The organism is Nocardia sp. bgisy134, from assembly GCF_965341865.1.
In the GTDB taxonomy this organism is placed as follows: domain Bacteria; phylum Actinomycetota; class Actinomycetes; order Mycobacteriales; family Mycobacteriaceae; genus Nocardia.
The window spans coordinates 1-56998 of sequence record NZ_CBDQZP010000029.1; the positions used below are offsets into that span (position 1 = coordinate 1).

At 69.4% G+C, this 56998-nt stretch carries 51 protein-coding genes and 2 tRNA genes (1 of these 53 cut by a window edge); 30 read left to right on the forward strand and 23 right to left on the reverse strand.

The window, feature by feature from the left end; all coding sequences use genetic code 11:
• Positions 1–37: 37 nt before the first annotated feature.
• Positions 38–322 (reverse strand): GNAT family N-acetyltransferase, encoded by a 285-nt coding sequence (locus ACRWNM_RS33820; RefSeq protein WP_431972236.1) that lies wholly within the window; start codon positions 320–322, stop codon positions 38–40.
• A gap of 88 nt (positions 323–410) precedes the next feature.
• Positions 411–1769 carry an FAD-binding oxidoreductase gene (locus ACRWNM_RS33825; protein WP_431972237.1) on the reverse strand — a complete coding sequence of 453 codons (1359 nt, stop codon included), beginning with the start codon at positions 1767–1769 and terminating at the stop codon, positions 411–413.
• A gap of 190 nt (positions 1770–1959) precedes the next feature.
• On the opposite strand from ACRWNM_RS33825, the gene ACRWNM_RS33830 reads away from it, so the two are divergent.
• Both ACRWNM_RS33830 and ACRWNM_RS33835 read left to right on the forward strand, forming a co-directional pair.
• The gene (locus tag ACRWNM_RS33830) at positions 1960–2271 is read left to right on the forward strand and encodes a hypothetical protein (RefSeq protein WP_431972238.1); all 312 of its coding nucleotides are present in this window, start codon (positions 1960–1962) and stop codon (positions 2269–2271) included.
• 98 nt (positions 2272–2369) lie between these two features.
• A complete protein-coding gene (locus ACRWNM_RS33835) occupies positions 2370–2855 on the forward strand; it encodes a GtrA family protein (RefSeq protein WP_431972239.1) in 486 nt (161 codons plus the stop codon).
• Positions 2856–2924: 69 nt separating this feature from the next.
• Here ACRWNM_RS33835 and ACRWNM_RS33840 read toward each other — a convergent pair whose 3' ends face one another.
• From ACRWNM_RS33840 to ACRWNM_RS33850, 3 genes are read right to left on the reverse strand one after another with little or no spacing between them, the layout of a single operon-like run.
• A complete protein-coding gene (locus ACRWNM_RS33840; RefSeq protein ID WP_431972240.1) occupies positions 2925–3563 on the reverse strand; it encodes a Type 1 glutamine amidotransferase-like domain-containing protein in 639 nt (212 codons plus the stop codon).
• A 3-nt stretch (positions 3564–3566) separates the two neighbouring features.
• A complete protein-coding gene (locus tag ACRWNM_RS33845; protein ID WP_431972241.1) occupies positions 3567–4406 on the reverse strand; it encodes a maleylpyruvate isomerase family mycothiol-dependent enzyme in 840 nt (279 codons plus the stop codon).
• A complete protein-coding gene (locus ACRWNM_RS33850; RefSeq protein WP_431972242.1) occupies positions 4403–4873 on the reverse strand; it encodes an HIT family protein in 471 nt (156 codons plus the stop codon). The genes ACRWNM_RS33845 and ACRWNM_RS33850 overlap by 4 nt, the downstream gene beginning before the upstream one ends.
• A 405-nt stretch (positions 4874–5278) precedes the next feature.
• Here ACRWNM_RS33850 and ACRWNM_RS33855 point away from each other — a divergent pair, with 405 nt between their 5' ends.
• From ACRWNM_RS33855 to ACRWNM_RS33875, 5 genes are all read left to right on the forward strand, one after another.
• Complete coding sequence (locus ACRWNM_RS33855; RefSeq protein ID WP_431972243.1) at positions 5279–6394, forward strand: Re/Si-specific NAD(P)(+) transhydrogenase subunit alpha; 1116 nt, start codon at positions 5279–5281, stop codon at positions 6392–6394.
• Positions 6394–6714, forward strand: a complete 321-nt coding sequence (locus ACRWNM_RS33860; RefSeq protein WP_431971818.1) for an NAD(P) transhydrogenase subunit alpha — start codon at positions 6394–6396, stop codon at positions 6712–6714. The genes ACRWNM_RS33855 and ACRWNM_RS33860 overlap by 1 nt, the downstream gene beginning before the upstream one ends.
• 5 nt (positions 6715–6719) lie before the next feature.
• Positions 6720–8138 (forward strand): NAD(P)(+) transhydrogenase (Re/Si-specific) subunit beta, encoded by a 1419-nt coding sequence (locus ACRWNM_RS33865; protein WP_431972244.1) that lies wholly within the window; start codon positions 6720–6722, stop codon positions 8136–8138.
• Positions 8139–8262: 124 nt separating this feature from the next.
• Positions 8263–9393 carry a DUF5925 domain-containing protein gene (locus ACRWNM_RS33870; RefSeq protein ID WP_431972245.1) on the forward strand — a complete coding sequence of 377 codons (1131 nt, stop codon included), beginning with the start codon at positions 8263–8265 and terminating at the stop codon, positions 9391–9393.
• Between the two features lie 221 nt (positions 9394–9614).
• Entirely contained in the window at positions 9615–10865 is a 1251-nt protein-coding gene (locus ACRWNM_RS33875) for an MFS transporter (protein WP_431972297.1), read from the forward strand.
• Between the two features lie 678 nt (positions 10866–11543).
• Here the strand turns inward: ACRWNM_RS33875 and ACRWNM_RS33880 are convergent.
• Positions 11544–12401 (reverse strand): NAD(P)H-binding protein, encoded by an 858-nt coding sequence (locus tag ACRWNM_RS33880; protein WP_431972246.1) that lies wholly within the window; start codon positions 12399–12401, stop codon positions 11544–11546.
• An 80-nt stretch (positions 12402–12481) separates the two neighbouring features.
• Between ACRWNM_RS33880 and ACRWNM_RS33885 the strand changes: the two genes are divergently transcribed.
• Complete coding sequence (locus tag ACRWNM_RS33885; RefSeq protein WP_431972247.1) at positions 12482–13489, forward strand: AraC family transcriptional regulator; 1008 nt, start codon at positions 12482–12484, stop codon at positions 13487–13489.
• Positions 13486–13908, forward strand: a complete 423-nt coding sequence (locus ACRWNM_RS33890) for an acyl-CoA thioesterase (protein ID WP_245673654.1) — start codon at positions 13486–13488, stop codon at positions 13906–13908. The genes ACRWNM_RS33885 and ACRWNM_RS33890 overlap by 4 nt, the downstream gene beginning before the upstream one ends.
• Here ACRWNM_RS33890 and ACRWNM_RS33895 read toward each other — a convergent pair.
• Together ACRWNM_RS33895 and ACRWNM_RS33900 are read right to left on the reverse strand one after the other, a co-directional pair.
• Complete coding sequence (locus tag ACRWNM_RS33895) at positions 13827–14675, reverse strand: SDR family oxidoreductase (protein ID WP_431972248.1); 849 nt, start codon at positions 14673–14675, stop codon at positions 13827–13829. The two genes, ACRWNM_RS33890 and ACRWNM_RS33895, sit on opposite strands and share 82 nt — an antisense overlap.
• Before the next feature lie 52 nt (positions 14676–14727).
• Positions 14728–15222, reverse strand: a complete 495-nt coding sequence (locus tag ACRWNM_RS33900) for an Lrp/AsnC family transcriptional regulator (protein WP_431972249.1) — start codon at positions 15220–15222, stop codon at positions 14728–14730.
• A gap of 143 nt (positions 15223–15365) precedes the next feature.
• Between ACRWNM_RS33900 and pdhA the strand changes: the two genes are divergently transcribed.
• Genes pdhA through ACRWNM_RS33915 form a run of 3 tightly spaced genes read left to right on the forward strand, consistent with a single transcriptional unit; the run spans position 15366 to position 18817 of the window.
• On the forward strand, positions 15366–16478 hold the full coding sequence (pdhA, locus tag ACRWNM_RS33905) for a pyruvate dehydrogenase (acetyl-transferring) E1 component subunit alpha (protein WP_431972250.1): 1113 nt from the start codon (positions 15366–15368) through the stop codon (positions 16476–16478).
• The gene (locus ACRWNM_RS33910; protein WP_431972251.1) at positions 16475–17449 is read left to right on the forward strand and encodes an alpha-ketoacid dehydrogenase subunit beta; all 975 of its coding nucleotides are present in this window, start codon (positions 16475–16477) and stop codon (positions 17447–17449) included. The genes pdhA and ACRWNM_RS33910 overlap by 4 nt, the downstream gene beginning before the upstream one ends.
• Before the next feature lie 27 nt (positions 17450–17476).
• Positions 17477–18817 carry a dihydrolipoamide acetyltransferase family protein gene (locus tag ACRWNM_RS33915; RefSeq protein WP_431972252.1) on the forward strand — a complete coding sequence of 447 codons (1341 nt, stop codon included), beginning with the start codon at positions 17477–17479 and terminating at the stop codon, positions 18815–18817.
• Here ACRWNM_RS33915 and ACRWNM_RS33920 read toward each other — a convergent pair.
• Positions 18807–20033, reverse strand: coding sequence for a benzoate/H(+) symporter BenE family transporter (locus ACRWNM_RS33920; protein WP_431972253.1), 1227 nt, complete (start codon positions 20031–20033; stop codon positions 18807–18809). The genes ACRWNM_RS33915 and ACRWNM_RS33920 overlap by 11 nt on opposite strands.
• A 252-nt stretch (positions 20034–20285) precedes the next feature.
• Here ACRWNM_RS33920 and ACRWNM_RS33925 point away from each other — a divergent pair, with 252 nt between their 5' ends.
• Complete coding sequence (locus ACRWNM_RS33925) at positions 20286–21095, forward strand: sulfurtransferase (RefSeq protein WP_431972298.1); 810 nt, start codon at positions 20286–20288, stop codon at positions 21093–21095.
• A 41-nt stretch (positions 21096–21136) separates the two neighbouring features.
• Here ACRWNM_RS33925 and ACRWNM_RS33930 read toward each other — a convergent pair whose 3' ends face one another.
• Positions 21137–21874: an HNH endonuclease family protein gene (locus ACRWNM_RS33930; RefSeq protein WP_431972254.1), complete on the reverse strand. Its 738-nt coding sequence runs from the start codon at positions 21872–21874 to the stop codon at positions 21137–21139.
• 50 nt (positions 21875–21924) lie between these two features.
• Complete coding sequence (locus tag ACRWNM_RS33935) at positions 21925–22287, reverse strand: hypothetical protein (RefSeq protein WP_431972255.1); 363 nt, start codon at positions 22285–22287, stop codon at positions 21925–21927.
• Positions 22288–22426: 139 nt separating this feature from the next.
• Between ACRWNM_RS33935 and ACRWNM_RS33940 the strand changes: the two genes are divergently transcribed.
• A complete protein-coding gene (locus ACRWNM_RS33940; protein ID WP_431972256.1) occupies positions 22427–25225 on the forward strand; it encodes a DEAD/DEAH box helicase in 2799 nt (932 codons plus the stop codon).
• Positions 25222–25989 (forward strand): SWIM zinc finger family protein, encoded by a 768-nt coding sequence (locus ACRWNM_RS33945; RefSeq protein ID WP_431972257.1) that lies wholly within the window; start codon positions 25222–25224, stop codon positions 25987–25989. Before ACRWNM_RS33940 ends, ACRWNM_RS33945 begins: the two co-directional genes overlap by 4 nt.
• 490 nt (positions 25990–26479) lie before the next feature.
• Here the strand turns inward: ACRWNM_RS33945 and ACRWNM_RS33950 are convergent, their stop codons facing one another.
• A complete protein-coding gene (locus tag ACRWNM_RS33950) occupies positions 26480–26962 on the reverse strand; it encodes an LIC_13387 family protein (RefSeq protein WP_431972258.1) in 483 nt (160 codons plus the stop codon).
• 62 nt (positions 26963–27024) lie between these two features.
• Between ACRWNM_RS33950 and ACRWNM_RS33955 the strand changes: the two genes are divergently transcribed.
• Both ACRWNM_RS33955 and ACRWNM_RS33960 read left to right on the forward strand, forming a co-directional pair.
• Positions 27025–27552, forward strand: coding sequence for a TetR/AcrR family transcriptional regulator (locus tag ACRWNM_RS33955; protein WP_431972259.1), 528 nt, complete (start codon positions 27025–27027; stop codon positions 27550–27552).
• Positions 27549–28340: a helical backbone metal receptor gene (locus ACRWNM_RS33960; RefSeq protein ID WP_431972260.1), complete on the forward strand. Its 792-nt coding sequence runs from the start codon at positions 27549–27551 to the stop codon at positions 28338–28340. The genes ACRWNM_RS33955 and ACRWNM_RS33960 overlap by 4 nt, the downstream gene beginning before the upstream one ends.
• Positions 28341–28356: 16 nt before the next feature.
• Here the strand turns inward: ACRWNM_RS33960 and ACRWNM_RS33965 are convergent, their stop codons facing one another.
• From ACRWNM_RS33965 to icmF, 3 genes are all read right to left on the reverse strand, one after another.
• Positions 28357–29847 (reverse strand): flavin-containing monooxygenase, encoded by a 1491-nt coding sequence (locus tag ACRWNM_RS33965; RefSeq protein WP_431972261.1) that lies wholly within the window; start codon positions 29845–29847, stop codon positions 28357–28359.
• A 127-nt stretch (positions 29848–29974) separates the two neighbouring features.
• Positions 29975–31054 (reverse strand): amidohydrolase family protein, encoded by a 1080-nt coding sequence (locus ACRWNM_RS33970; protein ID WP_431972262.1) that lies wholly within the window; start codon positions 31052–31054, stop codon positions 29975–29977.
• A 91-nt stretch (positions 31055–31145) separates the two neighbouring features.
• The gene (gene icmF, locus ACRWNM_RS33975; protein ID WP_431972263.1) at positions 31146–34364 is read right to left on the reverse strand and encodes a fused isobutyryl-CoA mutase/GTPase IcmF; all 3219 of its coding nucleotides are present in this window, start codon (positions 34362–34364) and stop codon (positions 31146–31148) included.
• A 138-nt stretch (positions 34365–34502) separates the two neighbouring features.
• On the opposite strand from icmF, the gene ACRWNM_RS33980 reads away from it, so the two are divergent.
• The 6 genes from ACRWNM_RS33980 to ACRWNM_RS34005 all read left to right on the forward strand — a co-directional run bounded on the left by ACRWNM_RS33980 (position 34503) and on the right by ACRWNM_RS34005 (position 41182).
• Positions 34503–35459: a DUF2157 domain-containing protein gene (locus ACRWNM_RS33980; protein WP_431972264.1), complete on the forward strand. Its 957-nt coding sequence runs from the start codon at positions 34503–34505 to the stop codon at positions 35457–35459.
• 119 nt (positions 35460–35578) lie between these two features.
• Positions 35579–37078: a CoA-acylating methylmalonate-semialdehyde dehydrogenase gene (locus tag ACRWNM_RS33985; protein WP_431972265.1), complete on the forward strand. Its 1500-nt coding sequence runs from the start codon at positions 35579–35581 to the stop codon at positions 37076–37078.
• 5 nt (positions 37079–37083) lie between these two features.
• Positions 37084–38223 (forward strand): acyl-CoA dehydrogenase family protein, encoded by a 1140-nt coding sequence (locus ACRWNM_RS33990; protein WP_431972266.1) that lies wholly within the window; start codon positions 37084–37086, stop codon positions 38221–38223.
• A 144-nt stretch (positions 38224–38367) separates the two neighbouring features.
• Positions 38368–39459 (forward strand): enoyl-CoA hydratase/isomerase family protein, encoded by a 1092-nt coding sequence (locus tag ACRWNM_RS33995; protein ID WP_431972267.1) that lies wholly within the window; start codon positions 38368–38370, stop codon positions 39457–39459.
• On the forward strand, positions 39456–40352 hold the full coding sequence (gene mmsB, locus ACRWNM_RS34000) for a 3-hydroxyisobutyrate dehydrogenase (protein WP_431972268.1): 897 nt from the start codon (positions 39456–39458) through the stop codon (positions 40350–40352). Before ACRWNM_RS33995 ends, mmsB begins: the two co-directional genes overlap by 4 nt.
• A gap of 44 nt (positions 40353–40396) precedes the next feature.
• On the forward strand, positions 40397–41182 hold the full coding sequence (locus ACRWNM_RS34005) for an enoyl-CoA hydratase (RefSeq protein ID WP_431972269.1): 786 nt from the start codon (positions 40397–40399) through the stop codon (positions 41180–41182).
• Positions 41183–41240: 58 nt separating this feature from the next.
• Here ACRWNM_RS34005 and ACRWNM_RS34010 read toward each other — a convergent pair whose 3' ends face one another.
• From ACRWNM_RS34010 to ACRWNM_RS34020, 3 genes are all read right to left on the reverse strand, one after another.
• Positions 41241–42062 (reverse strand): DUF6159 family protein, encoded by an 822-nt coding sequence (locus ACRWNM_RS34010; protein WP_431972270.1) that lies wholly within the window; start codon positions 42060–42062, stop codon positions 41241–41243.
• Between the two features lie 73 nt (positions 42063–42135).
• The gene (locus ACRWNM_RS34015) at positions 42136–43194 is read right to left on the reverse strand and encodes a hypothetical protein (protein ID WP_431972271.1); all 1059 of its coding nucleotides are present in this window, start codon (positions 43192–43194) and stop codon (positions 42136–42138) included.
• Between the two features lie 128 nt (positions 43195–43322).
• Positions 43323–43871: a MarR family winged helix-turn-helix transcriptional regulator gene (locus ACRWNM_RS34020; protein ID WP_431972272.1), complete on the reverse strand. Its 549-nt coding sequence runs from the start codon at positions 43869–43871 to the stop codon at positions 43323–43325.
• A 197-nt stretch (positions 43872–44068) separates the two neighbouring features.
• Between ACRWNM_RS34020 and ACRWNM_RS34025 the strand changes: the two genes are divergently transcribed.
• Positions 44069–44143, forward strand: a tRNA-Cys gene (locus ACRWNM_RS34025).
• 99 nt (positions 44144–44242) lie between these two features.
• Here ACRWNM_RS34025 and ACRWNM_RS34030 read toward each other — a convergent pair.
• The 5 genes from ACRWNM_RS34030 to ACRWNM_RS34050 all read right to left on the reverse strand — a co-directional run bounded on the left by ACRWNM_RS34030 (position 44243) and on the right by ACRWNM_RS34050 (position 49480).
• Positions 44243–45634, reverse strand: a complete 1392-nt coding sequence (locus tag ACRWNM_RS34030) for a phosphohydrolase (protein WP_431972273.1) — start codon at positions 45632–45634, stop codon at positions 44243–44245.
• 39 nt (positions 45635–45673) lie between these two features.
• Positions 45674–46840, reverse strand: coding sequence for a DUF7373 family lipoprotein (locus ACRWNM_RS34035; protein WP_431972274.1), 1167 nt, complete (start codon positions 46838–46840; stop codon positions 45674–45676).
• 802 nt (positions 46841–47642) lie between these two features.
• A tRNA-Arg gene (locus tag ACRWNM_RS34040) sits at positions 47643–47715 on the reverse strand.
• A gap of 121 nt (positions 47716–47836) precedes the next feature.
• Positions 47837–48556, reverse strand: a complete 720-nt coding sequence (locus ACRWNM_RS34045; RefSeq protein WP_431972275.1) for a DUF305 domain-containing protein — start codon at positions 48554–48556, stop codon at positions 47837–47839.
• Positions 48557–49480: a DUF3105 domain-containing protein gene (locus ACRWNM_RS34050; RefSeq protein ID WP_431972276.1), complete on the reverse strand. Its 924-nt coding sequence runs from the start codon at positions 49478–49480 to the stop codon at positions 48557–48559.
• Between the two features lie 110 nt (positions 49481–49590).
• Between ACRWNM_RS34050 and argS the strand changes: the two genes are divergently transcribed.
• From argS to rho, 6 genes are all read left to right on the forward strand, one after another.
• The gene (argS, locus tag ACRWNM_RS34055; RefSeq protein ID WP_431972277.1) at positions 49591–51249 is read left to right on the forward strand and encodes an arginine--tRNA ligase; all 1659 of its coding nucleotides are present in this window, start codon (positions 49591–49593) and stop codon (positions 51247–51249) included.
• A 73-nt stretch (positions 51250–51322) separates the two neighbouring features.
• Entirely contained in the window at positions 51323–52744 is a 1422-nt protein-coding gene (lysA, locus tag ACRWNM_RS34060) for a diaminopimelate decarboxylase (protein ID WP_431972278.1), read from the forward strand.
• Complete coding sequence (locus tag ACRWNM_RS34065; RefSeq protein WP_431972279.1) at positions 52741–54096, forward strand: homoserine dehydrogenase; 1356 nt, start codon at positions 52741–52743, stop codon at positions 54094–54096. The genes lysA and ACRWNM_RS34065 overlap by 4 nt, the downstream gene beginning before the upstream one ends.
• Entirely contained in the window at positions 54093–55187 is a 1095-nt protein-coding gene (gene thrC, locus ACRWNM_RS34070; RefSeq protein ID WP_431972280.1) for a threonine synthase, read from the forward strand. The genes ACRWNM_RS34065 and thrC overlap by 4 nt, the downstream gene beginning before the upstream one ends.
• Before the next feature lie 25 nt (positions 55188–55212).
• The gene (gene thrB, locus ACRWNM_RS34075; RefSeq protein ID WP_431972281.1) at positions 55213–56169 is read left to right on the forward strand and encodes a homoserine kinase; all 957 of its coding nucleotides are present in this window, start codon (positions 55213–55215) and stop codon (positions 56167–56169) included.
• Positions 56170–56477: 308 nt separating this feature from the next.
• On the forward strand, positions 56478–56998 hold the start of the coding sequence (gene rho, locus ACRWNM_RS34080; RefSeq protein WP_431972282.1) for a transcription termination factor Rho. 1516 nt of this gene lie beyond the right edge of the window; only the first 521 of its 2037 coding nucleotides appear in the window; it begins with the start codon at positions 56478–56480; its stop codon lies off the right edge, out of view.

Below are 56998 nucleotides of genomic sequence, written 5' to 3' on the forward strand. Positions count from 1 at the left end.
TCCCCCCCCCCCCCCCCCCCACAACCGGGGTCACACCTCAGGCGACCAGGTTCGCGTACTCGCCGTGGTCGGCGATGTACTTCTCGACGTACCAGCACGTCGGCACCACCGTGAAGCCGGCTTCCCTGGAGTCCTGGAGCGCGTACTCGACCACCTTGGCCGCGATGCCCTGCCCGCGGAACTCGGGGAAGGTCATGGTGTGGTGGAAGTCGCGGACCTTGGCGTCCTCGCGCTCGGCGTAGTCGGCGTACCCGGCCAGGGTGTCGTCGACGTAGATCTCGAATCGGGTGTCGGCGGCGTTGTGCTCGAGCCTGGTGGTCATGGTGATGCCAACTCCTTCATGCGCGGGAATGTTCCGGCCTGGTCGGGGGTGTGCCGAGTGTATAAGCCGCCCGCGGCGGTACCGGCCCTCAGAGGATCGCGCCCGGGTTAAGGATGCCGTGCGGGTCGAGCGCGTCCTTGATCCGCCGGGTCAACGCCATCACGTCCGGGCCGACCTGATCGGGCAGCCAGGCCTTCTTGAGCCTGCCGACGCCGTGTTCGCCGGTGATGGTGCCGCCGAGGGCGATGGCCAGGTCCATGATCTCGCCGAAGGCGTGGTGGGCGCGGGCCGTGTTGTCGGCGTCGGCGGGGTCGTGCACGATCAGCGGGTGGGTGTTGCCGTCGCCCGCGTGCGCGATCACCGAGACGGTCACGTCGTTGCGCTCGGCGATGGCGGCGATGCCGGTGACCAGATCGCCCAGGCGCGGCAGCGGCACCCCGACGTCCTCGAGCAACAGCGAGCCGAGCCGTTCGACCGCAGGAATCGCGAAGCGCCGCGCCGCGGTGAACGCCTCGCCCTCCTCGGCGTCCTCGGTGTGGAAAACCTCGGTGGCTCCGGCCTTTTCGCAGGCCGCGACGATGATCTCGGCCTCGCGCGCGGCGAATTCTCCCGGCGCGTCGGACCGGGCGACCAGCAACGCGGCGGCCTCTCGATCGAGCCCCATCCGCATCTCGTCCTCGACGGCGTTGATGGCGATGGCGTCCATGAACTCGAGCATGGACGGCCGCAGCGTGCCGGTGATGCCGAGGATGGCTTCGGTGGCGGCGGTGAGCGAGGCGAAACTCGCGACCACGGTGCTCTGCATCGGCTGCGCGGGCAGCAGGCGCAGGGTGAGTTCGGTGATCACGCCGAGCGTGCCCTCGCTGCCGACGAACAGCTTGGTGAGCGAGAGGCCCGCGGAATCCTTCAGCCGAGGACCGCCAAGCCGCACCGGAGTCCCGTCGGCGAGCACCACTTCCATGCCGAGCACGTAGTCGGTGGTGACGCCGTACTTCACGCAGCACAGCCCGCCCGCGTTGGTGGCCGCGTTGCCGCCGATCGAGCACATCTCGAACGACGAGGGATCCGGCGGGTACCAGAGCCCGTGCTCGGCGGCCGCCCGCTTGACCTCCGCGTTCAGCAGACCCGGCTGCACGACTGCGGTCCGCGTGACCGGGTCGACGGTGATCGCGCGCATCCGCTCGGTGCTCAGCACGATGCCGCCGTCCACCGCGGTGGCGCCGCCCGACAGTCCGGACCCGGCGCCGCGCGGGACCACCGGCACCCGGTGCTCGTGCGCCCAGCGCAGGGTTGCCGCGACGTCCTCGGTCGTGGTGGCGCGGACGACCGCCGCGGGCGTGCCCGCGTCCGGATCGCGGGCCCAATCCTGCTTGTAGCCGGTCAGCAGATCGGGGTCGGTGAGCACCGCGTGCTCGGGTAGCGCGGCGACGAGTTCATGCAGGTCCACGCCTGTCCACACTATGCCGTTCCGGGCGACTGGTACGGCCGGACTGGTAATTCGCGGCGCGTCGGGCAAGAATCGCGGGTGCAGGGGCTCGCCGTGCGCGGACCGGCCGTCGTCGTGACGGTGGACGCCCGCGGCCGACGGATCGTTCGACCATTCCGGAGACCTGCCACACATTCGGAGGGTTGACGGCATGCGGGTCGAATCACCGGACTACCGAGAGCTCGTCGGCGCGCTGTTCGCCGACGAGTTCGCCGACGGCGCCGTCGATCTGGAGGCGTTGCGCAGCATCCACGCGGGCGAGTTCGGTACCTGGCTCACCGCGCTGGACCGGTCCGGGTTGTTCGGCAAGGAGGCGCTGGCGACGGTTGCCGAGCAATGGCGCCGCGATCCAAGGATCCTGCTGGACGCGCTGCTCGCCGACGCCGACGACGTCACCCGCCGCCGCTGGCTGATGGCGTGGTCGAGCCTGGACCGCCCGGAACCGCTGGGCCAGATCGGCTGATCTACGACGCCGGATCGGCAGTACTCGAGATCCGCCGAGTCCCCGCCGGTTTGCCGGCAGCTCACCTGACGGTCACCTGCCGCTGCCATGCTGGCCGCGTGCCCGATCTGGCCGTCGCCACCGACTCCCTTGCCGACCGGTTCACCCGCTGGTGCGAGATCGTCGTCGCGCGGCTGCCGTTGGGGCTGGACCGGGTCGTCCCGCCGACGTTCCTCGGTTTCGCGCTGATCAACAGCTTCACCTTCGGGGTCGACCTGGTGCTGCTGACGTTGTTCCACGGCTGGTGGAACTGGCCGGTGCCGGTCTCGATCACGCTCGCCTACGTCTGCGCGTTCGGACTGGCCTTCGTGCTCAACCGCACCTTCAACTTCCACTCGCACGCCCCCGTCGGCAGGCAAGCCGCGGTGTACATCGTGGTCGTCGTGATCAACTACGTGGCCTTCATCCTCGGCGTCGGCAGCGGACTGACCGCCCTCGGCCTCGAATACCACCTCGCGCGCCTGCTCGCGGGAGCCTGCGAGGCCCTCTATATGTACAGCGCTATGCGCTGGATCGTCTTCCGCAACACCACCACCGCAGCCTGACCGCTCCTTTTCGCACTCCTCACACAGTCGGTGCCTATGCGAGGAATACATATGGAGGGAGCGCGGAGGTCAGCGAAGGATCTCCGCGCGGTCGCCGTCGACGAGGACCACCTCGTCGTCGGTGAGGGCCCAGTGCGGAATGCCCTCGGCGCGGTAGTCCGCCGCGAGCCGGTTGCCGAGGCCGTCCGGGTCGGTGGGGGAGTCGATGTGCGGGACGATCCGGCGCTCCACCAAATTCAGTCCGTCCCAGCGTGGTTCGACGCCGCAGGTCGGCGGTACCTCGCGGGGATCGTCCATCGTCTCCAGGCCGTGCAGGTCCGGGGCGAGCAGGCAGGCGCCCGCGCTGTACCCGGCGTAGACGAGCGCGTCGGCGGCGAGCAGCCGGGTGAGCGCGAGATCGGCTCCGCTGCGGGCGAATTGGGCGCGCAGCACGAAGGTGTTGCCGCCGCGTACCCAGATCAGCGGGAATTCGGCCAGCCGCCGCTCCAGATCCGCCGCGCGCCCGACGTAGTCGCGCAGATCGAGCACCTCGGGGGCGTATCCGAGCTTGCGCAGCGGCACCAGGTCGCTGGTCACCGCCGACGACCACGCGGCGGGCCAGGCGTCACAGGCGTTGGGGATCACGGCGACTCGGCCCGGCGCGCCGACGAGCGCGGCGAGCCGATCCGGATGTTTGCCGAACCGATAGGCGGCCAGGAACAGTCGCACGGCTCAGAGGGTGAAGGCCAGATGCCTGACCAGGCGGCCGCCGAGTTCCTCGTCGCCCGTGACCGCGATGTCGCCGAGGTGGTCGGCCGCCTGACGGCGGCCGCCGCCCAGCCGCACGAAAAGCCCGGAGTCCATGGTGATCTCGACATCGGCGGAGCCGTCGAAGGCGTCCACGAAGGAGGCGCGCTCGTCGACCGCGATGCGCAGGGTCTGCTCGAGCGCACCGGTCAGCACGAAGGCGATGCGAGACCCGGTGGGCGCCTTGCCGAGCTTGACGACCACCCGGGGCAGCGACCCGGAGAACTCGGCGAACGCCAGCTCCGCGCGCCTGCCGCCCTCGTCCACCCGGACGCCGAGCGCGTCGGCGATGTCGAGTTCGTGCATCCAGCAGTCGAACAGCCGCACCCGCATGAACCGGCCGTAGGGGACCTGCCCGATCGGCGAGACGGTCGGCGTCGTCCATGCGGCGTCGTCCGTCTCGCGCAGCGCCGCCAGCCGCCGGTCCGTGACGTCGCGGAACAGCTCCAGCAGGCGCGCACCGGGCAGCGGGCGCAGCCGGTCGACCCAGATCTCGTTGAGCACCGCGAGCTCGTTGCGGACGTGCGGCAGCGACCGGACGTCGGTCTTCTCGCGCATCGGATCGTGCGGCGGCGGCTTCTCCCCGAGCAGCCAGGATTCGGTGCCCACCACGTGCGCGACCACGTCGAACACGGTCCAGCCGGGCAGCCGCGACGGTGTGCGCCACCGGTTCTCATCCAGATCGGCGACCAAGGCCGCGATGGCGTCCCACTGTTCGGCCAGCAGCGCGGTCAGTTCGGCGCGGTCTGTCGTCTGGTCGGTCATGCCGTTCCTTCCTCGGTGCCCACATCCTGGGTGTCGTCCTGACGCGCGAGCGTCGCCAGGCCCATCTGGATGGCGGCGGCGGTGCTCTGCGGGTCGTGCGGCCTGCGCAGCAGGAAGCCCTTGGCGAAGCTGAGCTTGTCGCCGTGCCTGCGCGGGATGACGTGCAAGTGGATGTGCGGAACGGTTTGGAACGCGGCTCTGCCGTCGTTGAGCACAAGGTTCGCGCCGTCGGCAGCCAGACTGCTGCGTCGCATCGCCAGCGCGATCCGGTGTCCGGCCCGGAAGATCAGTGCGCCGACATCGGCGTCGAGATCCTCCAGTTCGGTCGCGTGCCGTTTCGGCACGATGAGCGTGTGTCCACGCGCGACGGGACGGATATCGAGGAACGCGCACAGCAGTGCGTCCTCGTAGACCTTGGTTGCCGGAGCTTCACCCGCCACGATGCGGCAGAAGACGCAGTCGTTCACACCCGCGACCATACGGCGTACGAGTGGCGCGGAACACCCCGAACCCTCCTTCGAACATGACGCCCATCACTCCGCGGCTCGGTCTCGAGCGCCTGACCAGTTCGCTGACGTACGGGTAAGTAAGAGACCTGGAGGTTCGATCTTGTGGCGCTCACCTGCGCGGACGACCATCACAACAGAGGCGATCGCCGCGGCGTGATGGGAACGGAGGTGTCGACGGGCCGCGTCGACGCGGTGCAAATCCGACATTTGGGCGGAAACCGACCCCGCCCTGTGATGGGCATCTCAGCTACGCTCACGGCGAGCCGGGTACAGTTGCGAGGATTTTTGGCGAACTTACTCGTAAGTAACTTCGTCCGGACATCGGTCGGTGGCCAACAGCCAGCACGAGAGGGAAGTCTGACAGTGGAGACAACGCAAAACGTTGGCGACTCGTCGCCGCGCGGAGCGCGTGTCGGAGTCGTTCGCGAGTCCAACGCGGGCGAGCGGCGTGTCGCTCTGGTGCCCAAGATCATTCCGGCGCTGCTGAAGCAGGGCGTCGATGTGGTCGTGGAAGCCGGCGCCGGACTGGGTGCGCTCATTCCCGACGAGGCCTACGAGGCCGCCGGTGCGACCATCGGCGATCCCTGGTCGGCCGAGGTGGTCGTGAAGGTGGCCCCACCGAGCGATGCCGAGGTGGCCAAGCTGTCGGACGGACAGACGCTGATCGGATTCCTGGCTCCGCGCAATGCCGACAACCAGATCGCCGCGCTGAAAACGGCCGGTGTGCAGGCTTTCGCGGTGGAGGCGATTCCGCGGATCTCGCGTGCGCAGGTGATGGACGCGTTGTCCTCCCAGGCGAATGTCTCCGGATACAAGGCCGTCCTCTTGGCGGCGTCGGAGTCCACGCGGTTCTTCCCGATGCTGACCACCGCGGCGGGCACCGTGAAGCCCGCGACCGTGCTGGTGCTCGGTGTCGGTGTCGCCGGATTGCAGGCTCTCGCGACGGCCAAGCGGCTCGGTGGCCGCACCACCGGCTACGACGTGCGCCCCGAGGTCGCCGATCAGGTGCGGTCGGTGGGTGCGCAGTGGCTGGACCTGGGCATCGACGCCGCCGGTGAGGGCGGGTACGCGCGTGAGCTGACCGACGAGGAGAAGGCCCGCCAGCAGCAGGCTTTGGAGGATGCGATCAAGGGCTTCGACGTGGTGATCACCACCGCGCTCGTGCCGGGTCGCCCCGCGCCGCGGCTGGTGACCGCCGCCGCGGTGGAGGGCATGAAGCCGGGCAGCGTCATCGTGGACCTGGCCGGTGAGACCGGCGGTAACTGCGAGCTGACCGAACCCGGTGAGACCGTGGTCAAGCACGGTGTCACCATCGCCTCGCCGCTGAACTTGCCCGCGACCATGCCCGAGCACGCCTCGGAGTTGTACTCCAAGAACATCGCGGCCCTGCTGGAGCTGATGCTGGTCGACGGCAAGGTGGCCCCCGACTTCGACGATCAGGTGCTGGCCGATTCCTGCGTCACTCGTGAGGTGAACTGATGTATACCGAATTGTTGGCGAACATCGCGATCCTGGTGCTGTCCGGGTTCGTCGGTTTCGCTGTCATTTCCAAGGTCCCCAACACTCTGCACACGCCATTGATGTCGGGTACCAACGCGATTCACGGCATCGTGGTGTTGGGTGCGTTGGTGACGTTGGGCCGGGTGGAGGATCCCTCGATCGGCATCCAGCTCATTCTGTTCGTCGCCGTGGTCTTCGGAACCCTGAACGTCATCGGTGGTTTCGTGGTGACCGACCGGATGTTGGGCATGTTCAAGGGCAAGAAGCCGGTCGCCGCGGTCGAGAAGGCGGGCGAGTAAACGTCATGGACAACTTGGTCAACATCCTCTACATCGTCGCGTTCTCGCTGTTCATCTACGGTCTGATGGGCCTGACCGGCCCGAAGACCGCGGTGCGCGGCAACTGGATCGCCGCGGTCGGTATGGGCATCGCGGTCATCGCGACCCTGATCGCGGTGCGCGACACCAGCAACTGGATCATCATCGTCGCGGGCCTGGTCGTCGGTGTCGGGCTCGGTGTGCCACCGGCCCGGTTCACCAAGATGACCGCGATGCCGCAGCTGGTGGCCGCGTTCAACGGCGTCGGCGGTGGCACGGTCGCGCTGATCGCGTGGGCGGAGTTCCTCGACACCACCGGGTTCTCGGACTTCCAGCACGGGGAAGAACCGACCGTGCACATCATCGTCGGCTCGCTGTTCGCCGCGATCATCGGTTCGGTCTCGTTCTGGGGCTCGCTGATCGCCTTCGGCAAGCTGCAGGAGATCCTGCCCGGCAAGCCGATCGGCATCGGCCGCTTGCAGCAGCCGCTGAACCTGCTGCTGCTGGTGGTCGCGATCGCCGCGGCCGTGGTCATCGGCCTGGGCGCCGCCGACGGTGGCGCACCGTGGTGGTGGATGGTGCTGCTGCTCCTGGCCGCCGGTGTGCTCGGCCTGATGGTGGTGCTGCCCATCGGTGGCGCGGACATGCCCGTGGTCATCTCGCTGTTGAACGCGCTCACCGGTCTGTCCGCCGCGGCGGCGGGTCTGGCGTTGAACAACACCGCGATGATCGTGGCGGGCATGATCGTCGGCGCGTCCGGCACCATCCTGACCAACCTGATGGCCAAGGCCATGAACCGCTCCATCCCGGCCATCGTCGCCGGTGGGTTCGGTGGCGGCGGCACCGCGCCGGGCGCCGGTGGTGGCGAGCAGAAGCAGGCCAAGGCCACCTCCGCCGCGGATGCCGCGATCCAGATGGCCTACGCCAACCAGGTGATCGTGGTCCCCGGCTACGGCATGGCCGTGGCCCAAGCTCAGCACGCGGTCAAGGAGATGGCCGAACTGCTCGAGAAGAAGGGTGTGGAGGTCAAATACGCCATCCACCCGGTCGCCGGTCGCATGCCCGGGCACATGAACGTCCTCCTCGCCGAGGCCGAGGTGTCCTACGACGCGATGAAGGAAATGGACGACATCAACGGCGAGTTCGGCCGCACCGATGTCGCCCTGGTCATCGGCGCCAACGACGTCACCAACCCCGCCGCCCGCGAGGACGCCTCCAGCCCGATCTACGGCATGCCGGTCCTCAACGTCGACCAGGCCAAGTCCGTGATCGTGCTCAAGCGGTCGATGAACTCCGGCTTCGCCGGCATCGACAACCCGCTGTTCTACGCCGACACCACCTCCATGCTCTTCGGCGACGCCAAGAAATCCGTTGGCGCCGTCACCGAAGAACTCAAGGCGCTGTAGAGCTCGAGGCACTGTAAACGCGCAGTACGGCGGCCCCCTGTTCCACTGGAGCGGGGGGCCGCTTCGTGTCGTCATGGGTTAATTCGGTGGACGCCGCCGGTCCGACACGCCGATCATGGTCGGAATGTTGGAACGCAAGGAACCACTTCGATTGATCGGGCCCGAGACGGGTCCGGCCGATCCGGCCGAGAGCCTGCGGTGGTCCGTCGCACTGGATTCGTACTACTCACCGCGCGATGTGCTCGATGTGCTCGCGCTGACGCCGTTCGCTCGAGGAGATCAGGCCCGCTACCGCAAGAAGCAGCTGGAACGGGTGCGGGCCGACGCGCCGCTGCGCCCGGCGGGTTCGCGGGTCGCCCGCGCCATCGAGGAGGACAACAGCCGGTCGATCCTCGTGGTCGGCGAGGGCTGGACGCTGCGCGCCGACCGGTGGGCCGACCGGTCCGCGGTGGTCGAGGTGACGGCCGTCACCGACGAATTGGCGAACGACATTCTGGCCGAATCGATCCGAGACGCCGAGGAACCGTCCGAGGTGGACGACGGCATCCAGATGGGGTTCTGGTACCTGCACGGGCAGCACGGTCCCCGGCGGCGTCAACACGACATCGAGACACCGGTCTGGTCGGATATCCGCCGCAATTACCCGGATCTTGCCGCGAGCGCGCTGGACCGGTTGATGGCATTGACGCCGAACGACATTCGCGGGCGGCTGCTGTTGCTGCACGGCCCGCCCGGCACCGGGAAGACCACGGCGTTGCGCGCTCTGGCGAGGGCGTGGGAGCCGTGGTGCCAGGTCGACTGTGTGCTGGATCCGGAGATGCTGTTCAGTCAGCCCGGCTACCTCATGTCGGCCGCGACCGAGGTCGACGACGAACGCCGCCGCTGGCGGCTGCTGGTGCTGGAGGACTGCGACGAGCTCATCAGGGCCGAAGCGAAAGCCTCGGCGGGCCAGGGGCTTTCGCGACTGCTGAACCTCACCGACGGCATGCTCGGCCAAGGCCGCGACGTGCTCGTCGCCATCACCACCAACGAGGACCTGTCCCGCCTGCACCCCGCCGTCACCCGCCCCGGCCGCTGCCTGGCGCAACTCGAGATCGGCCGCCTCTCGGCCGCCGAAGCGCGCCGCAGGCTCGGCCCTTCCGCCGCCACCATCCCCGACGAGGGCCTCTCCCTCGCCGAACTCCTCGCCCTGCAACACGGCGCGGGCCGCATCGACACCACCGCGGCCCGCCCGGAATCGGGGATGTACCTGTAGGCGCGCCAGGGTTGGGGCGGATTGGGGAAGCTCACCTGCGGGGACGGGACGCTCGTCGAGGCGTTCGCCGACCGCGTTGTCGGTCGGATCGTCGAGGGTCGACCACGGCATCCGGCTGACGGTCAACCACGAAAGCCGATCCGATCCGTGCCGCTGCCTCCGAGCTCAGGAACGCAGCATCGGTCGCGTCACTGCCGGGTACCGTCGAAGTGGTGCCAGCCATGACGGTCGACGGGCGGACTCGCCTCGCGCGGGGAGCGGTCTTCACGGTGTTCGGTCTGAACGGGTTCCTGCTGGCGATGTGGGTCGTGCACATCCCGGTGATCACCGATCGGACGGGTGTTTCCCATTCGACGTTGGGCATGTTCATTCTGCTGATGGCGGGTGCCGGCATCGTCGGCATGCGGATCGCGGGGCCGCTCGCCGACCGGTTCGGCAGCAGCAGGCTGGTGGGTGCGGCGGCGTTCATAGCGTCGGTGGCCGTGCTCGGTCCGGGGTTCGCGACGGGCCCGGTGTCGTTGGGTGCGGCGCTGGCTTGCTTCGGCTTCGGCAACGGCGCGCTGGACGTCTCGATGAACGCCCAAGCGGTGCAGGTCGAGCGGGCCTATCGACGCCCGATCATGTCGGCGTTCCACGCCCTGTTCTCCGGCGGCGGGCTGCTGGGTTCGCTGCTCGGCGCCGCCGCTCTGCGCGCGGGCTGGGACGTGCGCGTCACGCTGGTTCTGGCCTCGGTGGCTTGCCTGGCGCTGCTGGCAGGAAGCGTTCCGCGCCTGTTGCCCGGCGCCGCCACGCCACACCGGCCGGAGCCGCCCGGTTCGGAAGTGATCGGCCCGGCGCACACCGAGGACGCCGCCGCCGTCCCGGAACCCGGGCACGGGCGCAAGGTGCTGGCGTTGGCCGCGCTCGCCTTCGCGGTGTTGCTCGCGGAAGGCGTCGCCGCCGACTGGAGCACCCTGCACATGCGCGAACACCTCGGCGTCGACCAAGCCACCGCCGCGCTGGCGTTCGGCGCGTTCTCGGTGACCATGACCGCGGGCCGCTTCGCCGCCGACCGCGTCAGCGGCGCATTCGGCCGGGTCGCCGTGGTTCGCTACGGAACCCTCCTCGCCGCCCTCGGCCTCGGCCTCATCATGCTGTCGCCCTGGACGCCGCTGACGCTGATCGGCTGGGCGCTCTGCGGCCTCGGCCTCGCCGGCGGCGTCCCACAGATCTTCACGGCCGCAGGCAATCTCGGTACCCGCACCGCCGCCACCGACATGTCCCGCGTCTTCGGCCTCGGCTATCTCGGCCTGCTCGCGGGCCCCGCCATCATCGGCTGGCTCACCGAGCTGATCCCCCTCAGCACCGCCATGGTGGTCCCGCTCCTCGCCGTCCTCCTCTGCGCCTGGCAGGCGGGTGTCGTCGCCCCGGCCGAGTCGAAGCCCGCCGTCGAATCCCCCAGCGACACAAGGACCTCGGACGACGCCCACTGATCGCCACCATAGAGCCCGCTGCGTTGGCACCCACGGGATGGGCGTGCCGACGACTGAATCCGGGAGGCGCACCGACGAATCAGCCATGCGATCCCGTCCTGGCGCATGGGCGAGGATTCGGGTGCGAACTCCCGCCTTCGGCGGCGCTACCTTGCCTACGGTCGCTGATCTGCCCGTCGACGAGCCATCGAAGTCGAGGCTGCGGGCGATGTGTCCCATCGTCTACGCCGAGACCACCGTCGCGGCCCCGATCCGCCCGGCATCCATCGGGCTTCGGCCCCTGCGCCTCCGACCGGCAGTACTCGCAGGTGGCGGCACCGCCAGCATGCGCGGTGGAGCGGCGACCGCGCTAACCGGCCGACATGCCCGGACAAACCCCTCACGACCCCTCAGCACCCACCCACGGGGCCGGTTCGGGACATCGTCGGCCCGAGGTGGTCCGGTTGCGTGGCGCTCGCCGTTGAACTCCACGTCCGCGGGTGGGTACATTTCACTTCTGACAATTTCAACCGGTCTGCGGCGTCCGGTATTCCGGAGAATCGCGTTGTCCGGCGTGGTCGATTCGTCGATCTGTGCGCCACGCCTCCGCGCGAATTCCATGACAAATGCTAAGTATTCGGCGGGAACCGCGGCGCGGTCGTCGTCGGCTCGCACCTCCTTCCGGCACGGCTGGCACTCTCAGTGCACGGGCACCTCCGTTACCGCCCACACCCCGGCCGCCGCGGTCTCGGCGACGTACTCGCTGAAGTCCCTGGCCTCGCGCCCGAGCGCGCGCCGCACACCATCCGTGGTGGCGGAGTTCCGGCCGTCGAGCAGGGTGCCGAAGAGGTAGTCCAGCAGGCTGATCTCGTCCGCCGGAACCTGGTATTCGGTCAGGCCCGCAACGAAGTCGGTGCGGGTGATCGGGACGAATTGGATGTCGCGGCCGGTGGCCTTCGCGATCTCGGCGGTCGCCTCGGCGAAGGACAGCGCACGCGGTCCCGTGAGCTCGTAGACCGCGCCGTCGTGCCCGGATTCCGTCAGCGCGGCGACCACCACGTCGGCGATGTCGTCGGCGTGCACGAACGGTTCCGGCACGTCGCCGTTGGGCAGCGCCACCGCGCCGGACAGGATGTAGTCCGCGAACGCGCCCTCGCTGAAGTTCTGGGCGAAGAAGGCGCAGCGCACCACGGTCCACGCCAGGCCGGATTCCCGCACGATCCACTCGCACTCCAGCGCTTCGGGTTCGCCGCGTCCGGACAACAGCACCAGCTTGCGCACGCCTGCGGCCTTGGCCGCGGCGCCGAACGCCCGGATGACGTCCGGAGCGCCCGGAGCGGCGAGATCGGGCTGGTAGGCGAGGTAGACGGCGTCCATATCGGTCAGTGCGGGCCCCCAGGTGCTGCGGTCTGTCCAGTCGAACGGAATCTCCGCGGAACGAGACCCGATGCGGACCTCGTGGCCGCTCGCCGCGAGCCGGTCCGCCACCCGGGAACCGGTCTTACCGGTGCCTCCGGTGACGAGGATGCGGGGCTGGGCGCTGTCGTTGCTGTTCATGTATTGAGTACATCGCCCGGAGCCGAGACGGAACATGGTTCAGCCGCTCGCAACCATGCGTGTGCGTCTACTGTGGACCTGTGGATGCGCTCGCCAGTCTGCTCGAAGGTCCACGTGCCAGAGGCGCGTTCCTGATGTGTTCGCTGCTCGATCCGCCGTGGTCGTTGCGCATCCAGGACGAAGCGCCGCTCACCGTGCTGTCGATGATCCGCGGCACCGCCTGGATCGTCCCGGACCGCCCAGCGCCCGGCGCGAAGCCGAAATCGCAAGAGGCAAACAGGGTTTCGGGGACCAGCGAACCGCGCCAATTGCACGCGGGCGACGTCGCGATCTTCCGCGGCCCGCATCCCTACACCGTCGCCGACGATCCGGCGACGCCGCCGCAGATCATCATCCACCCCGGCCAGGTCACCAAGACCCCCGGAGGTGAAATCCTCTGCGAGACCTTGAGTCTCGGCGTCCGGCAATGGGGAACCGACCCGGAAGGCGCCACCATGATGGTGACCGGGACCTACGAGTCCGCGGGTGCGGCGAGCCAACGCCTGCTGCGCGCCCTGCCGCCCATCGCGGTGCTCCCGCACGGCGATTTCGACAGCCGCCTGCTCGACATCCTCGCCGACGAGGCCACCAAGGATCAGCCCGCCCAGGGCGCGGTGCTGGACCGCCTCCTCGACCTGGTGCTGATCGCCGCGCTGCGCGCCTGGTTCGCCCGCAACGACGCACCCGCCTGGTACCACGCCTACAGCGATCCGCTCGTCGGCAAGGCGCTGCGCCTGCTCCAGCACAACCCGGCGCACGGCTGGACCGTCGCGAGCCTCGCCGAGGCGGTCGGCGTGTCCCGCGCCGCGCTGGCCCGGCGGTTCACCGATCTGGTCGGCGAACCGCCGATGGCCTTCCTCACCGAATGGCGCCTCGCGCTCGCGGCCGACCTGCTCCAGGAATCGGACGCCACCATCGAGGCCATCGCGCGCCAGGTCGGCTACGGCTCGGCGTTCGCGCTCAGCGCCGCCTTCAAACGCCACTTCGGGGTCAGTCCCCGCGACCACCGGCAGGGCGCGGCCCCCGCTGAGCTATCGTCGGCCGGGTGACACAGCAGTATCCCGTGCTCTGGCCGGTACCGACTCGGTGGGCGGACAACGACCACTACGGCCACGTGAACAACGTGACGTACTACTCGTACTTCGACACCGCGGTGAACGCCTGGTTGATGCACGCGACCGGCACCGACATCAGGGATCTGCCCGCCCTCGGCGTGGTCGCCCAGACCTCGTGCCAGTACCTCGGTTCGATCAGCTTCCCGGACCAGCTCCAGGTCGGCCTGCGCATCTCCCGGCTCGGCCGCTCCAGCATCACCTACGACCTGGCGATCTTCCGTGACGCCGACGGCTCGCTCGAGCTCGCGGCCACGGGCGTCTTCGTGCACGTCTACGTGGACTCCGAGACGCGCAAGCCGGTCGAGATCCCCGAGGTGATCCGCACCGCGGCCGCCGAGCTCGTCACCGACTGACGGCGCCCCCGGCGATCCCGAGCTCGAGCTGTTCGGTCAGCCAGGCGCGGAACCGCGGGTAATCGGCGTGGTCGGCCAGGTCGACCTGGCACTCGCCCGGCACCATCCGCCCGATGTCGTGGCGAGAGTACCGCGCCCGCCGAGGTGACCGCCTTGATCGCCAGCGCGGCGGCCGCCTCGTCGCCGGGGATCGGATCGCCGTGCAGCAACTCGGTGTCGACGCCCATCGGGCAGACGCAGCTGACCCGAATCCCGCTGTCCCCGTAAGTGACCGAGAGCCATTCGGCGAAGCCGACGGCGGCGTGTTTGGTGACCGAGTACGGTGCGGAGCCGATCTGGGTGAGCAACCCCGCGGCCGAGGCGGTCACGACGAAGTACCCCTCGCCGCGCGCCGACCAGCCGGGGACGAGCAGGCGAGCGGCGCGAACGTGGGCGAGCACGTTCACCTCCAGCGCGGCCGACCACTGCGCGTCGGTGCTGTCCAGGCCGGGGCCGCCGCCGATGCCCGCATTGGCGAAATACAGGTCCACCGGGCCGAATTCGGCTTCGGCGCGGTCGATCAGCGCCTGTATCACGCGCTCGTCGGAGACGTCTCCGCCGACTGACACAGCCTGTGCGCCAAGTGATTCCGCTACCGTGGCAGCCGAATCCGCGTCCAGGTCGGCGACCACGACTCGCGCCCCGCGCTCGGCGAGCCGCCGCGCCAGCGCCGCCCCGATTCCCGCGCCCGCCCCCGTGACGATCGCGACCTTGCCCGAAATCTCCATGCCCGCACCATATGCACGGCCGGAGATGGGCGGGAGGAGCGCGGGCGGGAACTCAGCTGGTTCCGGCCAGCCTGTCCAGCAGCGGAGCGGTACGCGGACCCACGAGTTCCCGCATCACCAGCGCCATATTGGTGCGCTCCACGCCCGGAATCTTGAGGATCTGCCCGGCAATTCGATAGAGGTCGTCGGCATCCTGGGCGACGATCCGGACGGTGAGGTCGGTGAGCCCGGTCATGCCGCACACCTCGGTGACCTCGGGGACCTCGGCGAGTTCGTCCACCACCGAATCCAATTGGTGCTGATCGACGACCACCGCGACGAACGCGGCGAGCGGATACCCCAGCGCCCTTGGCTGCACCCGTCGTTCGAAGCTCCCGAGTACACCGCTCGCCTCCCACCGCGACAGCCGCGCCTGCACGGTGTTGCGGGACAGGCCGAGGCGGTTGGCCAGTTCCACGCCGGTCGCCCTCGGGTTGGCCACCAGCTCCAGCAGCAGGCGCGCGTCGGTGGCGTCCAACGTGGCGTCGACGGGTTCCTTACTGGACATACAACGCAGTATGACACCAATTGGACCGACCGATTTGAGCATTCTGCTCATTCGTATGTCGGCCACTTGCGCAGACCGCCTTCTCGTGGATGCTGTGAAGTAGGACACATTCGTGCTCGGCGCAGATGAGGAGGCGAGCGGTCATGGCGGAGAAGCCCACATACCCGGTGCAGTTGATCCAGCCCGACGGCCGCCGCGTTCTCGATCGCAAGCACGCCGCCCTCGTCGCCGACGTCGGGCCGGACCAGCTGCGCGCGCTCTACGAGGACATGGTGGTCACCCGCCGCATCGACGTCGAGGCGACCGCGTTGCAGCGCCAAGGCCAGCTCGGACTGTGGCCGCCGCTGCTCGGGCAGGAGGCCGCCCAGGTCGGCTCGGCGCGCGCCCTGCACGCCGACGACTACGTGTTCTGCAGCTACCGCGAAGCCGCCGTCGCCTACTGCCGCGGCGTCCCGCCCGCCGACCTCACCCGCCTGTGGCGCGGTGCGGCGCACTACTGCTGGGATCCGGGCGCGGTGAACATGACCAACCCGAACATCGTGGTCGGATCGCAGGGCCTGCACGCCACTGGATACGCCTACGCCGCGCACCTGGACGGCGCCGAGATCGCCACCATCGCCTACTTCGGCGACGGCGCGACCAGCCAGGGCGACATCGCCGAGGCGCTCGGCTTCGCCGCGAGCTGGAGCGCGCCGGTGGTCTTCTTCTGCCAGAACAACCAGTGGGCGATCAGCGCGCCGGTGCGGGTGCAGAGCGCGACGCCGATCGCGCGTCGGGCGTACGGGTACGGCATGCCCGGCGTGCAGGTCGACGGCAACGACGTGCTGGCGGTGCTCGCGGTGACCAGGCAGGCCGTTGCGCGGGCGCGCTCGGGCGGCGGGCCGTCCTTCATCGAGGCGCTCACCTATCGGATGGGCCCGCACACCACCGCCGACGACCCGACCAGGTACCGCTCCGCGGCCGAGACCGAGGAGTGGAAGCGTCGCGATCCGATCGACCGGGTGCGCAGACTGCTGGCGCGGGAGGGTCTGCTCGACGAGGACTGGGAACGGCGGGTCGCCGCCCATGCCGACGACGTCGCGCGGCAGGTGCGCACCGCGACCATCGAGATGCCCGACCCGGCGCCGATGGAGCTGTTCGACCACGTCTACGCGACAGCGCATTCGCTGCTCGACCAAGAGCGGCGGGAATACGCGGAGTACTTGACCGGCGACCCCGGTCCGTCCTCCGCGGGACAGGAAGGAGCACGCCCATGATCACCACCTTCGCCAACGCGCTGAACACCGGGCTGCGCCGGGCGCTGGAGGACGATCCGAAGGTCGTGCTCATGGGCGAGGACATCGGCAAGCTCGGCGGCGTCTTCCGGGTGACCGACACGCTGCAGAAGGACTTCGGCGACAACCGCGTCGTGGACACCCCGCTGGCCGAATCCGGCATCGTCGGAACGGCTTTCGGCATGGCGCTGCGCGGGTATCGCCCGGTCTGCGAGATCCAGTTCGACGGGTTCGTCTATCCGGCGTTCGACCAGATCGTCTCCCAGGTCGCCAAGATCCACTACCGCACCAAGGGAAAGGTGATCGCGCCCATCACGATTCGCATTCCGTTCGGCGGCGGCATCGGTTCGGTGGAGCATCATTCGGAATCGCCGGAGGCTTACTTCGCGCACACCGCCGGGCTTCGGGTGGTCTCGCCGAGCAACCCGGCCGATGCGTACCACCTTCTGCGCCAAGCGATCGCGCTGGACGACCCGGTCGTCTTCTTCGAGCCGAAGCGGCGCTACTGGGACAAGGCCGACGTCGATTTCGGCGCCCCGCCCGAGCTTCCGATGGATCGGGCCCGGGTGTGCGTCACCGGTGCGGACGCCACCGTCGTCGCGTACGGCGGCACCGTTTCTACGGCGTTGACTGCCGCGAAAATCGCCGCGGAGGAAGGACATTCGCTCGAGGTGATCGACCTGCGCAGCCTCGCGCCGATCGATTTCGACACCGTCGAGGAATCGGTCGACAAGACCGGCAGGCTGGTCGTCGTGCACGAGGCGCCCGTCTTCGGCGGGCTCGGCGCCGAGATCGCGGCGCGGATCACCGAACGCTGCTTCTATCACCTGGAATCGCCGGTGCTGCGGGTCGGCGGGTTCGACATCCCTTACCCCCCGGCTAAGCTCGAGAAGCACCACCTGCCCGACGCCGATCGCATCCTCGCCGCGGTCGATCGTTCGCTCGCCGCCTGACCATCGATCCGATCCGAGAGGCACTTCGTGGAAGACGACGGCCACGTTCTCGAATTCCGGCTCCCGGATCTCGGGGAGGGGCTCACCGAGGCCGAGGTGGTGTCCTGGTCGGTGGCCGTCGGCGACGACGTCGAGCTGAATCAGACCATCGCGGAGGTGGAGACCGCCAAGGCCGTGGTCGCGCTTCCCTCGCCGTTCGCGGGACGGGTCGAGGAGCTGCTCGCCGAGCCGGGGGAGACGGTCGAGGTGGGCGCGCCGCTGATCCGGGTGCGGACCGCGTCGCCGCCAACGGCGGTGGCCGCCGCCCAGATCGAGCCCGAGGCGGCCGGTGAGCCGTCGCCAGGACCCGACACCGCGGACGGCAACGGCCGGAAATCGGTGCTCGTGGGTTACGGGCCCGAAGGCGAGGCCGAGTCGCGCAGGCGCAGGCCCGCGCCGGAAGCGCGCGCCGCGGCGACGCCCGCCGCTCGCAAACTGGCCAAGGAACTCGGCATCGACCTGTGGTTCGTCGCCGGTTCCGGTCCGAACGGCGCGGTCACGGTCGAAGACGTGCGCGGCGCGGTGCCCGTCTCGCCCCCGCGGCCCTCCACGCACCGCACCGACCTCGCGCCCGCGCCGAGCCCGGCGCCCCCGGCATCGGACCAGGACGCCGGCGTGATTCGCCCCTCGGTGCGCGAGGAACGCGCACCGATCACCGGCATCCGCAAGCGCACCGCGGCGGCCATGTCGGCGAGCGCGCGGACGATCCCGCAGGCCAGCGTCTTCGTCACGCTCGACTGCACCGCGTCGATGGAGCTGCTCGACCACCTGCGCACCACCAAATCCTTTGCCGGACTGACGCTCACGCCGCTGGCCTTGGTCGCCAAGGCGACGCTCGCCGCGATCGCGGAGTTCCCCGGCGTGAATGCCTGCTGGGACGAGGCGAATCAGCAGATCGTCACGAAGCACTACGTGAATCTCGGCATCGCGGTGGCCACCGGCCGCGGCCTGCTGGTGCCCAATCTCAAAGAGGCGCAATCGCTCGGCCTGCGCGACCTGTGCCGCGAGATCGGCTGGCTGGCCGAGACCGCGCGCTCCGGCTCGGCGACCCCGGCCGACCTGCGCGGCGGCACCTTCACACTCACCAACGTCGGTGTCTTCGGCGTCGACGCCGGGGTGCCGCTGGTCAATCCCGGTGAGGCCGCGATCCTGTGCCTCGGCTCGATTCGGCGTCGGCCCTGGGTGTTTCGCGACGAGCTGGCCGTCCGCTGGGTGACCACGCTCGGCATCAGCTTCGACCACCGCATGATCGACGGTGAACTGGCCGCGCGCTTCCTCGCCACCACCGCAGGTCTCCTGGAAGACCCGCTCACCCTGCTCAGCCGGTAGCGGTGGCGCGCGTGCGCAGTGCCCAGCGCACGATCAGGCCCCCGATCAAGGCCCAGAACGCGGCCCCGATGCCGAGGAATCCGACGCCGGACGCGGCGACGAGAAAGGTGATCACGCCCGCCTCGCGGTGTTCTTCTGCGCGCAGTGCGCCCGCCAGCGCCGTGGCCAGTGTCGCGAGCAGCGCCAGCCCGGCCACCGTCTCCAGCGTGCCCTCCGGTGCGGCGGCCACCAGGGTGACCAGGGCTGCGGAGCCGAGGGCGAGCAGCACGTAGGCGACGCCCGCGGTGCAGGCCGCGATCCAGCGGCGCTTCGGATCCGGGTGTGCGGCAGGCGCGGCGGACAGGGCGGCGCTGATCGCGGCCAGGTTGATCGCGTGGCCGCCCGCGGGCGCGCCGAGGATGGTGCCGACACCGGTGACGGTCATGGCCGCCCGCCACGGCACCCGGTAGCCGAACGACCGCATCACCGCGGTGCCCGGGATGTTCTGCGAGGCCATGGTGACGATGTAGAGCGGGATCGCGATGCCGATCATCGCCTGCCAATTCCACTGCGGCAGGGCCAGTTCCACCGTCGGCGCCATGGCGGCGAGGTCGAGGTCGCGATGCTCGGCCACGATGCTCACGCCCGCACCGACGGCGGCGACGCCGAACGCGGCGATCACCGCCCAGCGCTTGGCGAACCGCTGGAGAACCAGCCACACCACGATCACCGGGACCACCACCGCGGGACTGGTCGCCACCGCCCGCACCGGCGCGAGGCACAGCGGCAACAACACGCCCGCCAACATGGCCTGCGCGATCTCGACCGGAATCGCGGCGATCAGGTTCCCGAGCCGCTGCCAGAGCCCGGTGATCAGGATCAGCACGCCGGTCAGCGCGAAAGCGCCGAGCGCGGCCCGCCAGCCGCCCGCGATCGCGCCCGTGCTCGCGAGCAGCGCGGCGCCGGGCGTCGACCAGGCCAGCGTGATCGGCATCCGGTAGTGGTAGCTGAGCAGGATGATCCCGATACCCTGGGTGACGCACACCGCGAGCAGTCCGGACGCGGCCTGAGCCGCGGTGGCGCCCACCGCCGTCAACCCGCTCAGCACCACCGCGAACGAACTGGTGAACCCGACCAGGGCGGTCACCACGCCCGCCCCAAGCGGCTGCGCGAGCCCGGCGGTGATTGCTTCCCGCGGCTCGGTATCGGGGTCGGTGGGCGCGGAAACCTTGGTCATTGTCCGGATACTGCCGCTGGTCACACGGCGTGTCACCGGCCAGTGCCCGGAAACTGGACCGACTTCGCGCGGTCCCTACCGGCGGGTATGTCGCGCGAGTGCGCACATCGGCGGCGCGCGATGCCTAGGCGTACCTCCGCCTTCGCTGCGGCCATGCGCGGGCAATCGACGGACCTCGTCCGACAGCGTCCATTATGGTGGGAGGGTCGGCGCGCGAGGGAAACTGGACGAGGAGCTGGGTTGAGCGCGGTACTGATCTCTGCGGGGGAACTTCGGGAAGCACTGGCGGACAGGCGGTTTCGCCTACTCGACGTGCGGTGGGCGCTGGGCGACCCGGACGGGCCGCAGCACTACCTCGACGGGCACATTCCCGGTGCGGTCTTCGTCGATCTGGAGACCGAACTGGCCGCACCGCCCTCGCCCGCGCGTGGACGGCATCCGCTGCCCGATATCGCGCAGCTGGAGAAGTGCGCGCGCAGCTGGGGTATCCGCACCGGCGACCCGGTGGTCGTCTACGACGCGACCGGCGGCATGGCTGCCGCGCGGGCGTGGTGGCTGCTGCGCTGGGCTGGTCTCGCCGATGTCCGCATCCTCGACGGCGGCCTGCCCGCCTGGACCAGTGCGGGCGGTGAACTGATCTCCGGCGCCGAACCCGATCCGGAACTCGGCGACGTCGAGCTGCGACCGGGCAAGCTGCCGGTGGTAGACGCCGACGCCGTCGCCAAGTGGAAGGGTGTGCTGCTCGACGCCCGCGCGGGCGAGCGGTATCGCGGCGAGGTCGAGCCGGTCGATCCGAAGGCCGGACACATCCCCGGTGCGGTGAGCGCGCCGACCGCCGAGAACCTCGACGCGGACGGGCATTTCCGCGCCGCGGCCGAATTGCGCGAGCGTTTCGCCGGATTCGGCTCCGGCCCGGTCGCGGTCTACTGCGGCTCCGGCGTCACCGCCGCCCACCAGGTCGCCGCGCTCGCCGTCGCGGGCGTCGAGGCCGCGCTGTATCCCGGGTCCTGGTCGCAGTGGTCCAACGATCCCAAACGACCGGTCGCGACGGGCGCGCAGTAAGTACTCGGCGCACGAGTCGCCGCCGGAGGGCGGGCGCGCCGTCACGGGCAAGTGCGGGCGATGTCGTGCAACGTCGCGTTGTCCGCCTCGGTGACAGGTAGGTCGTAGCGCACCGCGACGGTGAGGTAGCGGCCCGCGTAGAAGCAGTGGTCGGCGCGCGAAGGCGGCAACCACTCCGAGGGCGTACCGTCGCCCTTGGCCTGGTTGACGCGCGCCGAGGTGGCCAGGAGGTTGGTCTCGACGTCGTTGGCGAACAGCACGCGGCGCTGCGGCGGCCAGGTGGACGCGCCCATGTCCCAGGCGGCGGCCAGCGGATAGACGTGATCGATCTGCGCGTCGCCCGCGTCGGCCTTGCGGAAGGCGCGTCGATCGCCGGTGTACGGGTCGTCGAGGGTGCCCGACACGACGACGCAGTCGCGCGTGCCCTCCCGGAAGCGCACGTCGGTGAGCTGGGCGGCGAGCACGTTGTTGCGGGTGTCGCAGCCGTCGTGCCCGCCGGGGCCCTCGTAGTCGTCGGTCCAGGACGGGCCGAAGACACAGCCCTGTCCGTTGCCGCAGCCGCGCTCGTAGCCGCCGGGTCGCGTGCGCTCGGCGATCACCCTGACCTCGGCGAGCAACTGTTCGAGCTGAGCCCTGCTCGGGCTGCCCGGTGCCGGGGCGACTTGGCCCGCGGACCACCCTCCACAGCCCGCGAGCAGCAGCGCCGCGACGAGCGGCGCGAGCAACCGACCCTGGACGTGAGTACGCACGATGCCACTTGTACTCGTGTGCACCGACATTCGTGGGTCTTGCGACAAGCGAGCTGATCAGTTGTGGAGCGTGCGCGGCCTCACAACCAGGCGCGCGCCAGCAGGTCGTCGCCGGCGACCTCGGTCGCTCGCGGCGGGAATCTGGTGGCCGCGATGGACTCGGTGTGCATCCCGTCGTGCCCGATCAGCCAGGAGCCGCCGCGTTCCTCGCACTCGGCGATCTTGGCGAAGGTGGTGAGCAGGAAGGTGATCGCCACGTGCGGGTCCGGGACCTGAGCCAGGTGCTGTGATTCCCCTGGGCGTGACAGGTCGATCCACACGCCGCCCACACCGTCGAGACGCATCCCGACGATCTTTGCGGCGTTGACGAAGGTGAACTTGCGCCGCTCCCACGGCGTTGTAGGCGAGAAGCTCTGCTCGGTTACCTGGAGCAGAATTGTCATGCTGCTGCCCTCCGCTTCCTTGACACTCAGCTGTGATTCTCAGTCGTGACCAGCGGATATCCCAGTATGTTCCGCTCAGCGCCAGAAATCCAGGACGGCGCGGCGGCGAGATGTCGGACCCGCCTGATTGGATGGGCGGATGCTGCACGGACTGTGGTCGCCAGGGGCCGGTCTGCTGCTGTGGACCGACGACGGGGTGCCGGACGCACTGCCCGACCCGCTGGGCGGCGTCCTGCGCGCGTCGCGGTTCCGGCATCGGGCCGAGGTTCTCGTGCCCGCGTCGGGCGCGGCCGAGCGGGTCACGGTGCCCGCGCACGCGCTCGCGCCGGAGGCCGCCGCCGCGGCGCTGCGCCAGCCGTTGCCCGCCTCGGCCGTATCCGGTGATCTGCGCTTCCTCGCCCACGTCGCGCACGGTGTCGAGCGGTGGGTGCGGGCCGGGCGGATCGTGCCCGAATTGCGCAGGGACGACGGCCAATGGTGGGTGCGGTGGCGGTTGGTGGGCGGCGCACGTCAGCGTGCCTGGCTGGCCGAGCTCGCGGTGGCCGCCCCGGCCGCCCTGCACGTGGCCGGGCGGCCCGCCGCCGTGCTGGAGGATCTCGTCGGCGAGCTGACCGACCCGATCGCCAGGCGGTCGATGGACGCGCCGCCGCTGTCGCATCCGCTGCTGGCCGCGCTGGTCGGCGACAGCCCCCTCGGCAGCGGCAGCCATCAGCTGGCCGAGGTGCTGGAACGCTGGCGCGCAGGACTGACCGTGGACGAGCCGGAATTGGTACTGCGCCTGCTGGAGCCGGACGGCGAGCTCGGCTTCGCCGACGACTCGGTGGCGCTGTGGCGCCTGGAGGTCTGCCTGCGCACCGAGGGTGAGGCGCCCGCGCCGATCCCGCTGCACGGTGACCCGAGCCTGGTCCGCACCGTCATCGACAAGCTGGGGGAGGCGCAGCGCGCCTATCCCAGGCTGCGCGACCTGCCGACCGATCCGCGCACCATGGATCTGCTCTTGCCGACCGAGGTGGTGGCCGATCTCGTGGCGCACGGCGCGCACGCGTTGCAGGCGGCGGGCATCCGGTTGCTGCTGCCGCGCGCGTGGAGCATCTCCGCCCCGTCCATGCGGCTGCGGGTGGAGAGCGCGGTTCCCGCGGCGGAGAGCACCGTCGGCATGCGGGGATTGGTTCGTTACCGTTGGGAATTGGCGCTCGGCGACACCGTGTTGACCGAGGCCGAGATGGCGCGTCTCATTCGCGCCAAATCCGATCTCGTGCAGTTGCGCGGCGAATGGGTGCAGGCCGATCACAAGGCGCTCGCCGCCGCGGCCCGCTATGTCGCCGCGCACAGCGACGATTCGCCGATCACCTTCGCCGACATGATCGGCGAACTGGCGAGCAGCCGGGTCGAGCAGGTGCCGATCACCGAGGTCACCGCCACCGGATGGGCGGCCGAACTGCTCGATCGCGGGCACGACGCGGAGCCGGTCCCCGCCCCGAGCGGCCTGAAGGCGCAGCTGCGCCCCTATCAGCTGCGCGGCCTGTCCTGGCTGGTCACCATGAGCCGAATGGGTTGCGGCGCCATCCTCGCCGACGACATGGGCCTCGGCAAGACGGTGCAGGTGCTGGCACTGCTCGTGCACGAGCGGGAACAGTCCGCGGATCCCGGCCCGACGCTGCTGGTATGCCCGATGTCGGTGGTCGGCAACTGGCAGCGCGAGGCCGAGCGGTTCGCGCCGGACCTGCGGGTGCTGGTGCACCACGGCGCGGGTCGGCGCGGCGGCGCGGAACTGAATGCGGCGGTGGCCGAGGCCGACCTGGTGCTCACCACCTATTCGCTGCTCGCCAGGGACATCGAAGCGTTGAGCAAGCAGGACTGGGAACGCGTCGTGCTCGACGAGGCCCAGCACATCAAGAACGCGGGGACGCGACAGGCCCGCGCCGCCCGCGCGCTGCGGGCGCGACACCGCTTGGCGCTCACCGGAACTCCCGTCGAGAACCGGTTGGAGGAGCTGCGCTCGATCCTCGATTTCGCGATGCCGAAACTGCTGGGCAGCCCACAGACCTTCCGCGCGCGGTTCGCGGTGCCGATCGAACGGGAGGGTGATCAGAACGCGATCTCGCGGCTGCGGTTCGTCACCCAGCCGTTCGTGCTGCGCCGGGTGAAGACCGATCCCTCCGTCATCAGCGACCTGCCGGAAAAGCTGGAGATGACGGTGCGCGCCAACCTGACCGTCGAGCAGGCCGCGCTGTACCAGGCGGTGGTCGACGACATGATGGAGAAGATCAGGAACGCGAAAGGCATGGCGCGCAAGGGCGCCGTGCTCGGCGCGCTGACCCGCCTCAAACAGGTGTGCAACCACCCCGCGCACTTCCTCGGCGACGGCTCCGGCGTCCTGACCCGCGGCAAGCACCGATCCGGCAAGCTGGCCCTGGTCGAGGACGTGGTGGACGCGGTGCTCGCCGACAGCGAGAAGGCGTTGCTGTTCACCCAGTTCCGCGAGTTCGGCGAGCTGATCGCGCCGTTCCTCGCCGAGCGCTTCGGCGCCCCGATCCCGTTCCTGCACGGCGGCGTGCCCAAGCGCCGTCGCGACGCCATGGTCACCGGATTCCAGTCCGAGGACGGGCCGCCGTTGATGTTGTTGTCGCTCAAGGCCGGTGGTACCGGACTGAACCTGACGGCCGCCAATCACGTGGTGCACCTGGACCGTTGGTGGAATCCGGCGGTGGAGAACCAGGCGACCGACCGCGCGTTCCGAATCGGGCAGCAGCGCGCGGTGCAGGTGCGCAAGCTCGTCTGCGTCGACACGATCGAGGAGCGGATCGACGAGATGATCAACGGCAAGCGCAGGCTCGCGGACCTGGCCGTCGGGGCGGGGGAGAACTGGATCACCGAGCTGAGCACCGACGAACTGCGCGACCTGTTCGCCCTCGGCGCCGAGGCGGTGGGTGAATGACGTTCGAGGACTACAGCAAGTACGGCAAGCGACTGCCGGTCGAGGGCGGCGTCGCGGCGCGCAGCCGCCGCGGCGGATTCGGGCGCACCTGGTGGGGCAGGGCGCTGATCGACGCGGTCGAGGCGATGGCCGAGCCGGGCCGGTTGGCCCGCGGGCGCAGCTATGCGCGGTCCGGGCAGGTGGTGAGTTATCGGATCGAGCCGGGTGCGGTGGTCGCGGAGGTGCAGGGCAGCCAGCCGCGCCCGTTCACCTCGGCGTTCCGCGTGCGCGCGGTGCGCGAGGAGGAACTGGACCTGCTGATCGAGACGATCCGCAGCTCGCCGGGCATGCTGGCCGAGATCGCCTCGGGCGCGCTGCCCACCGGGCTCGGCTCGCTGCTGTTGCCCAGTACGGCGGCCGAGCTGGACTTCGACTGCACCTGTCCGGACCCGGGCTGGCCATGCAAACACGTCGCGGCGGTCTGCTACCTGCTCGCCGAGCGACTCGACGAGCGGCCCCGCGAGATTCTCACGCTGCGCGGACTGGACCTGGACACGCTCATCCGCGGCATCGAGCGGGACCCGCGACCGGTCCAGAGCGACGATCCGTACGGCGACGAGACGCCCCTTCCGGGCCTCCCGAAGGTCGAATTCCGTTCCGCGATGGACGATCTCGATCCCGTGCTGCTACGCAAGGCGCTTCGCATGAGCACCGAGGACGAGGCGAGCGCGGCGACCGGAATACGGGAGCTCGCCGCGCTGTATACCTCGCTGCGAGACACCTAGGCCCTGTGTCACACCTAGGCACTGTGTCACACCTAAGCCCTGTGTCGAACAGGCCCTGCGTCGAAGTCCCATCCGGCACCTCCGCGGATCGGATCGCCGCCTGGCCGCGTTGTCGTCGCCGATACAACCCCGATATCGGCTCCTCCTCCGCCTTGCCAGGTGACGATCCGAGCCACGGAGGCATCCGGCCGGACTTCGACACAGGGCCTGGCCGCGGGGCCGAGCCCGCCGCGGCATATTCGTGCCGACGAAAGCCAGCACCCGGCATCGAGGCTGGGCCCGCGTCTCCGGACTTCGTCGGGCGGATCCCGTCCGGTGCGCTGGGGCCGGTGTGTCTCGGCGCCGGGTGCCACTTCCCAGTCTGCTCCGTCGGAGTTGGCGAGGTAACGCCCGATTGCTGTCCGCTCACTGCCCTTGTGCCGAACCTGCGCTGCCCTGCCGTTCCGCCGACGGTCCGTCCCGTGAAGGGTCGCTGACCTGCGCTTTTCGTCTATTCCGTCGATGGGCGCGGCCCGGCCACCAGCACGGCCGCGTAGCAGAGTGTCGAGAGCCCGCCGAACGCGACGACGAGTTCGGGGAAGTACAGGCAGGAGATCCAGAACGTGCCGCCCGCCGCCGCCACGCAGATCCAGTTGAACAGCGACCAGCGCGCGATCAGCCCCGGCGCCGCCCGGACGGCCACCACCGCGAGCAGCGGAAAGAGAAAGCCGAACAGCCCCATGCCCACGCTGTAACCGGTGTTGAGCCCGAACACCGTCACTTCCCTGCCGCCCTCGAACAACGCCGTCGTGGTGTTCCTGGACAGCTCGTTGATCACTTCCTCACCGGCGACATCGGCCCCGTTGAAGATGTGCAGGGCGAGCTCGTGGCCGAAGCCGATCAGGCCGAGGAACACGGCGCCCGCGTAGTGGACGCGGATCGGCCATCGGGCGGTGGAGCTGCGGGGCTGGGCGGTGGCTGTCATAGCGGTCATCGCGACCTCCGGAGGTGAGCATCCCAGGAACAGAACAAAAATTATGTTATAGGGTGGTCTTCGTGGCGGGCAAGACCTCATGGCTGGCATCCGGGCTGTCGATTCTCGGCACGGCGGGGCCGACGGCGCTGACCATCGACAAACTGGTCGCGTCGACCGGGCTGAGCACCGGGTCCTTCTACCACCACTTCTCGGGCATGCCGGGCTACAAGAAGGCGCTGCTCGCGCACTTCGAGGAGGTGCAGACGCTGCGCTACATCCGCGAAGTGCAGGCGGCCGAGCGCCTGGACCCGCGCGGCAGGCTCGACCTGCTGATCGACCTGGTTCTCGCCGATGGGGAACCGGCCCGCCTGGAAGTGGCGGTCCGGGCGTGGGCGCTGGACGACCCGGTCGCCGCCGCGGCCAAGCAGCGCGTCGATGCCGCCCGGCTGGCGTTCCTGCGCCAACTGCTCGACGAGATCGGCTATCCGGAGCCCGCTGCCGAGCAGACGGCGCAGATTCTCTACCTGCTGGTACTCGGCGCGGGCAACACGCTGCCCGAGGTGCCGCCCGAGCGGCTGCGCGTCCTGTGTGACCGGATTCTGTCGTGAACGTCGTTCCGCCCCGGCATATCTCGCTGCGCGACGACCTGGGCGCCGAGGTGTCGATCGTCCGCCCGGTGCGGCGCGTGGTGTCGCTGGTGCCTTCGCTCACCGAATCGGTCGCGGCCACCTGTCCCGATTTGCTCGTCGCGGCGACGCAGTGGTGCACCCACCCGGCCGACCTGTCCGTCGAACGGGTGCGCGGCACCAAGAACCCGAACCTGCGCCGGATCGTCGAACTGGCTCCCGATCTGGTGCTGTGCAATCGTGAGGAGAACCGCCGCGCGGACGTGGAACGCCTGCGCGCGGCGGGTATCCCGGTGTGGGTCTCCAGAATCGAGACGCTGGACGCCGCGTTCCCCTCGCTCGCCAGGCTGTTCGTCGAGGCCATCGGCGTACCCGCGCCGCCCTGGTTGCATGCCGCCGAAAACGTTTGGGCCGCAGCGCCTCCGGAGCCCGAGCGGGCGACGGTCATCCCGATCTGGCGCAAGCCGTGGATGGTAGTCGGCCGCGATACCTTCACCGGCGACCTCGCGCGCAGGCTCGGGCTGCGCCTCGTGCACGCGGACCGCCCGGAGCGCTACCCCCGCGTGGACGAGGCCGAACTGACCCGCGGCGTCGAGCTGGCGATTCTGCCCGACGAGCCGTACGTCTTCACCGAAACCGATGGGCCTGAGGCATTTCCGGGCATTCCCTGCGCGCTGGTGGAGGGCCGCAGCCTCACCTGGTACGGCCCTTCCCTCGTCACCGCCCGCGAGACCCTGACCCGGCAGATTGCCGCCGCGACCACCCGCTGAGGAGCGCCCGCCGCGCTCAGGACGCCGCGGCGAACCGGTAGTCGGCCAGATCGAAATGACCGCTGCGCCACGTTGCCTCCACGGTGGTGGAAGGCCGCAGCGGCACATCGCCGTGCTTGTCGAAGTAGTAGCTGTTGGACACGGCGCAGGATTCCTGCCAGAACACCTGGCCGCCCCGCCGGGCCAGCATCTCCCGGAAGTAGCGATCGTTGGCTTCCTCGGTGACCTCGACCAGGGTCGAATCGGTCGCGCGGGCGTGCCGCAGGCAGCGCAGGATGTGGCGGACCTGGTTCTCGATCAGCGCGAAATACGACGAGCCGTTGTAGCCGTACGGGCCGATCACCGAGAAGAAGTTCGGGAAGCCGGGCACGCTGACGCCCTCGTAGGCCTGCAATCGGTGCTCGTCCCACCACTTCTCGAGATCCCGGCCGCCGACGCCGCGCAGATCGTAGGTCGGCATGTTGCCCGATTCCATCACCTTGAAGCCGGTAGCCAGGATCAGCACGTCCGCGGTGTGCTCCGTGGCGTCGGTCCGCACGCCGGTGGCGGTGATCTCGCGAATCGGGTCGGTCTCCAGCACCACGTTGTCGCGATTGAAGGCGGTCAGATAATCGTTGGAGAAACTGGGGCGCTTGCAGCCCAGCGCGTAACGGGGCGTGAGCTTTTCGCGTATCACCGGGTCGTGCACCTGGCGGCGCAGGTGGGCGAGCCCGGCGCGCTCGCCCACCGCGGCGGTCGGCAGCGACCGGTAGTAGTGGGCCGCGATGGGGAAGGTCAGCTCCACGTAGGCCTGGCTGATCAATCTGGTCAGTGATCGCCCGCCGGGCAGCCGCAGGGCCAGGCGCACCGGGGCGGGCAGCGGGAGATCGGGCCGCGGCAGGCACCAGATCGGGGTGCGCTGGAAGACGACGAGATGGGCTACCTCGGGGGCGATCTCCGGGATCACCTGCACCGCGGAGGCGCCGGTTCCGATGATCGCGACTCGCTTGGCGCGCAGGCTTTCCCGGTGATCCCAGCGCGAGGTGTGCATGGTCGCGCCGCCGAAATCGCCGACGCCGGGGATGTCCGGCAGCTTCGGCCGGGTCAGCACGCCGGTCGCGCTGATCACGAAGCGGGCGCGCAACTCGTCGCCGGAGCCGGTGCGCAGCCGCCACAGGTGGCGCTGTTCGTCGAATTCCGCGTCGGTGATCGTGGTGCGAAAACGGATGCGTGGGCGTAGTCCGTACTTGTCCACGCACGATTCGGCGTAGGCCTTGAGTTCGTGGCCGGGTGCGTAGACCCGCGACCAGTCCGCCCGCTGATCGAAGGAGAACTGATAACTGAACGACGGAATATCCACGGCCACACCGGGATAGGTGTTCCAGTGCCAGGTGCCGCCCGCGCCGTCCGCGTCGTCGACGATGAGGAAGTCCTCGAAACCGGCCGCGCGCAGCTTGATCGCCGCGCCGATGCCGGAGAACCCGGCCCCGACGATGATCACTTCGTGGTCGATGGTCGTCTCGTTCATCGCACCGCTCGCTCCATGAGTCCGGCTGCGCGGACGCATGTGATGTCGGGCGACATCACTGTCCGCACCTGCCACCTCATTAGGCGCGCGCCCCGCGCCTTTGTCAACGGGCCGCGACTCGGCGGAGCTACTCCGGCGCCTCGACGCGGTAGACCCGCTCGGCGGTGCCGCGGAAGATCTGGGCCAGGTCGACGGGTCCGCCACCGTGGGCGGTCACGGCGTCGGCGACCACCTGCGCGCTGTCGGCGATGCTCGTGATCGGTTTGTCCACCGGGAAGTTCGACCCCCACAGCAGCCGCTCGGGCCCGAAGACGTCCATCGCGTGCGTGACCAGCGGACCGATCCGCTCCACCAGCTCGGGCACCGGCGTCGAACTCCCGCGCGCGGGCACCGGATGCCCGAGTATGGGCATCATCAGTCCGCTGACCTTGGCGACCACATTGGGCAGGGCGCCCAGCGCGCTCAGGTCGTCGCGCCAGCTCAGGAACAGTTTCCTGCGCTCGCCCGGATTCGCGCCGGTGTACTTGCCGACCTTGCCGTACAGACCCGCGGGCGTGGCGAGGTGGTTCAGCACGATGGTGACCTCGGGATAGCGCTCGGCCAGCGCGGTCACCTCCGGCAGCTGGTGCGAGTACACCCAGGCCTCGAAGGAGAGCCCGCGCTCGGCGAGTTCGGCGAACCCGTCCAGGAAACGGCTCGCGGTGAGCGCGCCCGCGCTGCCCGCGAAGGACCTGATGCCGGTGTCGGGGTGGTGCGCGACCATCGTGCGGATGCCGCGGAACAGCGGCGACGCCGTCCGGTGCGCGTCGAGCAGGGCCGCGAAGCCGTCGGCGGCCGGATCGGCCGAGCCGATGACGGCGCCGAGCCGCGGTGTGTCGACGCCGAACGGCAGGCTGGCAACCCAGCGGGTCTCGTCGGCCTTGGCGGTCGGGCCGGACCCGGTCCACTCGACCTCGATGTGCACGATCGACTCGACAGGGACGCCCGTCGCGTCGGACCGGTAGTCCGCGGGCAGATAGGGATGCACGTATGCCGTTGGGTCGCCGACGAATTCACGGTCGCGGCGCGGGGCGAGCCGGGTGGCGAGATCGATCGGCACCGGCAGGTATTTGAACAGCCGGGCGAGGTTGCTGAAATCGCGCGGCGTGGTCAGCGGATCCCACTGGTGGATGTGCGCGTCGATCACGTGTAGGCCCGCGAGGTCCATCGTGTCCCTCCTGTCGTGGCGGATTACCCGGCGATTGTCACACGGCGGTGGCCGTGCGCGGGCCAACGACGAGCTTCGCCGGCCCCGAGCCTCACACGTTGCGCCGGTACTGTCCGCCGACCGTGAAGAAGGCGTCGGTGATCTGCTCCAGCGTGCAGACCCGCGCGGCGTCCATCAGCACCGCGAAGATGTTCTCGTCGGTGCGTGCCACCGCGTCCAGCCGGGCCAGCACCGCGTGCGCCGCGTCGCGATGGCGTTGCTGGAACTCGCGCACGCGGTCGAGCTGGGACTTCTTCTCCGCCTCGGTGGCGCGTGCCAGCTCGAGCACCCGGTGTTGCTCGGCGTTCGGATTGCGGAATGTGTTGACCCCGACGATCGGCAGCGAGCCGTCGTGCTTGCGCCGCTCGTAGAGCATGGATTCGTCCTGGATCTTGCCGCGCTGGTAGCCGGTTTCCATGGCGCCGAGCACGCCGCCGCGTTCGCTGATCCGCTCGAACTCGACGAGCACCGCCTCCTCGACCAGATCGGTGAGTTCGTCGACGAGGAAGCTGCCCTGGAGGGGGTTCTCGTTCATCGCCATGCCCCACTCGCGGTTGATGATCAGCTGGATGGCCAGCGCGCGGCGCACCGATTCTTCCGTCGGCGTGGTCACCGCCTCGTCGTAGGCGTTGGTGTGCAGGCTGTTGCAGTTGTCGTAGACGGCGATCAGCGCTTGCAGCGTGGTGCGGATGTCGTTGAAGTTCATCTCCTGGGCGTGCAGCGAACGGCCCGAGGTCTGGATGTGGTACTTCAGCTTCTGCGAGCGTTCGTTGGCGCCGTACCGGTCGCGCAGGGCGATCGCCCAGATGCGCCGCGCGACCCGGCCGATCACCGAGTACTCCGGGTCCATGCCATTGGAGAAGAAGAACGACAGATTGGGTGCGAAGTCGTCGATGTCCATGCCGCGCGCCAGATAGGCCTCCACGTAGGTGAATCCGTTGGCGAGGGTGAAGGCGAGCTGGCTGATCGGGTTCGCGCCCGCCTCGGCGATGTGATACCCCGAGATCGACACCGAGTAGAAGTTGCGAACCTTGTTGCGCACGAACCATTCCTGGATGTCGGCCATCATGCGCAGGCTGAACTCGGTGGAGAAGATGCAGGTGTTCTGGCCTTGGTCCTCCTTGAGGATGTCGGCCTGCACGGTCCCACGCACGGTGGCCAGCGTCCTCGCCCGGATGTCGGCGGCTTCGTCCTCGGACGGTTCGCGTCCCTCGGCGTCCGAGAAGCGTTGCATCGCTTGGTCGATGGCGGCGTTGAGGAAGTAGGCCAGGATGGTCGGGGCTGGGCCGTTGATCGTCATGGAGACCGACGTGGTCGGCGAGGTCAGGTCGAAACCGTCGTAGAGCGCCTTCATGTCGTCGAGCGAGGCGATCGAGACGCCCGAGGTGCCGACCTTGCCGTAGATGTCCGGCCGTTCGTCGGGATCGCGCCCGTAGAGCGTCACCGAATCGAAGGCGGTCGACAGCCTTGTCGCGTCGGCGTGCGCGGAGAGCACCTTGAAGCGCCGGTTGGTGCGGAACGGATCGCCCTCGCCCGCGAACATCCGCGCGGGATCCTCGTTGTCCCGCTTGAACGGGAACACCCCCGCCGTGAACGGAAAGCGGCCCGGCAGGTTCTCCGCGCGCAGAAAGCGCAGCAGCTCACCGTGATCGGTGTAGCGGGGGAGCGCGACGCGCGCGATGCTGCTGCCCGACAACGACTCCCGGCGCAGCGGCGTGTGTATCTCGCGGTCGCGCACCCGCACCACCTGTTCGTCGCCGCGGTAACTCTCCGCGATCGAGGGCCATTCGGCCAGCAGCGCGGCATTGTCGCCGGTGAGTTCGGTGCGTGCGGCGGTCAGCAGCTCGGCGACCGCCGCGTCCTCGGGCAGCTCGGCGAGCACCTGCTCGCACCGCTGGACGCGCTGCGCCGCGGCGACCTGCCGGGCGGTCTCGGCGTGGTAGCCGCGCACCGCTTCGGCGATCTCGGCCAGGTAGCGCACCCGGGCGGGTGGGATGATCTGTGCGAAACGAGTGGAGACCTTGGTGTCGACCCGCGGCAGCGTCCCGGGCTCCAGCCGCAGGCCGTGCTCGCCGAGCAGGCCGGTCAGGTGCTGGTAGAGCGCGGTCACGCCGTCGTCGTTGAAAGTCGCCGCGCTGGTGCCGAAGACGGGCATGTCCTCCGGGCGGGCGCCGAAGGCCTCGCGGTTGCGCAGCAGCTGACGCGACACGTCGCGCACCGCGTCGGCGGCGCCGCGGCGCTCGAACTTGTTGACGGCCACCACATCCGCGTAGTCGAGCATGTCGATCTTCTCGAGTTGGGAGGCCGCGCCGAACTCCGGCGTCATGACGTACATCGACACGTCGACGTGGTCGACGATGGCGGTGTCGCCCTGGCCGATACCCGGCGTCTCCAGGACGACCAGGTCGTACCCGGCGGCCTTGCACGCCGCGATGATGGTGTCGATGTTGCGCGGCAGTTCGTGATTGCCCCGGGTGGCCAGCGAACGGAAGAACACGTGCGCGCCGTCGAGCGCGTTCATTCTGATCCGGTCGCCGAGCAGCGCGCCGCCGCCGCGGCGGCGGGTCGGGTCGACCGCGAGGATCGCGACGCGGAGCTTGTCTTGTTGATCGGAGCGCAGTCGTCGCACCAATTCGTCTGTCAGCGAGGACTTTCCGGAGCCTCCGGTGCCGGTGATGCCCAGCACCGGCACGGCGCGCGCGTTCGCCGCGGCGAGCAGCGCCTCGCGGTCGGCGGCGGGCAGGGTGTCCTGTTGCAGGCAGGTGATGGCGCGGGCCAGCGCGGGCCGTTCGCCCGCGAGCACGGCCTCGGTCGCGGGGAACTCCTCGGCGAGGTCGTCATCGCAGGCGCGCACCAATTCGTTGATCATGCCGGGCAATCCGAGCCGCTGGCCGTCCTCGGGGGAGAAGATCCGCACGCCGACGTCTGCCAGTCGCTCGATCTCCTCGGCCACGATCACCCCGCCGCCACCGCCGAAGATCCGGATGTGGCCCGCTCCCGCCTCTTTCAGCGCGGCCGCGAGGTATTCGAAGTATTCGATGTGGCCGCCCTGGTACGAGCTGACCGCGACGCCGTGCACGTCCTCCTCGATCGCGGCCGCGACCACCTCGTGCACGGCGCGGTTGTGCCCGAGGTGGATCACCTCCGCGCCCTGGGACTGCAAGATCCGGCGCATGATGTTGATCGCGGCGTCGTGCCCGTCGAACAGGGCCGCCGACGTCACGAAACGGACGGGATGGGCGGGAGTGTGGAGCGCGCTGCTGTCGGCCACGGGAGTCCTCCGGCGAGTCCTTATGGCGCCCGATACTAGGACGTCAAAGTAATTCTACGGTGACGGCGATCACATCGCCAGATAATCGCGAGCCGCCACGCCGTGGCCTCCGCCGGATGTCGCGGTGATACTGGACCGATGGCTCATGGGCATCGGGTGGGGACGGCACTGCGCCGGCTGGTCGACGAGGGTGTGCTGACCGAGGCGCAACGGGATGCGGTGGCGGCCGAGGTGGCCGCCGAGGAGGCCGCGGCGCGGCCGTCGCCGGGCAAGCTGGTCGCCGAGGTCGCGGCGTACGCCGGTGCGGGACTGCTGCTCGGCGGGCTGGTGCTGTTCCTCGAGGCGTCGTGGGGCGATCTCGCGCAGGCGAGCCGGGTGGCGATCCTGGCGGCCGTCGCGATCGGGCTCGCGCTGGGCGGCATCGCGCTGGCCGGACGCGCGTCGCTGTTCCGTTCGCCGATGCCGACCGCGCGGACGCGCCTGGCCGCGGTGTTGTTCGCGCTCGCGGCGGCCGCGCTCGCCGGTGCGGTCGGGGCGGGCATCGACGATTCGGGATCCGACGAGGCATGGGTGCTCGCGGTATGCGCGGGTCTGGTCGCGGCGGTGCTCGGCTATGTGGCGCTGCCCTCGGTGGTCGGCATGCTCGCGTGCGCGGGTTTCGCGGTGCCCGTCGTCGGCGGCGTGCTCGGCACACTGTTGGAATTGGACGAACTCTGGGTCGGCCTAGGCTTTTTCGCGCTCGGGATGGTCTGGTTCGGGCTGACGCGCGCGGGTGCGTTCGTCGAGTTCTGGGCGGGATACGCGATCGCGATCGCCCTCGCGCTGCTCGGCGCGCAGTGGGTCGACTTCGAGGGGCGCGGCGTGTCGGCCGGGCTCACCGTGCTCGTCGCGATCGCCTGCTTCGCGTTGTACGCGACGCACCGTTCGCCGGTGCTGGTGATCGGCGGTGCGGGGGCGGTCGCGATCGCCATCGCCGAGGCGGTGTCGGAGTGGACCGAGGGGTTGGGCGCGGCCGGTCTCGTTCTGATCGTGGGCGCCGTGCTGCTGACGACGGGTGCGATCGTCATGGCGCGGTCGCCGCGCGGGTCCGATTGACCCTCGAACCGGTGGGATGAATCACATTCGTGTCCTGTCATGTAAATACTTGGACATCCAACTATAGGATGACCGCAGATCGCGCCACCGCGCGTCGACGACGACAGACAAGGACTGGCATGGTTCGCGAACTCACTCACTTCATCGGCGGGCAACACGTCGCAGGCGCCTCGGGCAACTTCGGCGATGTCTTCGACCCGAACATCGGCCAGGTGCAGGCGCGCGTGCCGTTGGCGAGCAAGTCCGAGGTAGCGGCGGCCATCGCGAACGCCGCGGCGGCCCAGCCGGTGTGGGCGGCGTTCAACCCGCAGAAGCGGGCCAGGGTGCTGATGAAGTTCCTGACCCTGGTGCAGGACGAGATGGACAGCCTGGCCGCGCTGCTCTCCGCCGAGCACGGCAAGACCATCGCCGACGCCAAGGGCGACATTCAGCGCGGGCTCGAGGTCGTCGAGTTCGCCACCGGCATCCCGCACCTGCTCAAGGGCGAATACACCGAGAGCGCGGGCACCGGCATCGACGTCTACTCGATGCGTCAGCCGCTCGGCGTCGTCGCGGGCATCACCCCGTTCAACTTCCCGGCCATGATCCCGCTGTGGAAGGCCGGTCCCGCGCTGGCCTGCGGTAACGCCTTCGTGCTCAAGCCGTCCGAGCGCGACCCCTCGGTCCCGCTGCGGCTGGCCGAGCTGTTCTTGGAGGCGGGACTGCCCGCCGGCGTGTTCAACGTGGTCAACGGCGACAAGGAGGCCGTGGACACGATCCTGCACGATCCCCGGATCAAGGCCGTCGGCTTCGTCGGCTCCACCCCGATCGCCCAGTACATCTACGAGACGGCGACCGCGAACGGCAAGCGCGCCCAGTGCTTCGGCGGCGCGAAGAACCACGCCATCGTGATGCCGGACGCCGATCTCGACGATGTCGCCGACCAGCTGATCGGCGCGGGCTACGGTTCCGCGGGCGAGCGCTGCATGGCCATCTCGGTGGCCGTGCCGGTCGGCGAGGAGACCGCCGATCGTCTGGTGGCCAAGCTGACCGAGCGGGTGCACAAGCTCAACATCGGCCGCTCCGACGACCCGGGCGCCGATTTCGGCCCGCTGGTCGGCAAGGACGGTGTGGACCGGGTGAACAACTACGTCCAGATCGGCATCGATGAGGGGGCCGAGCTGGTCGTGGACGGTCGCGGCCTGACCGTCGAAGGCAGCGAGGACGGCTACTTCGTCGGCGCGACGCTGTTCGACAAGGTCACCGCCGACATGCGCATCTACAAAGAGGAGATCTTCGGCCCGGTGGTCAGCGTCGTGCGCGCCAAGGACTACGAGGAGGGTCTGCGCCTGGCCAACGAGCACGAATACGGTAACGGCGTGGCCATTTTCACCCGCGACGGCGACACCGCCCGCGATTTCGCGTCCCGGGTGGAGGTCGGCATGGTCGGCATCAACGTGCCGATCCCGGTGCCGATCGCGTACTACACCTTCGGCGGCTGGAAGCGGTCCGGCTTCGGCGATCTGAACCAGCACGGCCCGGATTCGATCCGCTTCTACACGAAGACAAAGACGGTGACCCAGCGCTGGCCTTCCGGTCTGAAGGAGTCCAACGCGTTCGTCATCCCGACGATGGACTGAACCGGATGTTCATTCTGAACGAGGACGAGCGCGCGATCGGCGAGACCGCGCGCCAGTTCGCCGACGAGTTCCTCGCGCCCAACGCGCTGGAATGGGATGAGCAGAAACACTTTCCGGTGGACGTGCTGCGCAAGGCCGGCCCGCTCGGCCTCGGCGGCATCTACGTCCGCGAGGACGTGGGCGGCTCGGGGCTGCGCAGGCTCGATGCCGTGCGCATCTTCGAGCAGCTGGCCACCGGGTGTCCCGCGGTGGCGGCCTACATCTCCATCCACAACATGGCTGCCTGGATGATCGATGCCTACGGCGACGACGACCAGCGCAACCGCTGGCTGCCCGGCCTGACTTCGATGGAGTTGCTCGGCAGCTACGCGCTCACCGAGCCCGCCGTCGGCTCCGACGCGGCGGCGTTGAGCACCAAGGCCGTTCGCGACGGCGAGGACTACATCCTCAACGGCGCCAAACAGTTCATCTCCGGCGCGGGCGCCAACGACGTGTACGTCATGATGGTGCGCACGAGCGACGAAGGGGCGCGCGGCATTTCGACGCTGATCGTGCCCGCCGACACTCCGGGCCTCTCGGTAGGGCCGAACGAGCGGAAGATGGGCTGGAACGCGCAGCCGACCAGGCAGGTCGTGCTGGAGGACGTCCGCGTCCCGGTCGCCAACCGCCTCGGCGCGGAGGGCGACGGGTTCCGCATCGCCATGAACGGCCTCAACGGCGGGCGGCTGAACATCGCCGCGTGCTCGGTGGGCGGCGCGCAGGCGGCGCTGGACAAGTCGGTTCCGTACCTCGCCGACCGCAACGCTTTCGGCAAGCCGCTGCTGAAGAACCAGGCGCTGCAATTCGAACTCGCCGATATGCGCACCGAACTGGAGGCCGCGCGGACGCTGCTGTGGCGTGCGGCCGCCGCGCTCGACGCCGACGCGCCCGACAAGGTCGAATTGTGCGCCATGGCCAAGCGATTCGCGACCGACGTCGGCTTCGGGGTGGCCAACAAGGCGCTCCAGCTGCACGGCGGCTACGGGTATCTGCACGAATACGGCCTGGAGAAGATCGTCCGGGATCTGCGCGTCCACCAGATCCTCGAGGGCACCAACGAGATCATGCGGGTGGTCGTAGCCCGCTCGGTCATAGGAGCAGCATGACGGGGCGCGCGCGACGACACCTCGCTGACGCTCGGCTTTCGTCGCCCGCGCCAGGCGTTGGTCCGCGATCGGGGTCGCTTCGCTCGCCCGATCGACGTGAACCTACCCATCCGGGGAGGGCGCACCGTTCAACTGAGGAGCACCATGACGGAATCTGAAGTACTGATCGACAAGCGCGACGGCCTCGGGCTGATCACGCTGAACCGGCCCAAGGCCATCAACGCGCTGAATCACCCCATGGCGCTGGCCATCACCGACGCACTGCGCGCCTGGGCCGACGACGACGAGGTGCGCACCGTCGTGGTCACCGGCGCGGGGGAGCGGGGCCTCTGCGCGGGCGGCGACATCGTCGCGATTCACGCCGACGCGCGTGTGCTGAACGATCGCCCCGCGACGTCCGGTACCGCGAGCGCGGATTCGGCGACCGGCGTGTTCTGGCGGGACGAGTACATCCTCAACGCGCTGATCGGCCGCTACTCGAAACCGTACGTGGTGATCATGGACGGCATCGTGATGGGCGGCGGTGTCGGCCTTTCCGGCCACGGCAGCCACCGCATCGTCACCGAGCGGTCCAAGGTCGGCATGCCGGAGGTCGGCATCGGCTTCATCCCCGATGTCGGCGGTACCTACCTGCTCTCGCGCGCGCCCGGTGAGATCGGCACGCACGTCGCGCTGACCACCGCGCGGATGAGCGCGGGCGATGCCATCGCGGCAGGTTTCGCCGACTACTACGTGCCCTCGGAGCACATCCCGGCCCTGCTGGAGACACTGCGTTCCGAGACCGCGGAGGTGGCGATCGCGAAGTTCGCCACGGACGCACCGGAATCCGAGTTGCTCGCGCAGCGGGACTGGATCGACGCCTGCTACGGCGCCGACACCGTCGAGGAGATCGTGGCGCGGTTGCAGGCGGCCGAGGCGCCGGAGGCGACCAAGGCGGCCTCCGATCTGCTCGCCAAATCGCCTGTCGCGCTGAAGGTCACGCTGCGTTCGCTGCGCGCGGCCCGCGACCTGCCGAGCCTGGAGGCGGTGCTGAACGAGGAGTATCGCGTCTCCATCGCCTCGCTGGTCTCGCACGATCTGGTCGAGGGCATCCGCGCGCAGGTGATCGACAAGGACCGCAACCCGCAGTGGCGACCGGCGACCCTCGCCGAGGTCACCGACGCGCAGGTGGCGGCGTACTTCGCCGAATTGGGCGACAAGGAACTGGGTTTGGCGACACCGGAGGTGCGGCAGTGACGAAAAAGATCGGTTTCCTCGGCCTCGGCCACATGGGCGCGCCGATGGCGGCCAACCTGGTCGAGGCGGGTTACGACGTGCTCGCCTTCGACCCGGTGCCCGCGGCGCAGGAGCAGGCGCGCAAGGACGGCGCGACCGTCGTGGACACGGCCGTCGCGGCGGTCGCCGAGCGTGACGTCGTGATCACCATGCTCCCCAACGGCAAGCTGGTGCTCGACGTCTACGCCGACCTGCTGCCCGCCGCGAAGCCGGGCACCCTGTTCATCGACTGCTCCACCATCGACGTCGCCGACGCCAAGGAAGCGGCCGCGCGGACCGTCGCGGCCGGGCACCGCGCCTTGGACGCACCGGTCTCGGGTGGTGTCGCGGGCGCGGCCGCGGGCACCCTGACCTTCATGGTCGGCGGTGTGGCGGCCGATTTCGCCGACGCGCTTCCGGTGCTCGAGGTAATGGGCGGCAAGGTCGTGCACTGCGGCGGCGCGGGCGTCGGCCAGGCCGCCAAGATCTGCAACAACATGCTGCTCGGCATCTCGATGGTCGGTCTGTCGGAGGCTCTGGTGCTCGGCGAGAAGCTGGGCCTGAGCCATCAGTCGTTCTTCGACGTGGTCTCCACCGCGTCGGGCCAGAGCTGGGCGCTGACCAACTACTGTCCGGTTCCCGGCCCGGTGCCGACCAGCCCGGCGAACAACGACTACCAGCCGGGATTCGCCACCGCGCTGATGACCAAGGACCTCGGTCTCGCCGCGAACGCCTTGCGCGCCAACGGCATCGACGGGCAACTCGGCGCGCTCGCCGCGGAGATCTACACCCGGTTCAACCAGACGGAGGCGGGCAAGGACTTCTCGGCTATCGTCACCGATATCCGTAACCGTTCCGATCAAGAGGGTGCCTGAAGATGGATGCATCGCGAAGCGATTCAGTGAGGGGTGGCGGCCGGGTGGCGGGAGGGCCAGACTTCGAGACGATTCTGCTGGAGCGCAAGGGCCGGGTCGGCTGGATCACACTGAACCGTCCGAAGGCGCTCAACGCGCTGAACGCGCAGGTCCTCGATGACGTGATCGCCGCGCTGGACGAGCTCGAGCGCGACGACGCGATCGGCGCGGTCGTCATCACCGGCTCGGATCGGGCCTTCGCGGCGGGCGCCGATATCAAGGAGATGCAGCCCAAGTCGTACATGGACATGTTCATGGACGATTTCTTCGCGCGCTGGGACCGGCTGGCGAACTTCCGCAAGCCCACCATCGCGGCGGTCGCGGGCTACGCGCTCGGCGGCGGCTGTGAGCTGGCGATGATCTGCGACATCCTGATCGCCGCCGACACGGCCAAGTTCGGGCAGCCGGAGATCAAGCTGGGCGTCATCCCCGGCATCGGCGGCTCGCAGCGCCTGACCAGGGCGATCGGCAAGGCCAAGGCCATGGACCTGGTGCTGACCGGCCGCAACATGGACGTCGAGGAAGCCGAGCGCGCCGGACTGGTTTCGCGCATCGTGCCCGCCGCCGAGCTGCTCGACACCGCGCTCGAGGTGGCCGAGACCATCGCCGCGATGTCGCTGCCGGTCGCCATGATCGCCAAGGAGTCGGTGAACCGCTCCTTCGAGACCACCCTCGCCGAGGGGCTGCGCTTCGAGCGCCGTGTCTTCCACTCGCTGTTCGCCATCGAGGATCAGAAGGAAGGCATGGCCGCCTTCGTCGAGAAGCGGCCCGCGAAGTTCGGCAACCGCTGAGTCCCGCACACGGCTCGCGCGTGCGCCTTTCGGGGCGTTCGCGCGAGCCGTTGCCGACTCAGGGCTGGAACGACCGCGTGAGGTCCGCGGCGAACGCGGGCGGCGTGCGTCCGTCGACCGAGTAGCGATACAGCGCGGCCTGATACACGGCGGTCGCGGCCGAGACGAAGATCAGCGCGGCGATGAAGACGGCCAGGCCGAGCCACAGACCGATCGCCGTGCCGTACGGAACGCCGAGCCGCGCCTGCGCCTGCGCGCCCAGCGCGGCGCCGACCAGCGGGCACACCGAACCGCCCACCAGCACCAGCGTGTAGCCCAGCATGCCGAGGCGCGTGCTGCTCACCACGTCGGATCCCCATCCGCGTTCCAGCGCCGCCCGTGAATCACGCAGTGCGGCAATCGGATTGCGGTGCTCCAGCACGATCTTCGGCAGCGTCAGATCGGCCGCGTCCGCCCACGCGGTGCCGGGACGGCGGCCGCGCATCGTCCGCAGGTCGCGGAAGTCGTGTTCGACCAGCCGCAGCGCGGGCAGCACCGTCGCCGCCGTGAGCGCCCACATCAGAATCGCGGGCCACCGTGCGAGCGCCGCCCGCCTGCCCGCGCTCGGATATCCACCGCGCAGCACGATGTCGGCCTGCGCGATGAGGGCGGCATTGCCGAACGTGGTGACGATCATCGTCAGCAGATAGCAGGCGCCGACCAGCAGCAAGGGCGTGGCCGATGACCCGTCGATCACGTCGGCGCCGATGGACAGGAACGGGACGCCCATCACTACCGCGCCGGTGACGGCCGACCGTCTCGGATACGCGACCAGCGCGCGGTGCGCGGTCAGCACGCCCCATCCGGTCGTCAGCATGGTTCTCGCGGCGGCGAATGCCACGTGTACACCCCCGTTGTCGTGCGCTTGTGGTTCTCGCGCCATGCTAGCCAACGGGATGCGGTGAGCTCCGGCCTCAGTTGCCCGACGGCTGCGGGGTGGTGCGCAGTTCGATGTGCGTCGGCGTGGTCCCGCCGGTCGGGGGCCCCGCCGAATTCCGTTCCACGGCGAGCAGACCGGCGATGGTCGCGCCGAGCGCCGCGGTGACCGCAACGGCGGCGATGATCTTTCGGCGGCCGACGCCCGCGGGGGCGAGCGTCGGCAGGGCCGCGCCCGTCCGCAGACGCGCCATGCGCACGTCGCCGGACGGGCGTTCGGCGGCGAACAGCAGCGCGCCGCGCGCCGAGACGCATTCCGGCTCGGGGTCGTAGATCAGCGGCAGGTCGACCAGTTCGGCCAACTCGCCGCGCACGCTCGGGCTTCGGGTGCAGCCGCCGAGCAGTACGAGCGCCTCGGGCCGAACCCCGGTCTCCTCGATGAGCTGGCGGACGAACGACGCGGAGTGGTGGATGCCCGCGGCGCACAGTTCGGCCAGATCGCTGCGGGTCACCACGGCGCGCCCGCCGGAGCCGAGATCGGTCGCGGTGACCACCCGCGCGCTGCTGAGCGCCTCGCGGTGCCGCCTGCTGGTGAGCCGGTCGGTGAGCACGCCTTCGCGGGCCAGTTGCCAGCGCAGCAGCGCGTCGTAGCCGTCGCCGCCGAGTACGGTGCTGCGTTTGCTGGACAGGATGGCGTCGGTGCGGCAGTCGGCGTGCGTGACGGTCAGCCCGGAGCTGCCGAGGTCGTAGAGGATCACGGTGCCGGTGTCCGGAAGGCTGCCGGTGAAGCGCAGGTAGCGCAGCTGGGCCAGCGGCTCGTCGACGATGGTGAGCCTGCTGCGGCCCGCCGCGGACCGGATGGCGTCGGCGTGCAAGGGGCAGCGACAGGTGACCGCGGTTCCGGTGATCAGCTCGTCGCGCTGCTGGGCCGAGTGGCACATCTCACGGATCGCCTCGAACACCGCCTCCTCGACACCGGCGCCCGCGCGGCGCGGGACATGGCAGCGATCGATCGGGGGAAGGTGCGGTTGATCGGAATGCGTCAACATCGCGCGCGCGCCACCAGCGCCCGCCGATACCCCCAAGACCAGCACCATGGATCCATGGTGGACCTTTTCTTCTCCGCTGCCAAGGCAACGCCGCCGCGAATTCGCTACTTGGATGCCGGACTGTTACTCGGAGGTCGATTCCGTGGTGTATGAGACCGCCAGGTACGGAGTGGAGTTCAGCGTTCCCTGGTGTTCCAGCGGGCGGGCGCGTCGCCGGTGTCGAAGTCTCCCGCGGCGTGCCGGAATTCCGCGAGCAACTGCAAAAGCAGGTGCAGCCGATCCGGCCGCAGACCCGGATGGGCGAACACCTTCGCGTTCAGCTCCTCCGTGGCCTTGGTGACCAATTCCCTTCCGGCGTCGGTGATCTCGATGAGGGTGGCGCGGCGGTCGCTGGGATGCGGCACCCGCTCGACGAGGCGCGCCGCCTCCAGTCGGTCGACGGTGTTGGTGACGCTGGTCGGGTGCACCTGGAGCCGGGCGCTGGCCTTCGCCATCGGCAGCGCGCCGGTCTTGCTGAAACTCAGCAGCATGAGCAGTTCGTACCGGGAGAAGGTCAGGCCGGTCGGTTTCAGCGCGTCGTCCACCCGGGCCATCACGATTTGCTGGGCGCGGACCAGCGAGGTCACCGCCGCCATCCCGTCGGCGACATCGCCCCAGCCGTGGCCGACCCACTGGCGGTGGGCCTCCTCGATCGGGTCGACTGGGAGCGGGCGTGGCCGAGACATTCCCCGATCATTGCATGCCCGGTGGCCCTTTCCCCGTCGCGCGCTCGACGTTCCGACGATGTCGGCATGTGAGTCATCCGGACCCGAGTCGTGGCCGCATCGAGTCGTCTCCATCGTCCGAGCCGCCGCGAGGTTTTGAATCAGCTCGAGCCCAAGCCTGGTCGCGGGGAGCCCGGACCGGCATTCTCGAATGCGAGGCGGGCGTGGCTGAGTGGTTGAGGCAACGGTCTGCAAAGCCGTTTACGCGGGTTCAATTCCCGCCGCTCGCTCCAGGCAAGAATGGGTGCGCCGGTCGTCGGGGCCTCGGTTCGGTGTTGCGCCACCGCCGGACCGGGGCCCCGTCGATGTTTGCGCCCTGGGCTTTTGTCAGTTCAGGACAGGCCGGAAAAATCCCGCGCGACAACGTGGTTACGGTCGGCGAAAGTTCCGAGGGTGTAATCGGGCAGCAAGCCGAAGTATTCGCCGCGGGTGGTGCTGCTCCACCGCCGCGCGTCCTCGGCGCGTGTCTTGTAGAAGTTCACCATGTAGCCGCCCTCGTACACGCTGAGCAGGCTGTAGCCGCCCGGATACTCCTTCACCGCGGCCACCTCCAGGAATTCCACCGCGATGTTCGCGTCCGGCCGGGTACGGCGATTGCGGTGGGTGTGGCCGCTGTGGTGCAGGAAGACTCCGGGCGCCCGCTCGTAAAGGTGCTGGAGTTCGGCGCTGTCGGTGCCATCGAGGACGAAGGCCGGGCCCGCGGTGTTGGTGAGTCCCGATTCGATGGTCACCGGGTGGTGGCCGAAGACCAGGGTCGGACGGTCCGGGTCGGCGCGCAGCGCCTCGGCCAAGCGAGCGAACTGGGGTCGTTCGATACGGCCGCCCGCACCGTCGAGGTCGCTGGTGTCCACACCGAGCAGCCGCAAGCCGCCGACCTCGTGCTCGGCCAACTCCTGCCTGGCGAGGAAATTGTCGCCCCAGCAGTCGCGGTGCTCGCCGAGGTGCGTGCAGCCCCGGTAGTCGACGTGCGGGCGATCGTGATTGCCGCGCGACACCAGGTAGTCGCTGCCGAGCGCGCCCCACGAGTCGAGCCGGGCGCGGACGGCGCGTGACTCCTCCGGCGTCGCCTCGCTCGTCAGATCTCCCGCGACGACAAGATGATTCACGCTCCTGGCCCGCAGGTCGCCGAGCAGTGCGGAAAGCATGACCTCGGGATAGGGCGGCAGACCCGCCGGCTGGCGGAAGCCAGGCGGAAACGCGCCGACCACCAAGCCGCTCACCGTCTCGCCGTAGTGCACGTCGTTGGCCAGCGCGATGGTGCGCACCAGTCGGCCGGGCGGCGGCACCAAGGTGGTGAATTCGCCGGTGGTTTCCGGTGTCCCGGGCGACAGCGTGGTGAGCGAGAGCGCGGGCGTCGCCCGCACGCCCTGCGACCACGCCTCGAATCGGTAGCGGCGGCCCGGTTCCAGTCCGCCGATCTCGGCGTAGTGGAACGGCGTTCGATCGGGAGCGGCGAAGACAGGGACCGGCGGGCGCGGCGAATCGGCTGGGCCGAGCCGAACTTCGGCGTCGGAGGGGACCGGGGTCGGGCGTCCCGACCCGTCGGGCGCGACGGTGGTCCAGGTGAGCACCACCGAGCGGTCGGTGACGGTGACGACTTCCAGATCCGTCGCGACCAGTGAAACGCGCTGTGCCCGAGCGCGACTCGCGGGCAGCGCGGAAAGCAGTGCCGCGGAGGCGATCGCGCCGAGCAAAGTCCGGCGCGAGGGTCCGCAGCAGCTCATGATCGCGAGGTTACGGCAAAATTGTTACCGCGATCCGGCCTACTTCGCGCTGCGCAGCGCCTGGTGCTGCTGCTCGACCAGCCGGTGCGCGTCGTCCTGGGTCTTCGCCCAGATCTCGCCGACGAACCGGCCCGCGGTGACCAGGCAGAACCACGAATTGGCGCCGCCTTCCGGCCTGGAAAGGCAAGACGCGGACGGGATACCGGTCGGCGCCGACGCGGGCTGGTACGCGGGCTGCATCTCGCCGAGGGCCGCGCTCAGGCGCTGGGCTCCGGCGGCGTCGTCGGTGCGATAGACCGTGGTTCCCTTGTTGGCCATGGCATTCAGCCCGACCTCGCGGAACACGGTCGCCGCCCGCGGTTGGTCTTGCGCGAAAAGCAGCGCGCCGCGTAGGCGATACGCGCCCTGCTGCGCGTCGCCGTCGCCGACGGTGAGGGCGAAGACGCCCTCGGGGTCGTACGGCAGCTCGGGATAGTCGGCGGGCGGTGTCGGACGGAAGTCATCGAGCAGCGGACGCTGTAATTCCAGTGCGCGCAGCATGATTCGCTCCAGCTCGTCACGGGTTCCGGTCCGCACCGACGTGTAGATCACATACTCTCGAACAGCGGTGAAGGCCATGCCCTCGACGCGCCCCCGTTCTTCCTTGTGACTGAATTGCGCCTCCGGCGCGCCGGGCAGCGGTGCGGGCGTGCGGGATTGCGACTCCAGCAGACCGCGATAGTTCACCGAGCCGTCCGCGAGATCCTCGGCCGCCTTGCTCGCCGCCGCGGCATCCGGGAAACGCATCACGCCGTGCGTCAAGTCCTTTCGCCGCTCCCGATCCCCGTTGGTGCGATGCGTGATGAACCCGGTCAACAGCCCGTTGTCATCGGCCGCCGCCTTGATCGCATCGTTGTGCCCCGCCATCACCAGCAGCATCGCCGAAGTCAGCACCCCAGCCCGCCCGTACACAGTGACATCCGGATCGATATCCGTCGGCAGCGCAAGCACATCGGCCATCCGCGTCCCCTCCGCCAGAGCGCCTTGGTGACGCAGCTGATCCGGCGTAAGGACACTGGTCGGCGCCGCCGAAGTCGTCGTCGATACCGAAGTCGGAACATCATCGGGATAACAAGAACTCAGGGCGATCATCGCAGCCACAAGGGCCCCCACCCGCAATACAGAACGCACCGGGCCATCTTGCCAAAGATCGAGCGCGATGCCCATCAGCCGTTCACCGAGCCGACGACGGCACGATTATCTGCGCCGGTTACCTCTGCGTGTAACCCGCTGTGACGCAAAGGGTCTGGTCAGAGCGTTGGAGTAAGGTTCTGCCACCTCCTGTCGAGGGGCGGTGGACATGGTCCAGACACCCGCCCAGAGAGGAGGTGGTGGGGATGGCGAAACATCGCCGGAGGAAGCAAGAGGCCCCGGTCGATTACGGCATCTGCTTGATCATTGCTGCCGTGACCGCCGGGGCGCTCGCCTTGGTCCGCCGAGTGCGGGCTAGCTAACCCACCCGGTGGAGGCCGTCTTTGCGGGGCGGTCTCCACCTCTCGACATCACTCGCGTGATGACTGCATGGTATCAAGACTGCACGGAGACCTACACGAGTAGAGAGTTTCCGTGTAGCAGGCCAGCCGGCGTGTGGGGTCGCACCCCCACAAGACTTGCTGCGATTCGGAACATCCCCACAAAACCCAGCCCGCCCCATGGGGTCCCGGGGGGCGAAGCTCGCCGGGCGGCGTGTGGGGGTCGCACCCCCACAAGATCTGATGCGATTCGGAACATCCCCACAAAACCAGCCCGCGACGAGGGGGTCCGGGGGCGAAGCCCGCCGGGCGGCGTGTGGGGGTCGCACCCCCACAAGATCTGATGCGATTCGGAACATCCCCACAAAACCAGCCCGCGACAAGGGGGTCCGGGGGCGAACCCCGCCGGGCGGGGCGTGGGGGTTGCACCCCCACAAAACACTACGAAACGAGCAAGGCCCACGCCTTTTGTGGGCATGGGCCTGCTGCGAGTGGAGTGCCCTCGGCAGGATTCGAACCTGCGGCCTTCTGCTCCGGAGGCAGACGCTCTATCCCCTGAGCTACGAGGGCGGGATAGATCTCGGTCGGGCCGGTTGGTCCGATCGGGCGGGGCAAGCGTATCGCATCGTGCGCTGGACGCCAAAAAGGGCGTCGGGCCGGGGGCTTTCGTCCGGGCCGGCCCGACGCCGGGTCAGTTGAGGGGGAGCGGGGCGCCGCCGCGGGCGGTGAGCATGGTGGTGAGCAGGCGGGATTCGGCCTGCTGCGTTTCGGCCATGCTGGCGGCGAGGGTGCGGACGGCCGTGGTCGCGGCGTGCTTCGCCGCGTACTCCATCATCGGCATGCCGCCCTGGTGGTGGCGCAGCATGAGGCGCAAGAAGATGGTGTCGGCCTCCGCTGCGGGGGCCTGGCGCAGCGCCGCGAGCTCCTCTTGGGTGGCCATGCCGGGCATGCTCGCCATCGACCCGGACGTCTGGTGCCCGCCGCCGTGTCCGTGTTCGGAGCCTTGCTCGCTCATCCACCCCATGAAACCGTCGGTGCCCTGCGCGGGCTTGTTCCACAGTTGCAGCCAGCCCTGCATCCGGCCGACCTGGTTCTGCTGGGTGGTCATGATGTCGTAGGCCAGCCTGCGCACATCGTTGTCGGTGGAGCGCAGCAGGGCGATGCCCGCCATCTCGACGGCCTGCGCGTGGTGCGCGGACATGTCCTGGGCGAAGCCGACGTCGACCGCGGTGGGGTCGGGTTCGCCGGAGCCGCCGTCCAGGGGAAGGCGGACCAGCGTCCCGATGGCGAATCCGAGCAGGATGGCGCCGAGCGCGCCGAGGATCAGCAGCGCGACTCCTTGCCTGCGCACTTGCGCCTTGAAGCCGTTCTCCGTGCCGGATTCGGTCTCGATATCGGCTTCGGCCTGCATCTAGGGTGCCGCCGTCGGCTCGGCCGGCGCACCGGGCAAGCCAGGCATGCCGGGGGCGCCGGGCAGACCGGGAACACCGGGGATACCGGGCAGACCCGGGATCCCGGGAGGCAGTCCGCCGCCGAGCTCGGCCTGATCGGTCGGGATGCCGGTACCGTCCATCGGCACCGCGTCCGGCCCGGGCGGCGCGGGGTCGAACGGCTCCGGGTTCTCCCTGTCGAAGTACGGGTTGGAGCAGGCCGCGCCGACCTCGGGGTAGGTGTACTGGTTCTGCCGCAGCGCGGTGAGGAACTGGTTGATCCGCTTGTCCTCAGGGCTGTCCAGCTTCAGCTGATGGCCCCAGGATTGCAGCGAGATCGCGCTGTCCAGTCCCGGGTAGGGCGACATCAGCGTGTACTGCTTGCCTTCGACCTTCTTCTTCAGCGTGTCGATGCCCGCGGAATCCACCTTGTCGGGGTTGTAGGCGATCCACACGGCGCCGTGCTCGAGCGAGTGCACCGCATTCTCGGTGCGGATCGGCTTGGCGTAGACGACGCCGGTGCAGTCGGCCCACGCCTGATCGTGCGGTCCGCCGAAGGGCGGCTTCTGGTCGTAGGCCACCCGCTGCGTCGGGTCGACGTGCTTGCCCGCGCCCTGCGCGTAGTCCTTCTTCACCACGCCGGCGATCTGATCCGAGGGATCCTTCTTCTGCGCGCTGGGCGTGTACTTGTCCAGCTCGGCCTGTTCGCGGTATTTGGGGACCAGGCTGTAGGCGAGGGCACCGATCAATGCGATGATTACTGCGGCCGCGCCGACGGCCAACCACGGGATCTGGCGTTTCTTCGGAAGCTGGCCCTTGCCGCCGCCGCCCTTGCGGGAAGGCGACACCTTCCCCGCGGCTCGGACGGCCTTGGCCGACTTCGAGGCGCTGTTGCTACTCGGCATTGCTCGTTGCTCTCTCGATGTGATGAACCGCTGTGCTGTTCGTTACGGACAGATCCGGGGCGGTGCCCGCCCGACGGCGTACACCTGCCCAGACCATAGGATAGAGACTCGTGACTCCAGCTGACCTTGCAGATCTCCTTCGCTCCACCGCGGCGAAGGTGCTTGTCGAACGTGGACTGGACCCTGCGGTCCTGCCCGACGAGGTCAATGTGGAGCGTCCTCGCAATCCGGAACACGGTGACTATGCCACGAACGTGGCCATGCAGGTGGCCAAGAAGGCCGGAACGAATCCCCGCGAGCTGGCCACCTGGCTGGCCGACGCGCTGAGCGCCGCCGAGGGTGTGTCTTCAGCGGAGGTCGCCGGTCCCGGCTTCCTGAACATCCGGCTCGCCGCCGCCGCGCAGGGCGCGATCGTGCAGAAGGTGCTCGCGGCGGGCGCGTCCTTCGGCACCGCCGACGCGCTCGCGGGCACCCGGGTCAACCTGGAGTTCGTCTCGGCGAACCCGACCGGACCGATTCACCTCGGCGGCACCCGCTGGGCCTCGGTCGGCGACGCGCTCGGCCGCATCCTCGCCGCGCAGGGCGCCGACGTCACCCGTGAGTACTACTTCAACGACCACGGCGCGCAGATCGACCGGTTCGCCAACTCGCTGGTCGCCGCCGCCACCGGCGCGCCGACCCCGGAGGACGGGTACGCGGGCGCCTACATCGGCGAGATCGCCGCGCGGGTCGTCGCCGACAATCCGGGCGCGGCCGAGCTGCCCGAGGGCGAGCGGCACGAGCTGTTCCGCCGCGAGGGTGTCGAGCTGATGTTCGCGCACATCAAGGAGACGCTGCACGAGTTCGGCACCGACTTCGACGTCTACTTCAACGAGAGCTCGCTGTTCGCCTCGGGCGCGGTCGACAAGGCGGTCGAGGAGCTCAAGTCCGCCGGCAAGCTGTACGAGAAGGACGGGGCATGGTGGATCGCCAGCTCCGAGTACGGCGACGACAAGGACCGCGTGGTCATCAAGAGCGACGGCAAGTCCGCCTACATCGCCGGTGACATCGCCTACTTCCACGACAAGCGCGGCCGCGGCTTCGATCTGTGCATCTACATGCTCGGCGCCGACCATCACGGCTACATCGGCCGTTTGAAGGCCGCCGCCGCGGCGTTCGGCGACGATCCGAACACCGTCGAGGTGCTGATCGGCCAGATGGTGAATCTGGTGAAAGACGGTGCGGCCGTGCGCATGAGCAAGCGGGCGGGCACCGTGGTGACGCTCGACGACCTGGTCGAGGCGATCGGTGTCGACGCGGCGCGCTACTCGCTGGTGCGGTCCTCGGTGAACTCCAGCATCGACATCGATCTGGACCTGTGGACCAAGCAGAACAACGAGAACCCGATCTACTACGTGCAATACGCGCACGCCCGCTCCAGCCGTATCATCGACAACTCGGCCGCGTTCGACTTCGCTTCGGTGGCACCGGATTTCGGTCTGATGACCTCCGACCGCGAGGGCGAGCTGATCCGCACCCTCGGCGAGTACCCGCGAGTCGTCGCGACGGCCGCCGAGGTGCGGGAGCCGCACCGCGTCGTGCGCTACCTGGAGGAACTGGCCGGTGCCTACCACCCGTTCCAGTCCGACGACGACATGCGGGTGCTGCCGAAGGGCGACGAGCCGGTCACGCCGCTCAAGTCCGCCCGGCTCGAACTGGTGAAGGCCACCCGCCAGGTGCTGGCCAACGGCCTCGGCCTGCTCGGTGTCAGCGCACCGGAGCGTATGTAGTGCGCGAGCAAGTCGAGTCGAAGAGGTCGTATTCGTCCACGTGCTCGGCGCGTGCGGCAAGGAAGGAACAACTATGAGCGCGCACCCCGCCGGTCCACGCCACGCCGAGATTCCGCACGCCCCCAACCTGCCGGAGCGCCCCGGCGACCCGAAGCAGATGATCGACCTGCCCGCGAACGTGTGGCCGCGCAACGCCTCCCGCGACGCCGACGGCGTGGTGCATTTGGCGGGCGTGCCGGTGCACGACCTGGCCGCGCAGTTCGGCACCCCGCTGTTCGTGGTGGACGAGGACGATTTCCGCTCCCGCTGCCGCGACATGGTGCAGGCCTTCGGTCCCAACGCGCGGGTGCACTACGCGTCCAAGGCATTCCTCTGCGGCGAGATCGCGCGCTGGATCCGTGACGAGGGGCTCTCGCTGGACGTGTGCTCCGGCGGCGAGCTCGCCATCGCGCTGCACGCGGGTTTCCCCGCCGAGCGAATCGCGTTGCACGGCAACAACAAATCCGTCACCGAGTTGGAAGCCGCGGTGCAGGCCGGCGTCGGCCACGTGGTGGTCGACTCGCTGATCGAGATCGACCGCCTCGAAGCGGTCGCCGGGCGCGCCGGTGTGGTGCAGGACGTGCTGGTCCGCGTCACCGTCGGCGTGGAAGCCCATACGCACGAATACATTTCGACCGCGCACGAGGATCAGAAGTTCGGCTTCTCGATCGCGGGCGGCGACGCCATGGAGGCGCTGGCGCGCGTCTTCGAGGCCGACAACCTCCGGCTGGTCGGCCTGCACTCGCATATCGGCTCGCAGATCTTCGAGATCGACGGGTTCGAGATCGCCGCGCGCCGGATGCTCGGCCTGCTGCGCGAGGCCATCGACAAGTTCGGCGTGGAACGCACCGCGCAGATCTCGACGCTGGATCTCGGTGGCGGACTGGGTATTTCGTACCTGCCCAACGACGACCCGCCGCCGCTCGGCGCGTTCGCGGCGAACCTGCGCCGCCTGGTCGCCGAAGAGGCGGCCCGCGCGGGTCTGCCCGAGCCGATCATCGCCGTCGAGCCGGGCCGCGCCATCGCCGGACCGGGCACCGTCACCCTGTACGAGGTCGGCACCACCAAGGACGTCTCGCTGGACGCCGGCCTGCGCCGCCGCTACGTGAGCGTCGACGGCGGCATGAGCGACAACATCCGTCCCGCGCTCTACCAGGCCGACTACGACTGCCGCCTGGTCTCGCGCTCCTCGGACGCGCAGCCGGTGGTCGCGCGCGTCGTCGGGAAGCACTGCGAGAGCGGGGACATCGTCATTCGCGACACCTGGATGCCCGCCGACGTCGGTCCTGGCGACCTGGTGGCGGTGGCCGCGACCGGCGCGTATTGCTATTCGATGTCCAGTCGATACAACCAGTTGACCCGTCCGGCGGTCGTCGCCGTCCGCGACGGTCAGCCGCGACTGGTGCTGCGCCGGGAAACGGTGGCGGATCTGCTGAGTCTGGAGGTTGAGGCATGACCGAAGTAGCCAAGAACAGCATCTGGGGGACCGATCGCCCGATCGGCGTCGCGGTCCTCGGCATGGGCAATGTCGGCACCGAGGTCGTGCGGATTCTGCGGGATCACGCCGACGACCTGCACTCGCGGGTCGGCGCGCCGGTCGTGCTTCGCGGCGTCGCGGTGCGCAGCCTGGACAAGGATCGCGGCCTGCCCGCCGAACTGCTGACCACCGACGCCGACGCGTTGGTCGCCCGGCCCGATGTCGATCTGGTCGTCGAGGTCATCGGCGGCATCGATCCCGCGCGCCGCCTCATCCTGGCCGCGCTGAACGCGGGCAAATCCGTGGTGACCGCGAACAAGGCGCTGCTGGCCGACTACACCGGCGAACTCGCCGCCGCCGCCGAACGCAACCGCGCCGACCTGTACTTCGAGGCCGCCGTCGCGGGCGCCATCCCGGTGGTCCGTCCGCTGATCCAGTCGCTGTCCGGCGACCGGGTGAACCGCGTGGTCGGCATCGTCAACGGCACCACGAACTTCATCCTCTCGGCCATGGACGAGACCGGCGCCGACTACTCCGCGACCCTCGCCGAGGCCACCCGCCTCGGCTACGCGGAAGCCGATCCGACCGCCGACGTGGAGGGCTACGACGCCGCGGCCAAGGCGGCGATCCTCGCCTCTCTCGCGTTCCACACCCGCGTGACCGCGGCCGACGTGTACCGCGAGGGCATCTCGAAGATCACCGCGGAGGACCTGGAGACCGCGTCCGCGCTGAACTGCACGGTCAAGCTGCTGGCAATCTGCGAGCGCGTCGACGCGGGCCCGGGCGAGCCGAGCCCCGCCGAGGGCGGCAAGGAGCGCGTCTCGGTGCGGGTCTACCCGGCGCTGATCCCGCGCAGGCACCCGCTGGCCGCGGTCAGCGGCGCTTTCAACGCCGTGGTCGTCGAGGCCGAGAACGCGGGCAGGCTGATGTTCTACGGCCAGGGCGCGGGCGGCGCCCCGACCGCCTCCGCGGTGCTGGGCGACGTGGTGATGGCCGCACGGAACAAGTTCTTCGGTGGCCGCGCGCCGGGCGAATCGGTTTATGCTGAGCTACCGATCGCGCCGATCGGCGATACGCCCACCCGTTACCACGTGAACCTGCAGGTCGAAGACGTCCCCGGCGTCCTGGCCAAGGTGGCGGGCGAATTCGCCAAGCATGGGGTGAGCATCTCGACCGTCCGTCAGGAAGGGCACGGCGAGGGCGCTCGCCTGGTCGTGGTGACCCACCACGCCGTGGAGTCGGCGCTCGCGGACACCGTCGCCGCCCTCGCGGAGATGGCATCCGTCACATCAGTGACCAGCGTTTTGAGATTGGAAGGCACCGAGGAATGAGTACCATTGGCGTCGCCCCGCAGGCAGGAGTGCACTCCCGCTGGCCGGGTCTGATCGCGGCCTACCGTGATCGGCTCGCGGGTGCGGCCGACTGGGAGCCGGTCACGCTGTTCGAGGGCGGCACCCCCCTGGTGCCCGCGCCGTATCTGTCCGAGCTGACCGGCTGCGAGGTGTACCTCAAGGTCGAGGGCGCCAATCCGACCGGCTCGTTCAAGGACCGTGGCATGACCATGGCCATGACCGACGCCAAGTACCGCGGCCAGAAGGCGGTGCTCTGCGCGTCCACCGGCAACACCTCGGCATCGGCCGCGGCGTACGCCACCCGGGCGGGCATGAGCTGCGCGGTGCTGATCCCGCAGGGCAAGATCGCGATGGGCAAGCTGGCCCAGGCCGTCATGCTCGGCGCGCAGATCATCCAGGTCGAGGGCAACTTCGACGACTGTCTCGAGCTGGCGCGCAAGGTCACCGCGGACTTCCCGGCCGTCGGCCTGGTGAACTCGGTGAACCCGGCCCGCATCGAGGGCCAGAAGACCGCGTCTTTCGAGATCTGCGACGTGCTCGGCAAGGCGCCCGACGTGCACGCGCTGCCGGTGGGCAACGCGGGCAACATCACCGCGTACTGGCGCGGCTACCGCGAGTACTACGCCGACGGCATCACCAACGGACTGCCGCGCATGCTCGGCGTGCAGGCGGCAGGCGCGGCCCCGCTGGTCAACGGCGCTCCGGTGAAGGATCCGGAGACCATCGCCACCGCCATCCGCATCGGCGCACCCGCCTCGTGGAACGGCGCGGTGGAGGCCAAGGAGCAGTCCGGTGGCGCGTTCCGCGCGGCCACCGACGAGGAGATCCTCGAGGCGTACCGCTTGGTCGCCGCGAAGGAGGGCGTCTTCGTGGAGCCCGCGTCGGCGGCCAGCGTCGCCGGCGTGCTCGCGGCGCGCAAGGAAGGCTGGCTGGACGCGGGCCTGACGGTGGTCTGCACCGTCACAGGCAACGGCTTGAAAGACCCCGACACCGCGCTGCTCGGCATGCCGCAGGTGCAGCCGATCGCGGTCGACCCGGTCGCGGTCGCCGCCCGACTCGAGCTGGCCTGAGTTGAGTTCGCGCGAAAGCCAGTTGATGTCGCGGACACTGCCCGCCGGACTCGCCGTCACGGCGCGGGTGCCCGCGTCGAGCGCCAACCTCGGTCCCGGATTCGACTCGCTCGGTATGGCTTTGGGCATCTACGACGAGATCGAGGTGCGCACCACCGATTCCGGGCTGACCATCCGGGTCGAGGGTGAGGGCGCCGACGACGTGCCGTGGGGCCCTTCGCATCTCGTGGTGCGCGCGATCGAGCGCGGCCTGGAGGCGGCGGGCGTGTGGGCCGACGGCCTCGATGTGGTGTGCCGCAACGTGATTCCGCATTCGCGAGGTCTCGGCTCCTCGGCCTCCGCGGTGGTCGGCGGTCTCGCCGCCGGCTGCGCGCTGGCCGCGAAGCTGGACCCCGAACTGGCCGTCGACGCCGAGCGATTGGTGCAGCTGGCCTCGGAATTCGAAGGTCACCCCGACAACGCGGCGGCCAGTGTGCTCGGCGGGATCGTGGTGTCCTGGACCGAGACCACCGCCGACACGACCGAAGCGGCCGCGGCGATCCCCGAGCACGGCCGGGTGTACCGCGCCGTCCGGCTCGACCCGCACCCGTCGCTGCGCCCGGTGGTGCTGATTCCCGAGGTGCGCTCGTCCACCGCGCACACCCGTGGGCTGCTGCCGGAGACGGTGCCGCACGGCGACGCCGCCTTCAACGTCAGCAGGGCCGCGCTGGCCGTGGTGGCGCTGACCCAGCGTCCCGACCTCCTCATGCCTGCTACGGCCGACCGGCTGCATCAGGGCCAGCGTGCCCCCGCGCTACCGCTCACCACCCAGTGGATCGAGCGGCTGCGCGCGGCGGGCATCCCGGCGACCGTCTCGGGTGCGGGACCGACCGTGTTGGCCCTCGGTACCAGCGAATTTCCAGCAGAACTCCGCGAACTCGCGGCTGCCGACGGCCTCCGTGTGGTCGAGCCAGGACTCGCCGAGGGCGTCCAGGTCGACTGACGGCGCGTCTGTCTTGCCGAGGTTCACAGTTGCCAGCTATCCTGGGCAAGTCCGTACATCGTGCGCATCAGACGCCGGTGCTTCATCAGGGCAATCGCTCCAGCAGGCTCCAGGCTCGAGCCTCCAGGCCATGGGGGTACTGCGTAGCTGCGCAACTGGAATGATCTCTCCCACCTTTCACACCCGGTGGCGAAGCCTCCGGTCCGGCGGGGCAGGCGATACGGCAATACCGAGTCCGGCAGAGTGCCCGGACTGCGGGACGAACCCTCGAAACAGCACACGGCGGTCGAGGGAAGGAAAGGATTTCCGTGACAGATACGGACCTGCTCGCGACACCCGGGGTGGAATCCAACCCAAGTTCCTCGGGGGCCCGCGAAAGTGAATCCGGACAGATTTCGAAGATGAGCGAACAAACCGACGTCGCACGATCGGGGCTGACTGGAATGTTGTTGCCGCAGTTGCGCGCGCTGGCGGGAGAACTCGGTATCCGAGGCACCTCCGGAATGCGCAAGGGTGATTTGATCGCCGCCATCAAGGAGAACCAGGCCGGTAAACCCGCCAAGTCGGAGAAGCCCGCGCGCGCCGGGAAGGCCGAGCAGGCGGCCCTCGACGTGACGCCCGCGCCGGCCAAGGAGAAGGCTCCGGCCAAGGAGACCGCCAAGGAGAGCAAGGCGAAGGAAGCCGCGCCCGCCGAGAAGGCCGCCGCGCCCGCGCCCGAGGCTCCCGCCGATTCCGCTCCGTCGAAGTCCGAGAAGGCCGAGTCCGCGCCGACCGAAGCCGCCGCCCCCGCCGAGACCAGCGAAGAGTCCGGCCGCGACGGTGGCCAGCG

Bases quoted from the DNA above. Each gene is read 5' to 3' on its own strand.
- ACRWNM_RS33820 (WP_431972236.1), bottom strand. From the start codon at position 322: ATGACCACCAGGCTCGAGCACAACGCCGCCGACACCCGATTCGAGATC.
- ACRWNM_RS33830 (WP_431972238.1), top strand. From the start codon at position 1,960: ATGCGGGTCGAATCACCGGACTACCGAGAGCTCGTCGGCGCGCTGTTC.
- ACRWNM_RS33845 (WP_431972241.1), bottom strand. From the start codon at position 4,406: ATGACCGACCAGACGACAGACCGCGCCGAACTGACCGCGCTGCTGGCC.
- ACRWNM_RS33860 (WP_431971818.1), top strand. From the start codon at position 6,394: ATGTATACCGAATTGTTGGCGAACATCGCGATCCTGGTGCTGTCCGGG.
- ACRWNM_RS33865 (WP_431972244.1), top strand. From the start codon at position 6,720: ATGGACAACTTGGTCAACATCCTCTACATCGTCGCGTTCTCGCTGTTC.
- ACRWNM_RS33870 (WP_431972245.1), top strand. From the start codon at position 8,263: ATGTTGGAACGCAAGGAACCACTTCGATTGATCGGGCCCGAGACGGGT.
- ACRWNM_RS33875 (WP_431972297.1), top strand. From the start codon at position 9,615: ATGACGGTCGACGGGCGGACTCGCCTCGCGCGGGGAGCGGTCTTCACG.
- ACRWNM_RS33880 (WP_431972246.1), bottom strand. From the start codon at position 12,401: ATGAACAGCAACGACAGCGCCCAGCCCCGCATCCTCGTCACCGGAGGC.
- ACRWNM_RS33895 (WP_431972248.1), bottom strand. From the start codon at position 14,675: ATGGAGATTTCGGGCAAGGTCGCGATCGTCACGGGGGCGGGCGCGGGA.
- ACRWNM_RS33900 (WP_431972249.1), bottom strand. From the start codon at position 15,222: ATGTCCAGTAAGGAACCCGTCGACGCCACGTTGGACGCCACCGACGCG.
- pdhA (WP_431972250.1), top strand. From the start codon at position 15,366: ATGGCGGAGAAGCCCACATACCCGGTGCAGTTGATCCAGCCCGACGGC.
- ACRWNM_RS33910 (WP_431972251.1), top strand. From the start codon at position 16,475: ATGATCACCACCTTCGCCAACGCGCTGAACACCGGGCTGCGCCGGGCG.
- ACRWNM_RS33920 (WP_431972253.1), bottom strand. From the start codon at position 20,033: ATGACCAAGGTTTCCGCGCCCACCGACCCCGATACCGAGCCGCGGGAA.
- ACRWNM_RS33930 (WP_431972254.1), bottom strand. From the start codon at position 21,874: ATGTCGGTGCACACGAGTACAAGTGGCATCGTGCGTACTCACGTCCAG.
- ACRWNM_RS33935 (WP_431972255.1), bottom strand. From the start codon at position 22,287: ATGACAATTCTGCTCCAGGTAACCGAGCAGAGCTTCTCGCCTACAACG.
- ACRWNM_RS33940 (WP_431972256.1), top strand. From the start codon at position 22,427: ATGCTGCACGGACTGTGGTCGCCAGGGGCCGGTCTGCTGCTGTGGACC.
- ACRWNM_RS33945 (WP_431972257.1), top strand. From the start codon at position 25,222: ATGACGTTCGAGGACTACAGCAAGTACGGCAAGCGACTGCCGGTCGAG.
- ACRWNM_RS33950 (WP_431972258.1), bottom strand. From the start codon at position 26,962: ATGACCGCTATGACAGCCACCGCCCAGCCCCGCAGCTCCACCGCCCGA.
- ACRWNM_RS33965 (WP_431972261.1), bottom strand. From the start codon at position 29,847: ATGAACGAGACGACCATCGACCACGAAGTGATCATCGTCGGGGCCGGG.
- ACRWNM_RS33970 (WP_431972262.1), bottom strand. From the start codon at position 31,054: ATGGACCTCGCGGGCCTACACGTGATCGACGCGCACATCCACCAGTGG.
- ACRWNM_RS33980 (WP_431972264.1), top strand. From the start codon at position 34,503: ATGGCTCATGGGCATCGGGTGGGGACGGCACTGCGCCGGCTGGTCGAC.
- ACRWNM_RS33985 (WP_431972265.1), top strand. From the start codon at position 35,579: ATGGTTCGCGAACTCACTCACTTCATCGGCGGGCAACACGTCGCAGGC.
- ACRWNM_RS33990 (WP_431972266.1), top strand. From the start codon at position 37,084: ATGTTCATTCTGAACGAGGACGAGCGCGCGATCGGCGAGACCGCGCGC.
- ACRWNM_RS33995 (WP_431972267.1), top strand. From the start codon at position 38,368: ATGACGGAATCTGAAGTACTGATCGACAAGCGCGACGGCCTCGGGCTG.
- ACRWNM_RS34015 (WP_431972271.1), bottom strand. From the start codon at position 43,194: ATGGTGCTGGTCTTGGGGGTATCGGCGGGCGCTGGTGGCGCGCGCGCG.
- ACRWNM_RS34020 (WP_431972272.1), bottom strand. From the start codon at position 43,871: ATGTCTCGGCCACGCCCGCTCCCAGTCGACCCGATCGAGGAGGCCCAC.
- ACRWNM_RS34030 (WP_431972273.1), bottom strand. From the start codon at position 45,634: ATGAGCTGCTGCGGACCCTCGCGCCGGACTTTGCTCGGCGCGATCGCC.
- ACRWNM_RS34035 (WP_431972274.1), bottom strand. From the start codon at position 46,840: ATGGGCATCGCGCTCGATCTTTGGCAAGATGGCCCGGTGCGTTCTGTA.
- ACRWNM_RS34045 (WP_431972275.1), bottom strand. From the start codon at position 48,556: ATGCAGGCCGAAGCCGATATCGAGACCGAATCCGGCACGGAGAACGGC.
- ACRWNM_RS34050 (WP_431972276.1), bottom strand. From the start codon at position 49,480: ATGCCGAGTAGCAACAGCGCCTCGAAGTCGGCCAAGGCCGTCCGAGCC.
- lysA (WP_431972278.1), top strand. From the start codon at position 51,323: ATGAGCGCGCACCCCGCCGGTCCACGCCACGCCGAGATTCCGCACGCC.
- ACRWNM_RS34065 (WP_431972279.1), top strand. From the start codon at position 52,741: ATGACCGAAGTAGCCAAGAACAGCATCTGGGGGACCGATCGCCCGATC.
- thrC (WP_431972280.1), top strand. From the start codon at position 54,093: ATGAGTACCATTGGCGTCGCCCCGCAGGCAGGAGTGCACTCCCGCTGG.
- thrB (WP_431972281.1), top strand. From the start codon at position 55,213: ATGTCGCGGACACTGCCCGCCGGACTCGCCGTCACGGCGCGGGTGCCC.